Genomic DNA, 50,762 nt, shown 5'->3' with positions numbered 1-50,762 from the left:
AGCTCATGTAGTAAAGAAGAGCTTGTTGATGAGCAGATCAATTCCACGGCGTTGATCGTTTCCAATAGCGAAATGGAATTGGAGATATTTGAACTAGTTAACGATTATAGGATAGAATTGGGACTTTCTTCCTTATCCTATGACACCCGTGCCCAAGCCTATACTACGGAACACAATCTATACATGATTTCAAAGGAAGAGATAAGCCATGATAATTTTGCTCAAAGATCATCTGCGCTTTCTGAGGAATTCAACGCGGTTAAGGTATCTGAAAACGTAGGGAGGAACTTTGCCACTGCGCAAGGTGTCTTTGAAGCTTGGTTGAATAGCCCAAGCCACCTTAAGAATATAGAGGGCGATTTTGATGCCACGGCCATCTCTGCCTATGCAGATGCAAACGGTATGATTTACTTTACGCAAGTCTTCATTAAATAAGTTTATAAAAAATTTATTTTTACCATTATTGTCCTGCCTTTAGGCTTAATATAAATTTCTGATTTATAAGAGCTTAAATTCAGTTTTAGATAACCAAAGCGTTGCATATTAGCTTAATTCGTATAATTTTCATTTAAATGCAGTTTATCGATTTTATTGCACACTTTATCGATGTTTCTCTTCAGGATATCGTAAAGACAATTCGTCATAAAATCAAATAAACATCTCGTCGTTATATTTGTAAGAAAATTCTTATAAATTATAACGATATGGAAAAAAATTACCCAAATAGTTTTCTACTGATCTTTGCGCTAATCAGCATGTTGATAAGCGTTGAAGTTGCCTTTGGACAACAACAGTTTGCCCAGACCATTAGTAGTGAATCTCAAGTTGATTTTTCGGGTAGGGCAATTGATGATGACCTTTCTACACATGCCACCATCAAGGCCAATTCTGGTTTGGCACTAGGAATAGGTGCTTACTCAGGTCATTTAGAACTGGAGTATGCCAACGAGATTCCGGCGCTACAGACCAGTTATGTACGTTTGGATACCGAAGATGAACTACTGCCATTCTTGTTAGGGGGAAACTTGGGCGGACTGTTGGCCGATGTTGTTGGGGTTGTAATTTTGGGAAATCAGGAATTTAGCGTTGAGGTTAAAAACGACAACACCGTAATTCTAACCAATGATTCCGCTTTAAGTAGTGCTTTTACCACAGATCAAATGCGGGTTGTTACTAATGAAAACGGCGAATACTTTTTGTCCATTTCACCTAATTCAGCCTATAATAGAATTCGTTTTACCAATAGAACGGGTTCTTTAGTCGGCTTGGGTTCTGAAAAATCCCTGGATGTTTATGGCGCTTATATGGATAACACAACTTTAGGCAATTGCTTAAACGCAACCTATACTTCTTTTGATGGTACGGGTATAACCTTGGATCTTCTACAGCTTAGTGGAGCAGGGGTCAGTAATCTGGAACTGGCAATAGATGACACTAGCGACACCTATGCTGAGATGGGATTTGGAATTGTGGGCGTTGCTGCCTCACTATCTCAAACTTTTTATTTTGATACGGTTTCAAATGCGGATGACGTATTCTATATTACCTTGGGTGTTGATCCCTCATTATTACAAGTTGGTTTATTGAACAATATTGAGATAAGGGCAAATAATGGATCTTCTGCCGCAGTTTTTCAGGAAGATGCCAATAATTTACTTAATCTAGACCTTTTGGGCCTATTGGCAGAAAATGGCACGGTAGATGTTCCAATTGCTCCAGGTGTTCCCATAGATAGGTTGACCTTGGAATTAAGTTCTTTAGTGGGTATTGGTTTAGATCAAAGTATTCGTATCTATGATGTTAGAAAGGCGCCGGCTGAACCAACATTGGATACCAACATGACCAATACTACTATTTGCGCAGGTACAGATGCTAATTTAGTAGCCTTGGCCTCAGATGAACTTAACGAGGAACTGGTTTGGTTCAATGCAGATGGGGCACAACTGCAAGTTCTTGATTCCGGAGAACCTTTTGTACCAACAAATTTAACGGAGACAACGACATTTTTTGTTGCAGCACGTGATAAAGGTTGTACGGATTTATCATCATTGTTAGAAGTGGTGGTTAATGTTGTTCCGGTTCCTACTGCAGATGATATTAATGTAACAATTACCAATGACGGTATTTGTGAAACAGGTACGTTGACCTTAACGCCTACCAGTACTATTACGGGTGCGTTCAAATGGTTTTTAGACGCAGGAGCGGTAAATGAAATCACCAATGGGGAAGTGGTCAATGGTGTTACGTATACCATAGATTCTAATGGAATACTTGATATTACTGGCTTACAGGAAAATTTTGATACGTTTAGCGTTTATGCCCGCTTAATTGAAGAAAGTGCCTCTTGTGAAAATGCCCCGGGAGATTTAAGGGAGGTAACTGTTTCCGCAACCGAAACAGGTTTGGAAGCCAGTCTTTTGCTCAATACGGTCGACTTTATTTCAGAACTTTTAAACTTATCCAGCGCAAACGAGATTACAATTGATTCCCAGGAAATCTCTATTTGTTCGGGTACAAGTGTGGATATTTTGGCCACATTGGAGAATAATGTTGACTTGGAAATTAGATGGTACGATGCCTTGACAGGGGGTAACCTCTTGGACACCGTAGAATCCGGTGCGTCGTTCGATACCGGTATACTTAATGCGGACACCACATTTTACGTGGCAGTGGGTAGAATAGGCTGTTTGCTGGAAACCGCAAAAGCAACCATCAATATCAATGTATTGGATAGACCTACCGCAGACGATATTAATGTATTCGGTGCGGATGGCCCGATCTGTAGCTCCAGTGACGTGGTTCTTGTTCCGTCTAGTGCAATACGTGGTTCTTATCAGTGGTATTTTGATGAAAATAAAACCAACCCTATTGTCGATGGTATGGTAGTAGGCAATGTTTCCTATGCCGTTTCAGATTCCGGTACATTGACCATTAGTGGTTTGAGCGATATCAATTCCCCTTATAATTTTTATGTAGGATTGGAGCGTGCGGTTGCTGGCTGTGATAATGAAAATGGTGAACTAAAGGAAGTGACCGTAACAATAATGGATTCTAACTTTACGGCAGTACCCACCTTGGAAACGGTCATAAGTTTACAGGATGTATATGACATCAATACAGAAAATTCCGGTATTCAATTAGAAGGTTCGGTTACTGGGGATGTGGCTCAAGGAGATGAGTTGACCTTGCAGGTGAACGGCACTGAATACATAGGTACATTAGACCAAAATTTGGAATATAGTGTAGCGGTAAATGGCTTGGATGTTCTTTTGGATGCGGACCAAGAAGTAGAATTGACCATATCATCAGGAGGTTGTAATTCTTCATACCAATTACCCTTACCAATTCCAGAATTGCCACTGGGCAATGTCGTACAAGTATTTTGTGCTTCGGACAATCCTACCTTATTGGATTTGGAATTGTCCTTGGTAGATGGCGTATTGTTCAATGCATTGGTAGGAGGTAGCGTATTGGGTATGGATACCCCATTGGTAGATGGCCAAGTATATTATATGGGATTATTGAATATTCCTATATCCGTCTATGCAAGAATAGGGATTGCGGTATCGGTCATTACGGTAGATGCACCAACTACAACAAATGATGCTCAGACTTTTTGTGAGAATACTAATCCGGTAATTGGTGACTTAGAAGTGGATCAGGACAACGTTGTTTTCTATGATAGTCCTGAAAACGGTACTATGCTCGATCCAACGGATCCTCTTGTAAGTGGGGATTACTACGTATCAAGTATAGAGAATGGCTGTGAAAGCGAAGACAGGCTGCACATTAATGCAACTGTTTTTGAGGACACTTCCATAGTCTTGAACGGTGAGCTTACAGATGCATGTATGGAGCGTTCATATACCTATACCACCGTAAGCGGTCAGGAAAATTATGTATGGGCCGTAAATGGCGGAACGATCACCGAGGGGGGAACCGCAACGGATGATTATGTAACCGTAACATGGACCAGCTTGGAGAATACATCTATACAGGTATCCTTTACAAGCGCTAACGGTTGTGCGGAAAATACTTCCATGACACAGGAAATTGCTACCAAGAGTTGTGGTGAGGTACTAGGAGCGGAATTTTGTCTTGAGGTATTCAATGAATTTTCACCAAACGCAGATGGATACAACGACTTTTTTGAGATTGAATGTATAACGGACTATGCCAATACCCTACAGATCTATAACAGGAACGGGAACTTGGTCTTTGAGACCCAAGATTACCAAAATAATTGGGAGGGTATAGCCAATGTTAACGGAGTAATTGGAGCTGGGGAACATTTACCGGCCGGTACTTATTATTATGTAGTGAACATACCTGAACTAAACCGTGATTTGGTTGGTTGGTTGCAACTTGCCAGGTAATCTTGAACACATTGAAATATCTCAAAACCAAAAACGATTAATCACATGAAGAATTATATAACGATTATAGCATCTTTTGCCTGTTTGTTGTTCCTGACGACCACAGTGGTCAGAGGGCAGCAACGGCCACAATACACTCAATATATGTACAATACCCAAACCTTGAACCCCGGTTATACGGGTACTCAAGGCAAATTGGCCGCAAGCTTACTCTATAGGTCACAGTGGGTGGGTATAGATGGTTCACCGGAAACCCAAAGCTTTTCTGCCCATGGACTGGTCAAGGATAGGATAGGAGTTGGGTTGACCGTTCTGAACGATAATTTAGGAGCGTCTAACAACGTGGAGATCAATGCAAATTTTGCGTACCACATTAAAACCGGGGAGACGACCACCTTATCATTTGGATTAAACGCCGGGTTGGATATTTTCAATATAGATTATTCCAAAGGAAATTTTTCCAATGAATTAGATCCCGTATTTCAAGAAAATCTTAGTGAGACTAGGCCTATTGTTGGGGCGGGGGCATTTTATTTTGGTTCTAAATGGTATGTAGGCATATCTAGCAATAACTTGCTCAACTCCCGTATTTATAAAGATGATGATAGCACGGTAACGGAAAGAAAGAGTCAGTATTTCCTAATGTCCGGCTATGTGTTTGATGTCAGTGAATCCGTTAAGTTTAAACCTGCAGTTTTGGCCAAAATAGTTTCCGGGGCACCTTTGTCCGTAGATGTTTCCGCCAATTTTCTTTTGCGTGAACGTCTAAGTCTAGGTTTGGCCTATAGGTATGATGATGCCATTAGTGCTTTGGCGGGATTCCATATTACCGATAATTTCTTTTTGGGCTATGCGTATGATTATTCGGTCACCGGCCTGGAAAACTATAACGATGGTTCTCATGAAATTATACTAACCTACAATCTAGACGGCTTGAAAAAAAGGGCATTGTCACCAAGATTCTTTTAATCCTATTATTATGAAAATAAAATTACGATATATATATATCATGTTGTGCGCATGTATGGTAATGCAGGGGCAGACCAAAGAATCCCGTGCAGATGAATTTTTTAAGAACTTTAAATTCAATAAGGCTATTGAGCTTTATGCGGAAATTGCCAATAAGAACAGGCGTATAGATGACCACGTACTTCAAAATTTGGCAGATAGTTATTTTAATATTGGTGACTATACCAATGCGGAAAAATGGTACTCCAAACTATATGTGCAAAAAGGAAATGAAATAGGGGAGAACAATATGATTAAACTTGTTCAATGTTTAAAGGCGAGCCATAATCAAGAAAGGGCAGATGAGGTACTGCTTGACTATTATAAAGATGAAGGTCGGTTGCAAATGATATTGGCTCAACGTCAACATTTGGATAGTTTACTGTTGACCAATGCAAGATTTCAAATGGATACTTTAGGTTTCAATAGTCCGAAATCCGACTTTTCGCCCGCTTTTTATAGGGATGGTTCCATTGTGTTTTCCAGTACCCGTGATTCTATAACCGCTGGGGGCAAAATTTATCCTTGGAACAATCAGCCTTATTTGGATCTTTTTATGACTGTTCCGCAAGACCTTGGTTTTGTTCCTGAAAAATTCGCGGCCAATAGAATGTCAGATTTTCATGACGCATCTGTTACCGTAACCAAAGATATGAGCCGTATTTACTTAACCCGTAACTATTATAAAAAAGGTAAGTTACAGGCCAATAATGATGGGCTATCCAATATGCAGATCGTTATGGGTAATTTGTATAACGGGGATATAGAAGATATACAATCCCTCTCTATCAACGATAAGGATTATTCATGTGGGCATCCGGCCTTGAGTTCCAATGGTAAAAAATTATACTTTACCTCTAACATGCCTGGGGGTTATGGCGGGTCAGATATTTATGTGGTTTCCTTGGATAGCGATGGTACTGTGGTGTCTCCTCCAAAAAACTTGGGACCTGCTATCAATACCAAGGGTAGGGAGATGTTTCCGTATGTAGTGAACGATGTGTTGTACTTTTCATCTGACGGGCACTATGGTTTAGGCGGATTGGATTTGTTTAAGTCAAAGATCATCGCTAAGGATGAATACTCCTTACCGGTGAATATGGGCAAACCTTTTAATAGTAATATGGATGATTTCTCCTTGATCATAAATGAGGATTTTGATAGTGGTTATTTTGCTTCTAATAGAATGGGCGGTGTTGGTGATGATGACATATATGCATTTAAAAAAATAGATCCAACCCATTGCCTGGTCTATTCCGGTCAGGTGTTGAATAAAATTACCAATGAACCTGTACCGTTTGCCAATGTTGAAGTAAAGAATCCTACTGACGGACTTATAGAAATTCTGTTGACCGATGAACGTGGTTTTTATGAAATAGAACTCCCCTGTAATCGGGATAATAAAATGGTATTTTTTAAGGAAAGATTCTCAAAGCAACAGGTCTCGGTCATAACGACAGATAAGCCACAACCACCATCTACCGATAATCTGGTATACTTAACACCTTATGACGATATCATAGAAAAAGATGGGGCCGTTGAGAAAATAAAGGTAGATCCCATTTACTTTGACTATGACAAATCTAACATAACGGCAAGGGCTGAGATAGAATTGAAAAAGGTGCTATTTGCCATGCAGCAATTTCCTGATATAAGAATTAAGATAGAATCGCATACAGACTCCCGTGGATCGGACAGTTATAACCTGCGTTTATCTGATGATAGGGCAAAATCTACCAGGAAATATTTAATTGCCCAAGGAATTGCCCAATACAGGATATTGAGTGCTACAGGCTATGGGGAGACCATGTTGATCAATGAATGCAGTAATGGCGTTAAATGTTCAGAACAGGAGCACTTGGTAAATAGAAGGTCAGATTTTATTGTATTGAAAGAGAATATCGTAAGCAAATAGGGAGTGCGGTGAATGTAATATCGGTCATGAAGTACAACCCATGGCCGGTATTATTATTTTTTGAGTTAATCTTTTGATCGCAATAAAGAATTAATGAACTACCTTTTATATGCTTTTATGGTTTTCCAATGTTCAAGATTTAATGTGTTTTTGAAATATAGTATTCAATTTTTAGTTATTATTATGAAAATCAAGTAATTGCGATTATGCCTACAGAAAAAGAGAAGCTAAGTATATTATCGGAAATGATAGAGTTTGCAAAGGTGGACAATGAAATAAGGAGGATGGAATATGATTTTTTATTTATGGTGGCGCAACGGTTAAATATTACCAAAGAAACCTTTGATCGTTTGTTCAAGGAAAGGGTAGAGCATATTCTTCCTAAGTCCCAAGCGGAACGTATTATTCAATTTCATCGCTTGGTTTTATTAATGAATGTAGATCATCAACAAGATATTACGGAGGTAAAAAAATTGCATGATATTGGTTTAAAAATGGGATTACCCCCGGGTGCAATTCAACAGGTGCTTACGATTATGCATCAATATCCTAATAAAATTGTTCCGCCAGATGTTTTGATTACTATATTTAAATCGCACTATAACTAGGACCAACTAATAAAGTCCGCATCCATTTTACTGAGGTCCCTTTCATTTTTAATGCCTTTCTCGGCATCTTTTGTCAATTGTTCCATCTCTAGTTCAATGATTTTATGATGGGAATCGTTAGAAGAAAAATTGGCTAGCGTCCGTAGCATTTGCATTAATTTGCGTACTACCGTAATATCATGTTTACAATACAGGCGGTATGTGGCCATGACGTTATACAGTATTTCTGAGAACTTGGCACATTTTATCTTTACCCAATTATCACCATCATCACTTGTGATAAACTCAAATTCCCATTTTTTAGTAAGCTCAAGGAAAAGGGAAGTTAAGTAATCTATCGTATTCAAGGCGGTTCCTGGATCGTTTATACCAGGAGACATAGCCTTAATGCCAATTTCTGATAATTGCCTAAAACCATATACATAATTATCTCCTACCAGTTCTTCGTTGCTAAAAAGCAAGGTATCGGTAATCGCATCCAAGGCATCATCATCAAGGTTGTTTTTAGTGTAAAAGGCCATTGTGCCATCTAATATATATTGACCCTTGAACAAATGTATGTAGATTTTTGTATCGTATTTTTTGCAAAGTTTCAAGAGGTCATCGTTCAGAATTCCGTAAAAATATCCGGTTTTGTATATTTTATGGCCAGTCCAAGTATGGGTATCGGGAAATTCATTGCTTTGATTTTTTTGTGTATTGAGCATACTTTCCAATGCAGATTTTGTCCTTGCATGAATATTGGTAAGTATGTTTCCTACTTGTATGGATTGTGAAATATGATGGATAAAATATATGAATGATGCCAAGCAAAGGACAGCTAGAATAATTCCCAGCAATACTGAAAATCCGGGTGTTTGGTATTCATTTTCTTTAGGCTCCAAAGAAATAAGGATAAAAATATTATAAAGGATGGTCGCAATATATTGCCCTAGAACTATTTGGTTTGTTTGATCTGATATTATGCCTGGTAAAACCCGAGGTGAAAAATTACTGGATGCCTGGCTCAACAATAACATAACCATAGAAAAGCTAAAGACCGTTAATGATATGAGTCCCGCTATTAACGTGCTTAGTATTGTTTTGGCCGTATCTGTATCGTCTATGACCAAACTAGGTGCTACGTTCATTAAATAGTCAGAAATCCCCAACTTTTCAACATATATCATGGCAAATGCCATTACTAATCCGGCCAATGAAATAATAGTAGGGAAAAAGGCTATTTTACTTCGAATCTTAAAAAGAAGGTTGGAAAGTTTGTCCATATACATTGATAAAGGGTAAAACTAGTGAAGCTTGTTGCGTGATAATGACTCATTCCAAGAAATTAAAAGCTCATAATTAGCAAATACATGTCAAAATGTCTACTGCATCAAAGTAATATGTGTCAAAATGTCATAAAAAAATGCTCTGGTATGTGCTTTGCTTATTACCTATTGTTTAATAAAAGGAATATTAATTTAAAATATACAATAATGAGTTTAGTAAAGAGAAATGATGTTTTGTTTCCTGCATTAATGAATGAAATTTTTAGACCAGATTGGTTTGGAGGAACGCAGAATGTAAGAACGGCAATGCCTGCTGTTAATATTAAGGAAAATGAAGATAATTTTGAATTGGAGCTTTTTGTACCCGGTAGGGACAAAAAAGATTTTACGGTAGAATTAGATGATTCTATTCTAACAATATCTTCTGAAATCAAGGATGAAAAGAATGAATCCAATGAAAATTATACAAGAAGGGAATTTACTATTTCCTCTTTTAAAAGATCGTTTACCCTTCCTGAAACTGTAGCTACGGATAAGGTTGATGCTACATATGAGGGTGGTATCTTAAAATTTAACCTTCCTAAAAAGGAAGAGGCTTTACCGAAACCAAAACGAATGATCGAGTTAAAATAAGGTGTGCCTTATAATTTAGGTTGGTTAGTGTTTAGTTGAAAGGTGCTTTGAGCAATCAAAGCACTTTTTTTATGGAAGGGGTTGGGTAAGAATAGCTAGGCAGGTCCAGATACCTTCTTTGTAGTTTCCTATTCTTAGGTTTTCATTTGGCCCATGAATGTTATTGTCAGGGTTTGGAATCCTCACGGAAACAGCAGGGATGTTCAAAGTGGTGATAAAGGGTGCAATAGGCTGTGATCCGCCAGTTGTTCTCATGTTGATTATCTGATCACCAAAAACCCTGGTAAGGGCTTTATTTAAAAATGTGCCTATAGGCGAATCTATATCTGTCCTAAATGGTTTGGAGCCTATCCTGTAATTGAAGGATGCCAGTTTTTTAAATTGTGCGCGTTCTTCGTTTGTGGGCAAGGAATCTACCAAATGATATCCTTGTGATAAAATATGGCTCTTAAGAAGAGCAAGCTGTCTTTCTGCAGGTGTTTCCGGTACAAGTCTCATGTCAATTTCAATAAGTACATCTTCTGGAATAATGGTACGTACTTCCTTTCCTGTCCACCCAGCTCTTAGGCCCCTAATGTTCAGTGATGGATATTGTAAGGCTTCTTGGTAGGTGGAGCCCACTTTTTCTGGAGTGGCTATACCCAGTCTGTTATTTAGACTCATATTGTTTTCTGGGATAGATGAAAGTGATTTTTTTTCCTTTTCCGTTAAATGTACACCCTTATAAAAGTCTTTCACCAAAACACGTCCGTTTTCATCCTTAAAGCTGCTGATCAATCTTGCGGCCTCAAATACAGGATTTGGAGCATAGTTGCCGTATTGACCACTGTGCAAAGCGTAATTTGGTCCAAATACCTTAATGCTTGCCGTAGCAATTCCCCGAGCACCATACGTTAATGTGGGTAAATTGGAAAGGTGTCTTGTGCCATCCATAATCAGGAGCATGTCTGATTGTAATAGTTCCTTATGTGCATTAACGGCGTATGGTAAATCCGGCGAACCTAATTCCTCCTGAAAATCCATAATGACCTTTATATCGTATTCAGGGTTTATGTCTTGTTCCTTAAGAATTTGTAAAGCGGTAATCAAGGCCATGGCCGGACCTTTGGAGTCTGATGCGGAACGTGCAAAAATTCTGTAATCATCTTTTATGAATGTGTGCACTTTTTCAAAATTCAACGTATTCCACTCTCCATTTTTGAATTCTTTGATTGTAGGTTCAAAAGGGTCACTTTGGGACCACTCTTTTGGGTCTACAGGTTGACCGTCTATCTGCAAATAGAAGAGAATTGATTTTGTGTTTTTGGTGGATTTTTTCTCGGCGAAGAGTAGGGGTGCACCTGGCGATTTTATAATCCTGGTTTCAAAATTTAAAGCGGTAAAAACACTATCGCACCAATGTAAATTTTTCTGTATCTGTTCCGGAAAATTTCCATTGTTTTGTAGTCTCAAAAAATGGTGTAAATTAGTAATCGCTACGTTGAATTTTTGACTGGTAAGCGATTTTATTCGGTCAGTTTCAAGGGTCTGGCCATTACAATAAAACACATTGAAATAGCTGAGTGCCATACCGCAAATTATAACCCATTTTTTCATATTTTATCTGTAAATAAGTGTTTTAGTCTTGTCTAAAAAATTACATTAATTAATTGTTTACCAGTTTGTTGAATAGTGTTATATAAAGTTTTTAATTATAATTTTAAAATTTGGGATTTTTAGTTTTGTTTTTTCTAATCATCTTGGTTTTGTAATGCTTTTATCTCATCCCTTAACTTTGCCGCTTGCATAAAATCAAGTTCTTTTGCGGCTTTTTCCATTGCCTTTCTTTTGTCCTTGATCATCTTCTCCACTTGCTCTTTGGTCATATAATTCAGGTCTGGTTCTGCAGCACGTAATTCCTCTTTAATAAAGTGATAGGTGGAGACGGAATTCTTGGATAATACATTGTCCAAACTTTTGTTCAGGGCGGTTGGGGTTTGGTTATTTTCGGTGTTATATTTTATTTGTTTTTCCCTTCTGTAATTTGTCTCATCAATTGTTTTTTGCATACTTTGGGTTATCGTATCCGCATACATTATTGCCTTACCGTTCAAGTGCCTTGCGGCTCTTCCAACCGTCTGTGTCAATGATCGGTTACTGCGTAAAAAACCCTCCTTGTCCGCATCCAAAATAGCCACCAAAGAAACCTCTGGAAGATCCAAACCTTCACGTAAAAGATTGACCCCGATCAGGACATCAAAAATACCTTTTCTAAGATCTTGCATAATCTCTACCCGTTCCAGGGTATCAACATCACTATGGATATACCTACACCTAACATTGATCCGGTCTAAGTACTTTGCTAATTCCTCGGCCATTCTTTTGGTCAATGTTGTAACCAAGGTACGTTCATCCTTTTCTACCCGTTGTTGAATTTCCTCTACCAAATCATCAATTTGATTTAAACTGGGCCTGATCTCAATTATCGGGTCCAATAATCCAGTAGGTCTGATCACCTGTTCCACATATACACCTTGACTTAATTGAAGTTCATAGTCCGCAGGTGTTGCACTCACAAATAAGACTTGGTTTTGTAGTGCTTCAAATTCCTCAAATTTTAAAGGTCTGTTATCCATTGCCGCGGGTAGCCTAAATCCATATTCAACCAAATTCACCTTTCTTGATCGGTCTCCCCCGTACATAGCATGTACCTGTGGTATAGTAACATGGCTTTCATCGATTACCATTAGATAATCGTCCGGGAAGTAGTCCAGTAAACAGAAAGGCCTTGTGCCGGGCTCCCTGCCATCTAAATATCTTGAATAGTTCTCAATTCCTGAACAATATCCCAGTTCACGAATCATTTCTAGGTCAAAATTAGTACGTTCTTCCAACCTTTTGGCCTCAAGTGGTTTTGCTATGTCCTTAAAGTATGCTATTTGTTTTACTAGGTCGTCCTGTATTTGATGAATGGCATTCTGCAATACATCCTTAGAGGTAACGAACATGTTGGCCGGATATATGGTAAGTGAGTCATATACTTCCAAAATATTATTGTTGAACGGGTCAAACGCTTCAATTTCCTCAATCTCATCGCCAAAAAAATGAATTCTGAACGCGTGGTCCGCATAGCTTGGGAATACATCTACCACATCGCCCTTTACCCTAAAATTACCATTTTTAAAATCTGCCATGGTCCTGGAATAAAGAGACTGTACCAATAGGTGCATAAGTTTGGTCCTAGCAATGACCTGGTCTTTTTTTATTGATATTACATTTTTTTGAAATTCTACTGGGTTACCAATACCATATAGGCAAGATACTGAGGCAATCACAATAACATCACGCCTTCCTGAGAGTAGTGATGAGGTGGTACTAAGTCGTAATTTTTCAATATCCTCATTGATGGATAGATCCTTTTCTATATAAACACCGCTTGTAGGTATAAAGGCTTCTGGTTGATAGTAGTCATAATATGACACAAAATACTCTACCGCATTATCTGGGAAAAATTGTTTAAATTCTGAATATAATTGTGCCGCCAATGTCTTATTATGGGCCAATATCAACGTAGGTTTTTGAACTTGCTCGATTACATTCGCAACGGTAAATGTCTTTCCGGAACCAGTAACCCCTAATAACGTCTGAAATTTTTCTTCCTCATTAAGGCCTTTTACCAATTGTTGAATGGCATTGGGTTGATCACCTGTAGGTTTAAATTCTGATACTACTTTAAATTTCATGTATGTAAGTGCTCTTTTAAATGGGGCGTTGTGCCTTTATCCAATTATCTATTCTTGTATTATGGTATTGAGTGGTATTTGGGGTATGGTAAAACCAATCCTCTAGTTAAAAATACAAAAGTCAAGAACTATAATAGACGTATTATTAAAGGATTTCTTTCAACGCTTTAGTGAAAAATGTCCTAAAATATCTTGTCGATTGATAAATGTGGCCTTAAACCAGTAATCCGTCTCCGGTAGGGGGCTGTTGTTAAAATGACCGTCCCATCCTTTGCCGTTAGGGTTGATTTGATGTATAAAGTTCCCATACCGATCATAAATAAAAATGAGGTCTATGACAGATTCAAAATTTTCTGGGGGCTGTATAAACTGCCAAAAGTCGTTTATACCGTCACCATTTGGCGTAAAAAAGGATGGAAAATCTTTGGTGTCAATATCCCTATCCACTGTTCTTTGGGTGATGCCGCAACCGTTTTTATCCCGCACATATGCCATATGTTGGCCGTACGGAATCCCGGTAAATATTGGGGAGTCTTGGTAGGGGCCATCACTATCGTCCAATGCGTATTCATATTGCCCCCCTCCTGTAGCAACTATGGTAATATCCTTGCTATTTGTGAAGTTTAAAACATCGATTTTTATAATCGTAGCTGGTTCTGAGGATACTACATCAAAAAGTTTGGAATTGGTGCATTCAATTGTTCCATTTTCCGTTTCAATTACGTTAAAGGCTTCTAGCCGATATCGTCCAGGGCCTAAAATATCAACATTTCTTGATTGGCTCAACAAGGTCTCTTCACTACCACTATTGGTTTTGTACCATCTAAATCCGTCCGCAAGGTCATTGGTCATAATTCTATATGGTAGTTCGTCACTACATATACCTACCGTATTGGGCAGTTCAATTTGTGGGGCAGGGTATATATATGTTCCGGTAACATCATCTATATAGGGGTCACAGATATATAGATCCATACTAGTAGTAAAAACTTCCTCTATGCAGCCCGTAGGTGCACCATGTTCATTATAGGGAGTTACCGTAACATAAATATTTGCATTTTGTGGAAAATCATTTGGGGGGTCGTAGCTTAGTGTATTTTTCATGTCCAAGGCATTAACGATATCCGAACCATTTGGTTCCGTACCTATGGATAAAATGTAACCGGTAGCCGTGGGTGCGTATGCCCATTCAATATCCGTTATAATAGTTACACTGGCTGCATTATTATCCGGTGTCACTAAAATGGAGCAACCTGGCGGGGTAGTTACGGGTATTGTGGTAAACGAGATTTCCTGACAGCCAATAGGAGGTCCGTCATATGGAACAAGACTTAAAGTGGCGTATAACAGACTGTTGGCAGGTAAACCTACTGGCGGTGTATAGAATGTATCCGTTCCTATTGGTTTTGCATTGAGGATATCCTTTCCTTGGGGAGTAGTGCCTATGGACAATATATAACCATTGTATCCAATAACTTCAGCCCATGTAAATGTAGCATTTACGGCAATGTCCGTGTCGCCATTTAAAGGAAAGGTAAACTCTGGGCAATCATTTTGTGCAACAACTAAGGCGTACATAAATAACATAACCAATGAATTTGTACAACGGAACCATTTTTTTAAATTCATTTGAATTTGTCTAGGTTAACGTTTTAGGCTAAAATGTCCCTTAATCATTTTGTTGGAGAACATTTGGGCCTTAAACCAATAATCAGCCTCGGGTGCATCCTTACCATTAAAAGTACCGTCCCACCCATTTGTTTGTGGATTTACCTGTGCCAATAAGTTACCATACCTATCGAAAATATGAATATATTCAATGTTAGGGTCCTTTTTGCGCTTCTCCTCGGTAATGTTCCAATAATCATTAATGTTGTCTCCATTGGGCGTAAAAAATGCCGGGAAATCCTTCGGTTCCAATTTTTCTTCCACGGGTCGCTTACTTAGGCCACACCCTAGTTTATCCCGAACATATACAATACGGTCTCCAGGGGCAATACCTATAAAAACAGGGCTATCCTGAAATCCAAAGTCAGCACTTTCCAATGAATATTCAACGGGGGTTGGACTTGTTGCCACGACTTCTATCCGGTATTGATCGGCATCCCTTGAAATTATAACATTTTCAATTACCGGTATGTCTGAATTGACAACTTCGAATATTTTACTGACCGGACATTCTATAGTGGCTCCAAATTCAGATACGGTATTGAACAATTCCAACCTGTAGAACCCTACTTCGTTATATTCCATACTTGCCGTATTGGATATGACTTGTTCAGTGCCGTTTTCATTTAATTTATACCATCTATATCCCCTTGCGATATCATTGGCCGTGTAAATAGCATTTGGAGCGGATGTACAGAATGGTATCTTGTCCGGCATGGAAATAGAAGGAAAATCATTGGTGTTGCATTGTACGGTGGGCACCCCCGTAGTAAAGGATTCTTCCGTACAGTTGAGCGCCATACCGTACTCATTAAGTGGAACGACCCTTACATATATGGTCTGATCTAAGGCAAAATTTTGGTCTGCCCTGTAAAAAAGAGTGTTTCCGGTTTCGTGGTTTTCGATAATGTTATAATTACCTGGGCTTTCACCAATTGATATACTGTAGTTGGTGGCTCCATAGGCATAGTTCCATTTAATATTTGTATCTACCCTAACTTCAGATTCGCCATTTAATGGAGAGGCCAATGTGGTACAATTTGGAGGTTCGGAAATAGATGCGGTATCAAAAACTTTTAAGGGGCATACCTTGATAGGTGCATCGGGCAAAAAAAGACTAATGGTTACGTAGATACGTGTATTGGCGGGTAAGCCTATTTCCGGCTGATAATAATTATTCAGTCCAGATGACCTTCTATTGATAATTTCACCTCCGCCAGGGGTTGTTCCCAAAGAAACCAAATACCCAATAATTCCGTCTACTTCTGTCCAGGTAATCAGGTTGTCCAAAGGTACATTGATGTCACCATCCAAAGGGGAAGTCATTGTAGGGCATTCTTGGGCCAAGCTAAGCGACATATTGAGGCCAAACCCTATGTAAATAATAAACAAAATGTATTTTTTGTTCATAATATTACCTTTTCAATGAAAAATGGCCTTTGAATATTTTGTTGGAGAACATTTGGGCCTTAAACCAATAATCTGCTTCAGGCAATTGTTTGCCATTATAAGAACCGTCCCAACCATTGGAGTCGGAGTTGAAGATAAAGATCAGATTGCCATACTTATCAAAAATATGAACAGTAGCAATCTTGTCATTATTTAATTCTAATACGGGTAGATAGTTCCACAAATCATTGATTCCATCACCATTTGGTGTAAAAAAATCAGGAAATCCATTGATTGTAGGATCATATTCCAATATTCTAGATGCTGTACCGCATCCATTTTTATCGCGTACATACACAATGTGTGTTTCTAATGACTGTCCGCTGAATAAATTTATATCTTGATAAGGTCCCTGCTCATTATCCAAACTATATTCATAATCTCCTACGTTATCGGTCATTATTTCATAGCTTAAAGAATTGGCTTGTTGGGTTACCACCACATCCTTGATGGTTGGTTGGACAGAAATTTCTACTTCAAAATAGGTAGTTGTGGCGCATTCAAACGTATTATTGGCATCATTAATAATATTGAAGGCCTCCAAGGCATAGTTGCCCTCTTCTAGGATTATAATTTCTTTGGTCGTGCTTAACAAGGTCTCCCTTCCGTTCTCTTCCACTTTGTACCATCTATAACCATCTGCATTTATTGGTGCAGTAATGGTATTATTGGAGGTATTACTGCAGAGCGCAATTTTTTCAGGAAGGGTAAATTCTGGATTAAGTACGGTCAGTTCCCCTGAAACCATATCATAATAGGGGCCACATCCAATTAAAGTGGAAAAGGTTTCTTGAGGGCAACCAAGGGCATCACCTGCTTGATTAAATGGAGTAATGGTTACGAAGAAAGTTCGGTTGGGTTCAAAATCAATAATTACGGTAGACGTTTTGTAAAATATTGCATTGTCTAAAATGTTACTGTCAAAAGGAGAAGTGCCAATAGTTATCCTATAGCCGGTAGCATTTTCAACAGGGGTCCATTCCAGAAACGGGCTGAGGGGAACATTGGTCTCTCCGTCCAAAGGAGTAATCAAACTGGAACAATTGGGTAGTTGTGCTTCTGGCGCCGTTATAAAGTTGAACGCGGTGCAATTTATTGCTGTTCCCAACCTGTTGTAGGGTAAAATTGTTATGTAAAGGGTCGTTTCCGCCGGAAAATCATTGACCGGGTTATAGGTCAAGGCATTTGCAACATCCAGATTGTCTATAATTTCCCTGCCATTCATTGTAGTACCAATGCTTATTCTGTATCCGGTAGCGTTTGGTGAAGCCGCCCATATAATATTCGTTGCAGGGTTTACATTGTTTGCGTTATTTAAAGGCATCTGAAGGGTGGTGCACTGTGGAATTTCGGTTAATGGGCCAGTTGTAAATCTTTGCGTTTCGCACACTACGGTAGGCCTATTAAAGAAAAAGAGCGATATGGTTACGTATACCTCTGTATTTTCAGGAAGACCCAAAGGCGGCGAATAGGTAGTGGATGCTCCAACATTTTTTTCGTTTAAGAGATTTGTTCCGCCAGGGGTGGTACCAATGGATAGTATATAACCCGGAACCCCGGTTATTGGTTCCCAATTGATTGTAGTATTGACATCTACCTGGGTAGCTCCATCCAATGGACTTAACAATTTAGGACATTCTTGGGCAATACATAAGGAGCTCATACATAACATCAGGAAAAATAAGGGCATAGCCAATATTCTGGATAGTTCCAAGTCCTGTTTTGTTTTCATAGCGTGCTCGTAATCACTACAATATACTATAAAAAGAAAATTATGTCTTTACAATTCTGTTTAAATAAGTCTTAAGGTCGATGTAGGAACTGAAATTAAAGATCACGTTTTTTAAGTAGGGCATATGATAAATACACAAACAATGCCGTCCATACCAGTACAATGAGTACTTCATACCAGTAGGTGTTATAATTCAGGGCAACCTCGGTACCTATTTGGTTGGCTACGGATTGCACAGCGCCCAATCTGGAGAACGGTTCTTTTATAAGATTGAACATTGATTGTAGCGGAAAGAAATTCATAATGATATCCGTGGTTTCTTCATCAAAAAATTTCCAACGTAATATTCCCCTAAAAATACCTTCAAAAACTTGCCATAAAATCAAGAAGCCCAAGGCAAACGCGGAACGCTTTACCAAAATACCCAAGAAGAGGCAGAATGAGAAAAAGCCCATGAGTTTAATGAAGAAAATGGGAAGAAATTTTAAATCTGTAACTATGATCATAAACTCATTGTAATCACTATATACCAAGCCCAATATTAAGGATACTACAAATACGAATATTGTGGATATCAGTGAAAATGAAATTACGGTCAAAAATTTGGACAGGATAAATTCTTTTTTGGACAAGCCGTCTATCAAATTCTGTTTTATGGTCTTATTGCTGTATTCGTTAGACATCATACTCACAATAACAATTGCTAAAAACAATTTAAAAAAAGCCGTTATGAAGGTATTGAAATGCCATATATAGGGAAAGTTGAAAATACCTTGGTCCGCCAAATGAAACTGTACGGGACCTATATCAAATTTTATGGCCGCAAACAGCGCAATGGAAGTCAAAAGGGCAAAATAGGAAATGATCAGTACCTTGCTGGCCCTGTTGTTCCATAATTTTATAAATTCTATTTGTAGTAAACGTATCATTGGTTGTGTTTTAGGCGGTTGCATTTTTGGTTAGTTGTAAAAACTGCTCTTCCAAACTTTCTTTTCTCTTGACAAGGTGAGATACCACAATGCCGTTTTCAAATAGTAATTTGTTCAATGTCTGTGCATCCAACTCTGCGGTTAGAAATGCTGTTATCAATCCGTTGGAGTGTTTAACCTCCCCAAAATTAGAATTGGATTCTAAATATGCGGTCAATGCGTCCATGTTGGTCGTCTTTAATTCAAAGAAGCCAAAACTGGCCTGAAGACTGTCCACCCTACCAGAATATAATTTTACACCCTTTCTTAGTATGATAACATGACTGCAGACTTTTTCCACTTCGTCCAATAGATGGGAGGCTAAAAGTATGGTAGTGCCCTGGGCGGCTATGGTTTTTATAATTTCCCTAATTTGATGAATACCCTGTGGGTCCAAACCGTTGGTTGGTTCGTCCAATATTAGTATCTCCGGGTCATTAAGTAGGGCGGAGGCTATGGCCAAACGTTGCTTCATTCCTAAGGAAAAAGTTTTGAACTTACTGTCTTTCCTGTCCAAAAGGCCAACCAGATCTAATTTCTCCTCGATTTTGTCTTCTTTTACTTCCTTTATTTTACATACCAGTTTAAGGTTCTGTACCGCGGTCATGTAGGGATAAAAGTTGGGTCGTTCTATAATGGCACCTACTTTTTTCAGGGCATTGTGTGTTGACAATGCGCCATTGAACCAGGCAAATTCGCCGCTGGTTCTGTTCACTACATTTAAAACAATGCCCAATGTGGTGGATTTTCCGCTACCGTTAGGGCCTAGAATACCATAAACGTTACCTTTCTCAATGGTGAACGATAAATCTTTAACGGCTGTAAGCGACCCAAATTTTTTGGTGAGGTTGTGTACGGTCAGTATAGAATTCAAAATAGGTTGATGTTTTTTGATTGATATACCTAGTTGACGAAGAAAGCCTAACTTTGTTACAAGTTATACCTTAGTAATTTATATCAATAGTATGTCAGAAGAACGTTTAATGTCTAAAAAGAAACCGGCATATCCCGTTAGTGAGGCCCTGGATGGCTATTTGGAACATTATAGCAGAAAAACGGAAATTCCTATCTTTTACGAAGACTTGCTTCGTTTTTCCGGATCTGTAGTAGTATATGACAATGAGGACGAGGATACATTATGGATCAGGGTATATTATTCTGAATATGATAGAAAGGAAATAGATGATTCCCTTAAAAAAGTGTATTCCATTTTACATTCCGATGGTAGTAATAATATTAATCAATACCTCAATGTAGATGCAGTCGATTTTTGCACTTTTGGTAATTCTAAACCGTTCCGGATAAAAATCAGGAATATATTGAACGACAATTTCACCTATTTCTATATTAAAAAGACAGATGCTTCCCGTATCTATGGGTTGGAGCTAGAACATATGCTATCTCCCTATAACCTTAACTTTTTAGTATATAAGGATACATTGATAGAGGAACATATTGCAGGCATTCCCGGAGATGAGTTTATAAAAACAATGTTACCCAAATGTACAGAGCCAGAAAAGGCCCAATTGGCCAAGGAGTTCGTAAAATTTAACGAACGGTGCATGATAAGGCTGTTGGGAGACATGCGGTCATACAATTACGTTATTGTACCAACCCATGATTTTGATCATGTAGTATACAAAATACGGGCAATAGATTTTGATCAACAATGCTTTGAAGGAAAGCTAAAAATATATAGACCACAGTTCTTTAAGGAGAACTATAAAATGGTAGAGTTGGTCAGGAACAAATTAACGAGGGATTCCGTAGATCAATATAAACTGGAAGAACGTTCCATGGTGGCCAAACGTATCTTAAGTTCCGGGAACAGAATAAAGAAACTTAGGGCCATATGTAAAACAGATGTAATATCTACCGATCAAAATATTAAAATGTTGCGAGACCAGATAGAGGAACTGACCATGGATATGGATTTTAAGAATTGTACCACTATGGGCGAAGTATTGGATCTGGCACTCAATTTTGTGAGAAGAAATTATGAGGATGTTAGTTTAAAACAGATAATGGAGAACAACATCAAGATTTGACCTTAAATTCTAAAAAACAATAAAGACCGCTATACAATAATATATTGAATAGCGGTCTTTATTTGAGTAAAGGCACCAATTTAACTTTTCTGTTCTTTGTTGAAATACACCAAATAATAATACATTTGTCTTTCCTCATCCCATCCTTTTTCCACGAATTTCTCTGCAGATTCAGGATTGATAAAATCCAATTTAATTTGAATATTGGTATCTAAATTAATGACATTCTTGATTTTTTTACGGGCATCTGATACTGCTTTGTTGGCAATGTCAAAATTAGAAACATCCTCTATACTGTATTTAGGACCTTTTTCCGTTTTATAGTGTTTGAATTCCGGAATCAGTTCCGGATTTTCCATGACTTCGTTCAAGAATGAGGATTCTTCAAAAGAATCATTTTTTGCAAAATGGTTAACCGCACGGTTCATGAACAACACTTCTTGTTGTTTGTCCTCTGCGGGAAGAACCACATCCTTGGCAAAATTTTGGCAGAACTTAAGGTAGTTTTTGGTCTTGAAATTGTCATCGGCCAAGGGGTCTACACCCAAAAAGTTCTCTATCCAATATTTAGTATCGTATTTGTTACTGTCTACTGACAATACTTTATAACCTTCTTCCTTATCGACATTAAAAATTAAGCAACCCTTATCCAATTTATTGATATTAATGCCTTGTTGTATAATGATATCCAAATTGGAATCTTTTTCCTCAAACTGAATAAAATCATGTTTAAGCTCACTTTTGAAAATACCCAACGCATCTACTTTTTTGTTGTCCAAAAGCAAACCGGTAAGATAAGCTACATAAACCTCTCCGCTCTTGATATGGGGGTGGTTGGATTGTTCAAAAAGTAAGGAGGCTATTTTTTTGGAATTTATGTGCGCAGTTGAAGGATCGGCAAAAATTGCACTTGAAATCTTATGAAGCTCATTGAACTCCACATCTACCTCATTGGCCAGTTTATAATAATTTTCTTCCTTTTCACGAAAAGGCTTAAAGAAATATTCCTTTAATAAACCAGTGGTTTCATCATTAAGTCTAAAAGGCTCCTCAGATAAGAAAATGCCCTCATTTTTATTTTTATTACCAACTCTATGAATAGAAATACTTTCAATTTGGGTTGCATATAAGTTGATCATATAATGTATTTGTTTAAAGGGTTGTTCTGCTTTTAAAACTTGTGAAAGTTGTACATGTTCCTAGTTCCAATTTTCATCGAAATCAAGGTCGTCATAACTATCGAAGGTATCATCAAAATCAAAAGCACTTTCATCTGCCTCAAACTTTTTTTCTGGTGGTGTCTCGGGCAATTCGCCAAAGGAAAACAATACATTGGGATAGGCCCTACCATCTTCTTTTTCTTCAATATCGGCCAATTCAACAAAAAATGTCCACATGTTCATAAAATCATAGACATAGATTAATTTTGGACTCTTTTCTGTCATGATATCCTCTAAAAAGGTTTCGTTCATCAACCTTACATTAGATCCAGATTCGCTCATGTCAAAAAGTGCTATTTCCTCGTCTTGTCTCCATTCTTCGTCACAGGTATAAAAAGAAGCCATTTCATTGCCCAGAAATCCAAACGCCTGTGTAATGGCGTTATGAAAATCTTCTAATGAATTATGCGATTCTATTTCCAAATCTCGGAAAATATCGTCATCAGCATCTAAAATTATACGAATTTTATAAATCATACCGTCTTTTTTGTGGGAGGGCAAAGTTACGAAGTTTTGGAGTTTTTCTAGGCATCAATGCATCTAAAACAATGTAAAACTGCACCCCAAAGAGAATGGACGCAATGACCAGATGAAGCGGCTGACTGGTAACCGGAAAATTAAGATAATTCATTGCCATACCGGTAAGGACCTCAACGCATAACAAGAAAAGTACCCAGTATATTTTAATATGGCCCAAGTTCAATTTAGTGATCCTATAGGCCAAATAAATATTGGTGGCGATTACCAAAATGGAAAAAGATCGGTGTATGTAAAATAAAAGTTCCGGATTCTTTAACCAGGAACTTTTGGCATCATACCCAAAAATATCTATTTGCTCATCAATAAATTGTCTTACTTGCGTACCCATTATAATTTGAACAAGGGTAATGCCCAATGCAAACAAGCAAAGATATAGGGTGTTGTTATCGTAGTAAATATGCTTGTTTTCGGTATTGGCCAAATATATAATATAGAGTAACAAAGCTACAATCACCAAGGCCATAAACATATGTACCGTAATCTTCACCGGTTCTAGAACGGAGTATACCACCGTAGCACCCAACCATGCTTGAAAGGCCATACCAAAGACAACCAACCAAGCAAATATTGGAATACGTTTTTTCTTTTTCCAATATTTTATGGATGCTATGGCCAAAATTAATGTGGCCAGGCCTGCAACCGCTCCTATCAATCTATTTATATATTCTATCCAAGTATGCCAAGGATTAAATTCTGCATAATCATGTTTGGTGTACAATTCCCAATGGTTTGGATTGAACGTTTTTTGTGTAGTAAAGGATTTTTTCGCAACCTGTAAAGTTTCGCGCCAAATGATTACCTGACCTTTTTCAAAGGATTTATTTGGTTTCCATTGTAATTCCTCAACTTCTGTTGGCGGTATATAAAAACCAAAACATTTTGGCCAATCTGGACAACCCATGCCGCTACCGGTCATCCTAACGACCGCACCGGCCACAATTACTAGATAAACTAAGATTAAAGATATCTTTGCAATTCTTCTAAACGTAATGACCATACTACTTTGAAATTTCTAGTCCTAATTCTTTACCCTTAAGATACATAAACTTTTTGGCCGCTTCATATTCATTTAAAATTTCTCCTTCCAAAATAGCTTCTTTGATTGCTTCCTTGATGATGCCAATTTCCTTTGAGGGTTTTAAGGAAAAAGTTGCCATGATTTCCTCTCCACTTATTGGTGGCTGAAAATTTCTTACGTGATCTCTAGCTTCTACTTCTTCAATTTTTTGGCGTACGACCTTAAAATTTTGTCTGTATTTACGTTGTTTTTTTGGGTTCTTGGTGGTTATATCCGCCTCGCATAGTGTCATTAAATCCTCTACATATTCACCGGCATCAAAAATAAGCCTGCGTACGGCAGAATCGGTTACATAATCTTCTGATAGTACAATTGGTCTTGAGCTCATCAGTACCATTTTTTGAACAAATTTCATTTTATCGTTCAAGGGCATCCTAAGGCGCTTAAATAATTTGTAAACCATTTTGGAACCCACATACTCATGCCCGTGAAATGTCCAACCAATTTTTTTATGGAACCTTTTGGTTGGTGCCTTTCCTATGTCATGCAATAGGGCGGCCCATCGTAACCATAGATTATCCGTGGCCTGAGCAATATTATCGACGACCTCTAATGTATGCCAAAAATTATCTTTGTGCTTTTGACCCTCAATTTCTTCTATACCCTGTAATGCCGTTAGTTCAGGCAAAATATAGGGTAAAAGCCCTGTTTCATGTAACAGTGATAATCCTACCGAAGGTTTTGGACAAAGCATGATTTTATGGAGCTCGTCCAATATACGTTCATTGGATACTATTTTAATTCGTTCCTTATGTTCAGTGATCGCCTGTAATGAGGGCAAGGCAATCTGAAAATTTAATTGTGTGGCAAACCTTATGGCCCTCATCATGCGCAACGGGTCATCAGAATATGTTATGCCAGGTGCTAAAGGCGTTTTTATGACCTTGTTCCCTAAATCCTCCATTCCGTTAAATGGATCGACAAGGAAACCATAATTACCTTTGTTCAAAGAGAGGGCCAATGCATTTATGGTAAAGTCGCGCCTTTTTTGATCGTCCTGCAAAGTGCCATCCTCTACTATTGGCTTTCTGCTATCTCGTTGATAGCTTTCTTTTCTGGCCCCAACAAACTCCAGTTCAATGCCCTCACTTTTTATCATGGCCGTTCCAAAATTTTTGAACACGGAGACCTGTGGATTGCCGTTCAGTTTTGAAGCTACTTTTTCAGCAAGTTTAATACCGCTACCAATGGCCACGACATCAATATCTTTTGGCATGTCCCTGTCTAAAAAGTAATCCCTGACAAAACCACCAATAACATAGCAATCTACCGCAAGTTCCTCTGCGGCTTGGGATATAGTTTGAAAAATAGGATTTTTTAAAGCATCTATATAGCTCTCTTGCATGTCTTTATTCTCGAATAATCTTCACGGTATTATCATTAGATAATCTAATGATCGATGATGAGGAACTATTCTGTTTCTCTCTATGCAAATTTACCACATAGTCCACACCTTTTAAAATGGCTTCCTCTATATTTTGGAAACTTTTTGGTGTGGGATGACCCGAAATATTGGCCGAGGTAGATACGATAGGTCTTTTAAATTTCCCAATAAGATATTGGCAGAATTTATCCGTTGCAACTCGGATGGCCAATGTATTGTCCGGTGCAATGAGGTTTTTGGCAACCCCACGCGGTCTATCATAAATAATAGTTGTCGGTTTGGTGGCCAAATCAATTATATCATAGGCAAGTTCAGGAACTTTTTCAACATGTTTTTCCAACATGGCATCATTGGCTACCAAACATATTAATGCCTTACTGTCATCACGTTCTTTTAAGGCATATACTTTCTTTACGGCTTCCGCATTGGTAGCATCACAACCAATACCCCAAACGGTATCAGTTGGGTAAAGGATAAGTCCACCGTTTTCCAAAACTTCTATGCATTTGTTGATTTCCTCTGTCATTGTAAATTGTAGATTAAAGAAATATTTCTGGTTCTATATTGAAATGCTGGGTCAGTGCACGCCATTGTATCCTGTTTTTATCCTCGCCAATATTTAATTTTTTAAGCGATTGTTTTTGTGACCCAATAATAGGTATGGGAGCTTTTGTCCTATTTTCGGCCAATTTGGCTTGCGTTTCATTAAGTACGGCCATTACCTTGAACCACAGGTCGTCTGCCTTAGGTGCAAGTTTTAAAAATAGACTTGTATTCATTACTTGCTCGGAAAGGCTTTTTGGAGGGTATAGTACGCCCTCGGCTCCAATTGGTATTACTGCAGTGCTATTGATAGAATTGTGTTTTGGATATAACCAATTTTTATAAGGTAGTACATGTCCCTCTTCATTATAGGTAATATATCTGGTCTGGTTTGCAATGATGGTATTAGGATGTAGCTTGTGTTCTTTATATAACAACTGTAACCAATTTTCTCTATACATCATATCATCATCGCACGTAACAATGGTGTCGTTGGGATAATGTTCCAGACTATGGATTAACTTACGATGAGAGCAGGTTAAATGTGAATATTTTATTTCAAATATATCCGATTCTAAGTGTGATAGTCGTTTGGGAATCTCCGTTTTCAAGGACTGGTGCAACCATAACACTATTTTTTTAGGTCTTATATCCTGATTTAGTAGGCTCCTTATAGTTAAATGGAGCGTGCCTAATCTAGATGGTATTGAAGTCAAAGAAACAATTACGGGAACAGGGTCTTTTTCCTTCTTGTTCATCCTAGAAGGGGAAATAGCTAAAAGTTTGGCTGAGGTGTAAATTGATACAGGTATTTCTTTTAACTTCATTTTACAATGCTGTAATTTGTCCTTTTAAAAATTAGACCGTCTTTTCTGCATCAAAGATAGATAAGACTTTTATATTTTTGCCGTAATTTACAAGTAGCATGGAGATTCCTAAAATTAGTATCATTGTTAGTACCTATAATGCCGAAGAGTGGTTGAAAAAGGTGTTATGGGGCTTTGAACAACAGATCTTTAAAAATTTTGAGGTCGTTATTGCCGATGATGGTTCCGGGCCGGCTACAAAAAATCTCATCGCGGAAATGTCCAAAAAGGTGCATTACCCTATTGTTCATGTGTGGCAAGAAGATGATGGTTTCCAAAAATCAAGAATTTTAAACAAGGCGGTTACCGCGTGTACCGCGGATTACATTATAATGACCGATGGGGATTGTATCCCTAGGGAAGATTTTGTGCAGGTTCATTATATCAACAAGGAACCAGGATATTTTATATCTGGGGGATATTATATGCTTCCCATGAATATTTCAAAACTTATCACTCTAGAGGATATTGAAAAGCAACGTTGTTTCAATATACACTGGCTCAAGGAAAAAGGTATACCCCAAACATTTAAAAACAATAAACTGACCGCCCAGGGGTTTATTTCCAAAATATTAAACTGGATAACACCTACCAATGCCAGTTGGAACGGACATAATTCATCTGGGTGGAAAAAGGATATTGTAAACGTCAATGGCTTTGATGAGCGTATGCAATACGGTGGTCAAGATAGGGAGTTGGGGGAACGTCTCTTTAATTTTGGTATTAAATCCAAACAACTTCGTTATAGTGCAGTTTGTGTGCACCTAGACCATAAAAGAGGATATAAAACCCCAGAGTCTATCGCAAAAAACGTAGGAATACGAAATACTACCAAGAAAGAGAAACGGGTGTGGACGTTCTACGGCATTACCAAGTAATAGGCCAATTCATTCTTTTGTTCCAATCGCTTTAGTTCCTTGTAACGTTCAAGTACGCCCAAAGCATTAAGATAGCAAATGATAAACCCTTTTTTGCCATCTAGGACTCCTAAGCGCAAAATGTAGTGGTTAAAGAATTTCCATCCGGTCTTCAATACCATTTTTACATAATTGTATTGCTTTTCTTTGTAGAAAGACTCAATGGCCTTTAAGCGACCATATTTAAGCATTTTGCCTTTGTAATCCTCGTAATTTTTATAGCAATAGTGCACTAATTTTTCCTTGAGAATACCAGATGTGCCATTCACATCCAATGTTTCATGAACTATTTTGCAGTCGGAAAATTTTACTTTGCTTTTTCTGAAAAGACGATAATTCTTATCGGTCTGCCAACCGCTATAGTTCAACTTTTCATTTTTGAACATGAACTGTCTGTAGAACCAAAAAGCGGAAATTTCCGTTTTACTGGAAATAGTGGTCAATATTTCCTGCTGCAATGCACTGGTCACTATTTCATCTGCATCTAAAAACAGTACCCAATCATTGGTTGCCTGTTTTAAAGTAAATGATTTTTGTGCAGTGAAATTTTCAAACGGGTTCTGTATTACCTTTACTTTTGGATGGTTTTTTAAAAATTCATATGTGCCATCCGTACTAAAAGAATCCACAACAATGATTTCATCTGCAAATGAAACGGATTCTATACATTTTTCAATGTATCCCATTTCATTATATGTGATGATCAATGCTGTAAGTTTTTCTTTTGCGGTAACCATAAATTTCCAAATTGGTAGGTTTACTCAAACCGGAGTGAACAAAGTTATAACAAAAAAGGAATTAAAAAATTGTGTAAACGACTAAAATTCTTACAAATTCCCTATATAGCATTTGCTTGTTCCTACATATAATATAGAGGTAATTTTTTTAAATGGTTGCGTTTATTTTCAAACAAAATGGCCTAAAAAATAAACCTCTCCAATTATCCGTTGGTAATCAGGTAATTGGAGAGGTGATATATAGTTGTTAATTATTTAAACAGCAACATCATATTCTCTCAACGCGTCATTAAGTGAAGTTTTTTTGTTGGTACTTTCCTTTCTTTTTCCAATAATCAACGCGCAGGGAACATTAAACTCTCCTGCCAGAAATTTTTTGGTATAGCTTCCAGGAATAACTACAGAGCGTGCAGGTACCAACCCTTTTCTTTCCACGGGTGTTTCACCGGTTACATCAATAATCTTTGTAGAAGCGGTCAATACTACATTTGCGCCCAATACGGCCTCTTTTTCCACACGTACGCCTTCAACGACAATGCACCTAGAACCTATAAAGGCATTGTCCTCAATGATTACCGGAGCAGCCTGTAATGGTTCCAGAACCCCACCAATACCCACACCACCACTTAAATGAACGTTTTTGCCTATTTGGGCACAACTACCAACGGTGGCCCAAGTATCTACCATAGTGCCCTCATCTACATAGGCACCAATATTGACATAACTTGGCATTAAAATAGTACCTGCGGAAATATATGATCCATGTCTTGCCACGGCATTGGGCACCACACGGATACCTTTTTCGGCATAGCCTCTTTTCAATGGCATTTTATCATGGTATTCAAAAATACCGGCTTCCAGAGTCTCCATTTTTTGTATTGGAAAATACATGACCACTGCCTTCTTGACCCATTCGTTAATCTGCCATCCATCGGTTGTTGGTTCGGCACACCTAAGCTCGCCTGCATCCAATAAATTAATTACTTTTCTAATTTGTTCTTGGGTGGCGGCCTCTTTTAATAGGTCTCTGTTATCCCAAGCTTTTTCAATATGTGCTCTCAGTTCTGTCATTTTCTTCAAAAATTTTATCAAATATAAGTTGAAGAAGATGAATTCACCATTCGCAAAAGCACATATAACAAATTATCCTTTATTTTTGCCAAAAATTAAGTTTGGGAAGGATTCTTGCAATTGACTATGGAACTAAGCGAATTGGCTTGGCGGTAACTGATGAAATGCGGATGATAGCATTTGGTCTTACTACTGTAGAGACTTCCAACATTTTTTCTTTTTTGACCGATTATTTTAAGAAGGAACACGTTTCATTGATCGTAGTAGGGGAGCCTAAACAAATGGATAATTCCTCATCAGAATCTGAAATGTACATTCAACCTTTTGTAGAAAAGCTTAAAACAACTTTTCCTACCATAGAAATAGAACGTCATGATGAGCGGTTTACCTCTAAAATGGCCTTCCAGACCATGATTGACGGCGGACTAAAGAAGAAGCAACGGAAAAACAAGGCATTGATAGATGAAATCAGCGCAACCATAATTTTACAATCGTATTTAGGAAAAAGTGGTATATGATGTTGCAACGATTGGAAATATTCATAAAGCGAAAATTCCGCAAAATATTCTCTTCCTTTTATCAAAAAAATGATCGGGACAGATTAAGGAATACGGATTTTGTATTGATTTCTAGAAATTGCTGGGGAGGACAAGCATATCAATGGTTGGGAAAACCTTATAATACTCCTTTTGTTGGACTATTTCTATATGGCCCTTGTTACATGAAATTGCTGCGTAATTTTGATGAATATATACATAAGCAATTAAGGTTTATTGAAATTTCTAAATATCCAGATGCTTATAACAACCACCCTATAGGCTTACTTGGCGATGTTGAAATACATTTTCAACATTATGACAATGAAAATGAGGCGCGTGAAAAATGGGAGAGAAGAAAGCAACGAATGTTAAAAGTGTCCAAGGATAATTATTTTTACACCATATGTGATCGGCGTAACGTTACTTCTAATGACATTAAGGAGTTTCACGAAATGGATTTTAAGAACAAATTGTCTTTTTCATTTGAACGTATTGATGGTTTATGCAACCGTCGGCATATAAAATTTATAAAAGACCCTTTGAAGAAAAAAGGGAGTGCACCCAACGGCAAAAAAAGATTCAAACTAAGTTTTTTGTATTTTGATATGATTCGTTGGTTAAATGATAAAACTGTAATTAGAACAAGATTTAAAGCGTAAATATGATTTTACCCATTATTGCATACGGTGATCCCGTATTGAGAAAAGTTGCTACGGATATTGATAAGGAATATCCAAAATTAAACGAGTTGATTTCCAATATGTGGGAAACAATGTACAATGCTAGCGGAGTAGGACTTGCAGCGCCACAAATTGGACTTCCCATTCGTTTATTCCTTGTTGATACCACACCTTTTTCAGATGATGAGGACCTTACAAAGGATGAGCAACTACAATTAAAGGATTTTAAACAAGTGTTCATCAATGCCAAGATAACCGAAGAAACAGGTGATGAATGGGCGTTTAACGAAGGTTGCCTTAGTATACCGGATGTTAGGGAGGATGTAAATAGAAAAGGTACCATACAGGTAACCTATTTAGATGAAAATTTCAAGCAGCATACCAAAACCTTTGATGGTCTTTTGGCCAGGGTTATACAACATGAGTATGATCATATTGAAGGTATTCTCTTTACGGATAAATTATCTGCATTGAAGAAAAGAATGTTAAAGGGCAGGTTGACAAACATATCCAAGGGGAAGATTACAGTAGATTATAGAATGAAATTTCCAGCTTTAAAAAAAGGACGTTAATTCTCTTTGTAATTAATAGAAAAGTATAATCTTTGTCGACTTAAATTTAAAATATACTATGGGTTTAGAGAAAATATTGTCCGTTGCTGGAAAACCAGGTTTATATAAATTGATAACACAAACCAGGACAGGATTTGTAGCGGAATCATTATTAGATGGTAAGAGGGTTACGGTAAGCCTACGTAGCAGTGTAAGTGTACTTTCTGAAATAGCTATCTATACCCTTGAGGAAGAAGTACCTTTAAGAGAGGTTTTTCAAAAGATACAGACCAAAGAAAATGGGGGTAAGACTGCAGTAGGCCATAAAGATGAAAAAATAAAATTAGAGGAATACTTTTTTGAGGTGTTGCCTAATTATGATGAGGATCGTGTATATGTAAGTGATATCAAAAAAATAATACAGTGGTACAATATACTGGTTGATAACGATATAACGGACTTTACAAGCGAAGAGAAAGATAAGGAAGCAGCTTCTGAAGAAGAATAGCAATACTCTAATAGAATTTAAAAAGCCTCGATTTTAATAAATCGAGGCTTTTTTGTTTATCGATAAAACGGTTTCAACGACAGTTAACGGTAATTCCCCGATAGTTTCCTTTCAAATAACCTAAAACACAAAAGATTCAACGTAATACTCTAGACCTTAGCACTATAAATTAGTGTTCAATGTAGTACTTGTAAAAATGGTCAAGAATAGTATAGACGAAATTAACAACGATATAAAAAGTGCATTTTTTGAAAATGCCCATTCACCTTTTGTGATTTTGGATGGTGATATGAATTTTGTGGGCGTAAACCATGCAGGTGCCAAAACCTTAGGGATCAACAAAGAAAATTTTATAGGTAAAAATCTATTGGATATTTTTCCCTATCTGGAAGGTACCAAACGCTATGATGCTTACAAAAAGGTTATAGAGACCGGCGTGCCAATTGGTTTTGACGAACTATTGTTCAAAGGTGCCAACGTTGAATTTAAGTTTATGGTAAGGGCCTTTAAAATAGGTGAATATTTAGGGGTGTCTACCTTAGATGTCACTAGTTTAGTGGAAACCATTGCCAAATTAAAAAGTACCCAAACTTCCTTAAAGGAGGTCAATCAAAATTTACAACGTAAAAATCAGGAATTAAAGGACTTTTCCTATGTTGCCGCCCATGATCTTAGAGCTCCGCTTACCAATTTAAAAAGCTTGCTGGAAATGGTCTTGACGGCCGATCCGGGTTCGACTGAAATTTATCCCGTAGTTGAGAAAATGCAGGTCGTTACAAAAGTTATGTGTGACAAGATTAGAGCGTTAAACCAGGTCATCAGTATAAAATCGAACTTTAGCGAGTATACAGAAGAAATGGTTTTTGCCGATGTGATCGGTAAAATCAAGTTAAGCCATTCTCAAGAAATTATTGAAGGAAGAACTATTATAAAGGAAGACTTTTCTAGCTGCCCTAGCATAGAATATAATCCGGTACAATTAGAGAGTATACTGCAAAATTTGATGTCCAATGCTTTAAAGTACCGCCATCACAATAGAAAATTAAGTATTCGTATCTCAACTAAAAAAGTAAACGGAAAAACCATTTTAACCTTTAAGGACAACGGCCTGGGCTTTGACCAAAATCTGGCAGACAAAATATTTCTATTGTTTAAAAGAATGCATACCCATGTAGAGGGGTTGGGCATAGGACTTTATATCATGAATTCCATCGTTAGTGAAAACGGCGGTAAGATAGAGGTTAGCAGTAAAAAGAATAAAGGAACGGAATTTAGAATACAATTATAATTTAGAATATTTATAAAAATGATAAAAATATTAATAATCGAAGACGATGAAATCACCAATTTCATTTCTAAATCCACATTGGAAAAATTTGGATTTAAAAATATTAACGTGGCCCTTAACGGACAGGAAGGCTTGGATTTTTTACGGTCTAATATGTGCCCCGATATCATACTACTTGATGTGAATATGCCTGTATTGGACGGGTGGGACTTTTTGGAAGCGAAAGAACGTGAAAACCTTTGTTCCAACGTACCCATAATCATTACCACCTCTTCTGGAAGACCGGAAGATAGGCTCATGGCAGCAACTTATGATAATGTAATGGACTATATGGAAAAACCTATAGATTTCAATGCGTTGAATTCTATACTAAAGGAAATTCACGCTAATAAGGCAAATAGAACAAAAAAAGCCTCGTTATAATCGAGGCTTTAAACTATTAATCTTTTATTATGGTTTCGTAAGTATAATCGCTCTTTTTCCAATCAATGAGAGGAGAACGATAATACTTAACATCCATACGGTCAAGAAATGGTGCCTGTTCTGCAAGACGGACTTTGTAATCTTCCCAATTTCTGTTATCGGGTATGCTCCAGCTAAGTTCAGAGTACCCTATTATCCTTGGAAAAGCTAAATATTCCAGCTCATCAATTGTACTGATAGTCTCTGACCATAATGGGGCTTCCACTCCTAGAATATTTTCCCTTGGAATTCCATATTCCTCAGGGGACCAGGTATAGGCCGTATCCACAGGTATATATGCTGCCCAGTGCAGTCCAAATTTGGATAGGGTATCATATTGCATATCCAAATAGGCTTTATTGGCAGGCGATACTATTACCTTCATCCCTTTTTCTACCGCTTTTTTAGCATTTTCTTCACTGGCCCACCATTGTGAAATGGAAGTTTCATCTACATTGGCTATGGCAACTTCGTCCCAACCAATCATTCTCTTTCCATGCTTTTGAACAATTTTCTCTACTTTATTGATGAAATAAATGTAATCGTTCTTTTTGGTAACGTGGCTTTCATCTCCACCTACATGAAAATAGGGTCCGGGTGTAATTGCGGCAATTTCCCTAACCACATCATCTATAAAGGCATACACGGTATCTTTTCTAGTATCAAACGTGCTAAAGCCTACTCGGGTACCTTCATATGGTTTTGGGGTCTTCCCGTTTCCGTTTAAAAAGGGATAGGCTACAGAAGCTGCATTGGTGTGGCCAGGCATATCGATCTCAGGTACAATGGTCATATAACGTTCTGCCGCATACGCAACGATCTCTTTATATTCTTCTTGGGTGTAGAATCCACCAGATTCACCACCAACCTCGGTTTGCCCACCAATTTCCGTAAGTTTGGGCCAAGATTTAATTTCTATTCTCCATCCTTGGTCATCGCTCAAATGTAAATGAAGTACATTTATCTTGTAATAGGCCAATAGGTCAATGTATTTTTTAACATCTTCTACACTAAAAAAATGTCTAGCTACATCAAGCATTGATCCTCTATATGCAAAATTGGGATTATCATAAATTTTACCGGATGGTACCGGCCAAATCTGTTGTGGTGCCAAGGTGTCATTGCTTTGTATTGGAATTAATTGGCGCAGGGTCTGTATTCCCCTAAAGGCACCTTCAGAATTGTTGGCATTGATGATAATGGAATCTTGATTGATGTATAATTGGTAGGCTTCTGGTGCAGCCATTTCCAAACTATCAGATTGATTAATATAAATAATTCTTTCAACCGTATTGTTGCCTTCGGTATTAACGGGAATGGTCAACTTGGTATGGTCGTTCAATTTTTGGGACAAGAACTTTCCTACCTCTTCAAATCCTATAGCATTTGTTGACGTGTAGATTGCCGTAAATTGGTCAAGGGCAAAGGCGGAGTTTGTTGGTATTGTCTTTAATGGTTTGGGAATTAAGCTGTTGACGGATAAATCCGTAGTGGGCATTGGTATACGTGCTTTCTTTTTTTCAGTACAGGCAATACATATCAAAGTAATTGCAAGAAAACAAATACTTCTTATGCTAAAGGTTTTGATCATTATTTCTAATTATTGGTTCTCGACTAAGTTTATCATGGCATTATACCATATGTCATATCCTTTTTGATTCATATGTAGCCCATCTTCGATAAAAATATCGGTTCTTAGTTTTTTATTCTCCAGCATAGGGTTCCACACGTCTACAAAAAATAAATTGGTGTCCTTGCCGGATAAGCGTTCCATCTTTCTGTTTAACCGTTTATATTTTCCACGTATCTTCCATCTACTAATGCTGGGCTTTGCAGCTATCAATATAATCTTAGTACCTGGATTGTGCGCTTTTATTCGACGGATGATTTCTTCGGTCGTATCAATAACTTGATTTGGTCTTTTTTTGGCCCATAAATCATTGTCGCCTTCATAAATAAATACCTTTTTAGGGCTATATTTTAATACCAAAGTGTCCAAAAAATAGAGTAGGTCAGATGATTGGGAGCCCCCAAATCCTGTATTCAGAATTTGATGGTCGGCAAAACGCTCTTCCAGACCTTTCCATAAACGCACACTGGAACTACCTGTGAAAACAATGGTCTCTCTTTGTGAATCCCAAATAGAGTCATATTTTTTATTGATCTGGGCTACTTCATCCTTAAAACTGTTTTCTAATTGTGCCTGTGTGCCAAAAGTGCCGCACAGTATGCAAAAGGCTAAAAGATGTAGTAGTTTAAAGGGTGTTCTATACATAAATCTTATATCGGTTTTTTGTTAATTTGCACTTACCGTGGTAAACCCCTCTGTAAGTGCCCATGAATAAAATTGGGCAATCCAATCATCTGAGGCCAAATCCTGTTTTTTCATTCCAAAGCCATGCCCTCCTTTAGAATACATGTGCAATCCTGCGGTTTTGTTGTTTTCCAACCATGCCATATACAATGCCGCACTTGGTTTTGCCAATTGTAAGGGGTCGTCCGATGCACAGATTACCAACATGGCCGGCGCATCTTCCGGAACTTCAAAATCTCCTACCACGGTCATCCAAGGATAGACGGGAATTATAAAATCCGGTCTATCTGCGATGGTGTAGTTTAGTGTAACGCCCATGGTCACCGCACCACCGGCGGAAAATCCCATAAAGCCAATTTTATTGGGGTCTAGCCCAAGCTCTTTGGCGTTGGTCCTAACATAATTTACGGCCGCAAGCCCGTCTGCAATGGACAAGGGCAAGACCGGTTTTACACGCTCCCCAATTTTAGCAGGATTGCTGACAGATTCATCACTAATTTCCTTGATGCCATCTACACCTGTGGGTACCAATCTATACTTAAGGACAAATGCAGTAATACCCCTATCATTTAACCATTTTGCAACTTCCCTGCCTTCACTTTCTATACTCAGTCCATAAAGTCCTCCGCCAGGGGCTACTATGACGCTCGTACCATTTGGGTTATTGGCCTTATATATCTCTAAACGGGGAACGGATACGTTCGTCACCACTTGGGTTTGCCATATTTCTGAATAAAATTCTTTTTCCTCCGTATGCCATGTAACTTGGGAGTCTGTGGAATAGGGCAGTTCAATAATTTCTTGGGCAATGCTATTCATGTAAAGTAAAAAACAGGTAAATATAGATATTGTTTTCATAGCTATTAATTTAAATAGTCTCGATCAACATGTAAAGTAGGGCTGCTAAAACACCACCAAATATTGGCCCTACAACAGGTACCCAAGCATAGCCCCAATCACTTTTTCCTTTGTGTTTTATAGGAAGTAGTGCGTGCATTAGACGTGGGCCAAGATCACGTGCAGGATTAATGGCATATCCCGTAGGACCGCCAAGTCCAAAGCCAATACCCATTACCAAAAGGGCTACCGGCAAAGCGTCCAAAGAACCCAACGATACGGCATTATCACCTACGGAACCGCCTGCTATATAGAATACCCCAAATACCAAGGCAAATGCACCTATAATTTCCGTAACCAGATTCCAGAACGGACTTCTGATCGCTGGTGCCGTAGAAAAGGTGGCCAATATTGCATTTTCATCTTCTGTAGCTTCATACTGCTTTTTATAGGTCAACCAAACCAAAAGGTTACCGATCATTGCACCAATGATTTGCGCTACAATATATCCCGGCACTAAATTCCATGAAAATTTACCGGCTGTGGCAAGCCCTATGCTTACTGCCGGATTTAGGTGTGCACCACTAATATCAGCAGATATAAAAACACCTATAAATACAGCTATACCCCACGCAAGGGATATACCCACCCAACCGGAATCCCCTCCTTTGGTTCCTTTTAATACCAAATTGGCAACAATACCGTTACCAATTAAAATTAACATTGCTGTACCAATGATTTCAAAAATATAAATGTTCATGCTTTAAATATTTAGTGGATTAAGATAGAAAAAAAGAAGGAATAACTAATATTTAAAACTGTTTGTTGCATTATTGTCAATTTTAGCGGAAATATCTATTTCTTGGACAAATATTTAAGAAAAATTAAATTATCACATCGCCCATATTTAGTGGTAGAAGCAGAATTACAAATAAAATTTCTTAAAACGGATTTTTAAATCAGTCCATTGGATATCTAACTCCATGAACGTTCATCCGCAACGTATAAACAGCGCCTTTGGCCGTAATAAAAAGTGTCTCTTGATTTTTGCCGCCAAAAGTTACATTTGCTGTCCATTCTTCATTTACGGGAATATGTGCAATTTGCTTACCGTCTTTGTTGAATACTGTAACGCCATCACCTGTTAGGTACACATTGCCCTTATGGTCTATGGTCATTCCATCGGAACCCATTTCGGTAAATAAGGTCTTGTTGGTAAGATCTCCATTATCATTTATTGTAAATGAATAGGTTTTTTTTGCACCTATATCCGCTATATACAATGTCTTGCCATCTGCCGTGCCTATAATTCCATTTGGTTGAACAAAACCTTCGGCGGCTATAGTTATATCTTTTCTATTTGGAGCTACATAGTACACTCGTTTTTCCTTGATGTCCGGAGTAGTGCGATCCCAATATGGTCTTTGATAATAAGGATCGGTAAAATAAATGCCACCCTTTAGATCTACCCATAAATCATTGGGGCCATTTAATTTCTTACCTTCAAATTGTGTGATCAATGTGTCAATATTACCATTCATGCCAATCTGCCAAAGCTCATTATGTTCATCCGCAGCTGCCAATAGATTGCCTTTATGGTCAACATATAGACCGTTTGCCCTTCCAGAGGGTTTTTTAAAAACTTCAATGGTGTTTTTTGATGCACTCCATTTTAAAATTTGATCGTTTGGCTGATCTGTAAAAAAAACATCTCCCTCCTCATTGGCGGCAGGGCCTTCCGTGAAACTAAAGGTATTGGCTATTTGGCTTAGTTCTGCCCCTTCTGCAATAATACCAGTGGATTGCGATGTACAGGAACAAAAGTTTACGACCAATAATATGATAAAAATCGATTTTAGGGTAATTTTAAAGTGTACCATTTATATGGTGTTTAAAAAATTCATATTATGCTTCATACTTTTCACCGGGTTAGTGGCATACTCTTCCTGTTCTACATAAATATGCTCTACTCCAGAAAGCTCCCTGTTTGTTAACATTAAAGGTATATCAAGTATTCCTTTACCAAATTCTGTACTTTCCTTTTTGTCCATATCCATGTCCTTTAGATGCCATAATGGAAATCTTCCAGGATATTTTTTAAAATAGTTAATCGGATTTTTACCGGCCACCACGACCCATCCCAAGTCAAGCTCCATATAAACCAGGTCCGCTTGCGTGTGGTCCATTAAAACATCGTAAAGGACAACATTGTTGTGCGATTCAAATTCATATTCATGGTTATGGTAACCGAATTTTAAACCTACTTTTTTACAGGCTTCTCCCGCCTTATTGAATTGTTCCGCCACTTTTTTATAATTATCCACAGTTTGCCCATCTGTAGGCATGGAGGAACAAATTAAATATTGTTGACCAGAAGCCACCGCATCTTCCATAGTGCGCTCAAAATCAGCATCTAATCTTATATGTCCGCTTGTTAATTTCATGCCTAAATCATTACAGGTTTGCGCCATCTCCTTGGGGGACAACCCATAATAATATCCTTTGCTTGATCCAGCACTTTCAATTTCCTTAAAACCTAATTTGGCTATGGTCTCCAATGTCTTTTTTGGATTTGAGAGCATGCTCTCCCTAAATGAATAAAGTTGTACACCATAACCAGTGGATATACTAGAAGCACAACTGATCTGCGGCATAAGAAATGTTGCGGCCCCAAATAAGCCCGTTTGTCTTATGAATTTTCTACGAGTGGTCATTGTTTTATTTTAATGATTGTTAATTAGCTATGGAGCTACATTGCATCCAACCAAATAATAAGTTACAATGTTGTTCTCCTACATTCTAAATGTACGAAATCTGCATAGGATTATAGCGGGTAACCATTGGTATACGTATTTTTGCAAAAATCCAGGGTATGAACAGTAGGAAAGATCAATTACAGGCATTGGACAGGTTATTGACCATTATGGACGAGCTCAGGGCAGAGTGTCCATGGGACAAAAAACAGACCATGCAATCCTTAAGGCACCTCACAATAGAGGAAACCTATGAGCTAGGTGATGCTATTCTTGACGAAGATCTTAATGAAGTAAAGATGGAACTTGGTGATGTGTTGTTACATATCTTTTTCTATGCTAAAATTGGTTCTGAAACCGGTGATTTTGATATTGCCGATGTAGCTAATGCCATATGTAAAAAATTAATTCATAGACATCCTCATATTTATGGAGATGTTAAGGTTGCCAATGCAGATGAAGTGAAGCAAAATTGGGAGCAAATAAAGCTAAAGGAAGGTAAAAAAAGTGTACTGGAAGGAGTTCCAAGAAGTTTACCTGCACTTGTAAAGGCCAATAGAATACAAGATAAAGTGGCCGGTGTAGGATTTGATTGGGAAAAGCCAGAGCAGGTATTTAGCAAAGTACAGGAAGAGTTAGGTGAATTACAGGCCGAAGTCTCCACTGGTAATGGTGAGAAAATAGAATCAGAATTTGGTGATGTGCTATTTTCAATGATCAATTACGCTAGATTTTTAGGAGTGAATCCTGAAAATGCTCTTGAACGGACCAATAAAAAATTCATAAAACGATTTCAATTCCTGGAGGCGCAAGCGGCCAAATTGGGAAAATCATTAAAGGACATGACCTTACAGGAAATGGATGTTTATTGGAACCAAGCAAAAATGAACGACTAAACCTCTTTAAGATGTTCCGCTACTTTTGCGATCGCTCTCACCAAGTGATCATATTTCAAAGGTTTTACAAAGTATTCTGAAATCATGGAATAGGTTTTGGCGTGAAGCATATCCTTATTGTTCAAAGAAGAGGTCAACATAAAAATATGTATCTTCTTTGCCAATTCTTCTTGGAAAAAATTCAACTCATCCAAAAATTGAAATCCATTTAGGACCGGCATATTTAGGTCTAGAAAAATAATATCCGGGATTATTTCTTCAGAATGTCTATGTTTGGACAAGACCTCTAAAGGTTCAACTGAGTCTGGAAATTCAATAGTTTTTTTTATGCCTATTTCCTGTAGGTTACGTTTTAGGACATATTTTGAAATATCGTCATCATCGATAACCCAAACCAATGGTTGTGCAATCATTTTTTTTGGGGGAATTAGTTAATGGTTACAACAGTAACGTTTTATATGCTAAAATAGTGTTCTGTAAAGTAGAAAAATTGCATAAAATTACATCACATTTATCCTAAAATTTCGGTCATGGAATGGATATCTAACCAACATCTGTCTTATGCAATCAATGGTTTTTAAATTAATAGTATTAAGATCCGGTGCTTTACCCTAGGTTTTGGAATTAGAAGTACCTTTGTCCGAAATTTAGTTCCTTAGTTTTGTTCAAAGCATATACAAAAGAGTTTAGCTACAATATTAAATTGTCCGTTCCCGTAATACTGGGGATGTTGGGCCACACTTTTGTACAGCTTGCGGATAATATTATGGTGGGTCAATTAGGTACCGCAGAACTTGCTGCAGTTTCGTTGGGCAATAGTTTTGTATTTATAGCCATGTCTTTGGGAATAGGCTTTTCAACGGCCATAACACCTTTGGTTGCAGAAGCTGATGGTGCCGAAAACAAACAAGATGCAAAGAATGCATTAAAGCACGGTTTGGTGTTGTGCACCATATTGGGGCTGTCCCTATTTGGGTTGATTTTAGTGGCCAAACCGTTAATGTACGCCATGAAGCAGCCCGAGGTGGTTGTGGAACTTGCCATGCCTTATTTGGATTTGGTTGCCTTTTCTTTGGTGCCTCTGATCGTTTTTCAGGCGTTCAAGCAATTTTCGGAAGGCTTGTCACAGACCAAATATCCTATGTATGCTACCATTGTGGCCAACATCATCAACATTGTTTTAAATTACCTCCTCATTTTTGGCAATTTTGGTTTTCCTAAAATGGGTATTATAGGTGCAGCTATTGGTACCTTGGTTTCACGAATATTAATGGTGCTTTACATTTGGTATATTTTAAAGAGTAAGGAAAAATTCAATTATTATGTTACCGGATTCAATTTTAGAAAAATTGAGCAAAAGGTTATTCGTAAAATTATAGCCTTAGGCTTTCCTTCATCATTGCAGATGTTCTTTGAGGTGGCCATATTTACCGGAGCAATATGGCTGAGCGGGGTGCTTGGAAAAAATGCTCAGGCGGCCAATCAAATTGCACTGAATTTGAGTAGTATGACCTTTATGTTCGGTATGGGGCTGGGCATAGCCGCCATGATTCGCGTTGGCAATCAAAAAGGCTTGGGCAATTTTAAAGAGTTAAGACGAATTGCACAATCCATTTTCTTTTTGACCTTGCTTCTGGAAATTGTTTTTGCCGCACTCTTTCTCTTGGGTAGACACTGGTTTCCGGCGCTCTACCTAGATGTAAACGATGTAGCCAATATGGCAGATAATACAGAGGTGTTGATAATGGCCGCTGAATTATTGCTTGTAGCCGCCTTTTTTCAAATTTCAGACGGTATACAAGTCGTTGTTTTAGGAGCTTTAAGGGGATTGCAAGATGTACGCATACCTACAATTATAACCTTTATAGCGTATTGGTTAATAGGTTTTCCTGTCAGTTTTTATTTAGGGCTCTACACACCTTTTAAAAGCACGGGTATTTGGATCGGGCTTCTTATAGGATTATCGGCATCGGCCATTATGTTGTATCTTCGATTTAATTATTTGACAAAAAAATTAATTGTTGGTTAAAGCGTTTGCACCATCAATATATGATTAGAATGAACATTAGTTTTTAGATTATGGAGTTTCCGAAATTTTTATTGGGTGATAATACCGATTTTCCTACCGCAATTTTCGTAGTACATACTGAATTCCCCAGGTTTATTATCAATCTGGAAAATGATGAGGTAGAATGGTTGGAGGAATTTTCAAAAGAAGATGAAAAGGAGTTGGAAGAAGAGGCGGAGAACCTAATTGCGGCCGCCACTGCATTCTATGATCGTGAGGTTTCCAGATATGAAGAGTAATCAGTATGCTTCAAGAACTACTAGAATTTGACAAGGAATTATTTATATTCTTAAACGGTTTAGGTACAGACCGATGGGATTTTTTTTTTCAGTTCGTCTCCCATAAGCTAAGTGCACTACCTCTATATATGTTTTTGTTGCTTCTTGCCTATAAAAAACTAGGCCTAAAACAAACCTTGGTTTTATTGGTTACCATTACCTTGCTCATAACCGTCACCGATCAATTAAGCAATTTTTTTAAATATGGCGTGGCTAGATTGCGGCCTTGTCACAATCCGGAAATTGCACCGGTAATGCGGTTGGTAAAAAGTTATTGTGGAGGCCAATTCGGTTATTTTTCCGCCCATGCGGCAAACGCATTTGCGGTAGCCGTGTTTTTTAGCATTTTATTAAAATCTGAAATTAAGTACATAGGCGTTGGTCTGTTGATTTGGGCAGCTCTTGTTGCCTATAGTAGGGTATATATTGGAGTTCACTTTCCGCTTGATATTTTTACGGGTGCGGTATTGGGCTCGTTGTTTGGTTGGTTGTTTATAAAGTTATTTATATTTGCACTTCGCAAATTTTCCCTATGATATCCAATCTAAGGTATTGGTTTTTAATTGCTTTGATTTTCTTGGTCTACCTGGCCGGTATGTTTGCAACCTTGTTTGAGAACGATTCTGCCCAGTTTTCCGTGATGGCCATGAGGATGGTCCAGGAAAATGACTTTTTAAGTCTTTTTAAAGGTCCCAATGAATATTTGGATAAGCCCCATATGCATTATTGGTTGGCCGCCATTTCCTACAAAATTTTTGGCTTACATGCATGGGCCTATAGAATTCCAGGAATTTTGGCAACGTTACTTGCGGCTTATAGCTGTTATGGACTTGGCGCTTTACTGTATAACAAAGATGTGGGTAGATTGGCAGCTTTAATATTCATGACTGCCCAAACCATAGTCTTAGGTGCAATTGACGTTCGTACAGATGCTGTTTTGACCGGTTTTAGCATACTGGCCATTTGGCAATTGGCTAAATATGTGGAGCATGGATCGGTACATAGTATTGTCATAGGTGCTTTTGCAGCCGGAATGGCCTTTTCTACCAAAGGGCAAATAGCACTTCTTGTAATTGGTTTGCCCTTGATCTGTCATATAGCATACACTAGAAAATGGAATGCTTTTTTAAGTTGGAAGGTTCTTTTGGCTTTATTGATTTTTGGACTTACAATAACTCCTATGTTATATGCCTATTACACGCAGTTTGATCTGCATCCGGAAAAGGTGATTAGAGGTAAAAGCAATCGTAGCGGTATTTTCTTTATATTTTGGGAACAAAGTTTTGAACGTTTAAGCGGTGAGGGCATAGGTAAGAACAGTAGTGATTTCTTTTTCTTTTTCCACACTTTTTTATGGGTTTTCCTTCCTTGGACCATTATTGGTATTACTGCATATTGGGGAAGACTAAAAACTTTTTTCAAGTCTAGGCTAAAATTCGATTCCAAGAATGAATTTTTAACATTGGGCGGTATAACGCTTATTTTTGCGGTCATTAGTTTTGCCCAATTTAAGCTTCCACATTATTTAAATATAACCATTCCTTTATTTGCGGTATTAACTGCTTCATATTTATATAATACCTATAGGCTTCAACAACAGCGTACTATTCATATTTTAAAAATAGGTCAGCTTTTTGTACTTGGAATCGTATTCATTGCTTCAGCCTTAATATGTTTTTATGTATTTAAATTAAATAGTGTCCTGGCATATATATCGCTAGTCGTCGCGGCAATAATCATTGTGTATTATGCTATGAAGAGGGAAGGTGAATATATAAAGCTAATAACGGTTTCCGTTTGCGCTTCTGTATTATTGAATGCTGTTTTAAACTTACATTTTTATCCAAACCTATTGGAATTTCAAGGCGGTTCTTCTATGGCTAAAATTGTTGAACAAAAGAATATTCCAGTTGATCGCATTTATAAAATTGGGGACGATTTCACATGGGCCCTGGACTTTTATAATCAATATCCCGTTCAGATAACTTCGGTAGATTCCTTAAAAAACAAGAAGGATGTTTGGGTATATGTTACTGAGGATGAAATGGAATTATTGAAAAACAAAGATTTTGATTGGGATGCTCAATTTAGTGTTGACCAATTTAGGATTACAAGACTTCAGGGTAAATTCCTGAATCCCAATACCCGGAAAAAGGTAACTAGAAAAATGTACTTACTGCATATTTATTGACCTTTAGTGTGTAAAGTTCTTACTTCCAATTTTATTTTTTTAAAGTGATACCAAATGCCGCACAAGGAAATTATAGCGGTTATCAAAAAAAACAAAACACTGATACTTACGGATATATTTTCATCTAAACCTAAGAATTGGGCACCATAAAAGAATGTTATCTCCCTACTACCTATTCCACCTAATGTCAATGGTAGTACGGCAACAATAGATGAGATAAGAAAGATAATTAGATAGGAGATTTGGTGCAACGTAATATTAAGGGCCATTAATATACACCATAGACAGATTAATTGTGCCAATTGTACCAAGCCGGACAACAATGTTGTTTTCCAAAAAATAGGAATTACATAATCAAAGAATTTTTTGTTGAGCAACCAATAGACCGCAATTGATAGTGGTATTGCCAGAATAAAAATCCATCTATAATTTACCAGTTTTTCTATTTCTGCTACTGCCAATAAACCACAGGCAAAAATAAAGAGTAGCAGTAGTCCTCCTAACCGATCTAATATTAAAACACTTATTATTTTTTTGGTTGATACCTTAAAATTCTTTTTAAGGACATACCCTTTATAAGCATCACCACCAATACCGCCAGGAAGAAAAAGATTGTAGAACATACCCAAGACATATAATTTAAGATTACTTTGTTGGGTCAAGGGTACGTTAAGTTGATGAAAGTAAAGATTAAGCCTAAAGGCCGCTATAATTTTTGAAGCAACAAAAAAAAGAGTAGCAATTATCAGGTAAAACGGATCACTTTCAAGTACAATATTCTTTATCTCACCAATATTTATCTTGGTGTAGATGAAATAGATTAAGAGGGCACTGATCAGTACCTTGATCCCAGTGGTTACTTTTTTATTTAATTTGGCCACCTACGCTTACTTTTTTAACACGGTAAGGTCTTTTCTTCTGGGATTCATAATAGGTACGTATTAAAAGTTCCATTACTATTCCTATGGTAAACAGTTGAATTCCTGCAAGAATAAACATCATCCCGAACATCAATAGGGGTCTGGTGCCTATATCCTCCCCAAAACCAACTTTTACGATCAATAGATATATATTGATTAATATTCCCAATAATATCATTAAGAAACCAAAAATACCGAACAGATGTATGGGTCGTTGAAAATATTTGCGAATAAATAAAAGGAGCATCATATCTGCTACTACCTTAAAAACGCGTTCCAAACCATATTTGGAAACACCGGCATGGCGTGCATGATGTTTTACGGGGATTTGTTTTATCTGTCCGCCTTCCAAATGAGCCAAAAGGGTAATGAACCTATGCATTTCTCCGTAGAGATTTAAATCTTTGGCAATATCCTTTGTAAAGACCTTTAGGGCACAACCATTGTCCTTGATATCTAATTTTGTAATTCGCCTGACTAGGAAATTGGCAATTTTTGAAGGTATTTTTTTAACTAGGGAGTCCTTTCTTTTTTGACGGATACCGGTCACTACATCATATTCCTCGGTTACGGCATAGCTGAGCATTTCAGGAATATCAGATGGGTCGTTCTGCAAATCCCCGTCCATGGTAATGATATACTCTCCCTCCGCATAGTCCAACCCTGCCGCCAAAGCTAAGCTTTGCCCATAATTTTTCTTTAATTCTATAAGATGGACTTTTTCATCCTTTAATGATTTCACTACTTTTTTGGTGGTGTCCGTAGAAAAATCATCCACATATATGATTTGATAATCATAGCCTACCAGACTTTCGTGAATCTTTTGTGTTAGTAAAGTAACATTTTCCTCTTCATTATATAAAGGAACTACGACCGAAAGTAGGGAAGTGGTAATAGGTTGCATTGGGTTGTTTTTGGAATAGCGACAAAGTTATGTTTTTTATCCTTAATAATAAGGCAAAGCTGGTAGGTAACTATGTGGAGATTGTTACTTGAGCAACTTTAATAATTTTTCTGCCGCAGCAAATGGAGATGTTTTGCCGTTCATTACTTCATCTTTAAGTTCTGGCAGTAATTCCTTGGTTTTGTTGTTGTCATAGAAGGCGGTCAATACTTCTTGCTCTAAATATTGAACGAGCCATTGCTCATTTTGCTTTTGCCTATTTTTTGCAAAGAATCCGGAATCTTTCATTAAGGTGCAATAGGTTGAAATGACCTGCCAAATTTTCCGGAGTCCCTTGTTTTCAAGTGCGGAACAAGTAAGTACTTCGGCAGACCATCCGTTTTCCTTAGGAGGGAACATATGTAAGGCTCTTGTAAATTCCGTCTTTGACAATTCAGCATTTTTAATATTGTTGCCATCTGCCTTGTTAATGACTAATAAATCCGCCATTTCCATGATGCCCCTTTTTATCCCCTGCAAGTCATCACCGGCACCGGCTAATTTTAATAATAAAAAGAAATCTACCATACTATGTACGGCTGTTTCACTTTGGCCTACGCCAATGGTTTCAATAATAATGGTATCATAGCCTGCCGCTTCCAGCACAATAATACTTTCCCTGGTTTTACGTGCAACGCCCCCCAAAGTTGAACCTGATGCGGAAGGCCGTATATAGGCATTGGGGTTCTTGGCCAATTCCAACATACGTGTTTTGTCCCCTAAAATACTTCCTTTTGTTATCCTGCTAGAGGGGTCTACGGTCAATACCGCCACTTTTTTTCCCAAATTTGTGAGCAAGGAACCAAATTGTTCAATAAACGTACTTTTTCCCACTCCTGGAACTCCTGTAATGCCTATTCTTACAGTATTATGATTTGATATACACGCTTGCACTATGTCGTTTGCCATTGTGCGATGTTCTGCCTTGGTACTTTCAATAAGGGTAATTGCTTTACTGACCAGAGCTATGTCATTGTTAAAAATACCATCAATAATATCGGTAGAAGTAAGGTTGGCTAGATTCATTGCTGTGTATTTTTACCCGTTGGCAACTAAAGTACTATTTGTAAACGGGAACCATTATTTTGGTGGTATCCCAAGCTAAACTTATAACGTTTTGTGATTTTTGTTGTAATGTTTGTTCTTCAAAAGTAATGGTAAAATCTTCCACAGGATTTTGGAGGTCTATGACCGGTACCTCTACAGTTATTAGATCATAGTTGCTATCATGGGTTGTCTGGTTGCCATTGATGCGGGTAACCCCCCAATCCGGTATTTGCGTGTTGAACATTATTTTCCAGCTCTTTTTATTGGGTATGGACCATAGTGAATAAGTGCCGGCAGGAAGTGGTTTGTCTATAATCTTAATTGGTTTGGAAACGGTTATGGTAGTGGGTTCATTGGCGCCGGTACGCCATACATTGCCATATGGAACCAACTCCCCAAAAATTTTCCTTCCTTTTTTGGACGGACTGGAATAATCTATTTTTAGAACGGTATTGTCAAGTTCCAAAACGGAGGTCTTATAGGGACTAAATTTTTTAGTCTCTCGGTGTACATAAGGTATGGCCACAAAATAAACCAGAGCGGCCAGTACCAACAAGACCACAACAATTTTTTTAATCAGCTTCATACACATGACTATTTAAAAGAGCTATCCAGCTAGGTCTGCAAATCAAATTTAAAGATAGAAATGTTGTTGTAGATATCGCCCGGTCTTAAGACGCTTTTAGGAAAATCCGGTTGGTTGGGAGCATCCGGATAATTTTGTGTTTCAAAACAGATTCCAGGAAATTCGGTTGGGGTATAAACGACCACCGCGGGTTGGTTGGTATATACCCTCATATGAATACCAGATGTCTTAGATCTTAATTCCGCTACTTTTTCGTTTCCCAAATCTTTGACAAATACCGTATTGAAACGTTGCAGTCCAATTTTTCTAGGTAGTAAAAAATCATAGTCGGTCTTTCTTACTGGTATTAAATTACCCGTGGGTAAATGGTTTTCTTTAGTTTCTAATCGGTATGGACAATTTAATTGCAGTTCGCATTGATCAATGAAGGGGTCCTTATCTAATTTAAAATAGGAATGGTTGGTAAGATTAATGACCGTGCTTCTATCCGTAGTACCTTCATAAATGACCTGCAAGGCATTATCCATTAGCCTGTAGGTAACACTAACTGTTAAATTGCCAGGATAGCCTTCTTCTAAATGTTTACTGTAATAGGTTAGTTTTACGAACGGGTTATCTGTGGTATTGACTTCATCAATTGTCCAATATTTTTGATGAAAGCCCTCTTTTCCCCCGTGTAAGTGAACCCCATCTTCCTGATAGAGAAAAAACTTTTCCCTATCCAAATCAAACCCACCTCTGGAAATTCTGCCTGCATACCTACCCACACTTGCGCCCAGTACATTTTCATCCAAACGGTATCTACTGGGATGGTTAAAACCGGCTACAACATTCGTAAATTCCCCATCCTTACCCTTTACAAGCAATTTTTGAATGGTAGCGCCATAATCCAACACCATAAGTGTCATAAACCTATTGGAAATCGTAACTTGTTTCAAAGGGAAATTTTAAAAATAAGTTGTAAAAATAAAGATTTTTGCAACATCCTTTTTTTTCTATCGTCTTTAAAATAACAACAACCGAAAACCAATCTTTTTACCCAATGTTTCAAAGCAATGTTGTAGAGAAATGCAAAGCAAACGATAGGTCTGCACAGGTACAACTGTATAGGAAGTATTGTGAAGGAATGTATATCGTTGCCATGCGTTTTGTTAAGGATGCGGATGATGCGGAGGATGTTTTGCAGGAGGCCTTTATAAAGGCTTTTCAAAAAATTGATCAATTTAAGGGAGATGTAACTTTTGGGGCTTGGTTAAAACGTATCGTCATCAATAAATGTATCGACTTCCTTAAATCAAAAAAAGAGTATTTGGTTTCTTTGGATGAGGGTTATATGCAGAACAAGGATGATGATGAAAATTGGAATATTGAGGCTACGATTACTATTGATGAAGTAAGAAAAGCCATAGATAATCTACAGGCTACCTACAGATGTGTGGTATTGATGTATTTAATTGAAGGATATGACCATCAAGAAATTGCACAGGTATTGAATATCTCCGAAACCGCATGTAGAACAAGATTATTAAGGGGAAAGGCAATATTAAAAGAAGTATTAAAAGCAAATAGATATGGAACAGGATCTTAGGGAAATGTTTAAGACCCAACATAAAGATGAACGATGTGCCTTGAAGACGGGACATGAAGCACGCTTTTTGCAAAAACTGGAAAAAGAATTGCCAATAGGTAAAAAGAAAAATAGGTCTTGGCTATTTATGGCGGCGTCTATTGTAATCTTATTGGGTATTGGTCTAGGATATACCTATACGAACAGAAATGTTGAACAACCGGCAGTGGTTAATACGGAGGAGAATTTACCTGATCGGGAATTTACATTTGGCGACCTGTCCCCAGACCTAAAAAAGGTAGAAAATTTTTATATGGCAAATATCAATATTGAATTATCCAAACTGCAGTTTTCTACGGACAATAAGGATTTGATCGATAGTTATATGGAACAGTTGAACAACTTGAACATGGAGTATAAAAACCTTAATACCGAATTAAAGGAATTGGGACCCAATGACCAGACCATAACAGCTCTTATAGAAAATTTACAATTACGCTTACAATTATTACAAAAACTAAAAAAGAAGTTAAACGATTTAAAACAATCAAAAAATGAACAGATCATGTAAAACTGTATCGGC

Annotated in this window: 50 protein-coding genes (1 of these 50 only partly in view); 22 read left to right on the top strand and 28 right to left on the bottom strand. The window is 37.7% G+C overall.

The window, feature by feature from the left end:
* The 5 genes from CHB68_RS15305 to CHB68_RS15285 form a co-directional block, all read left to right on the top strand.
* Positions 1–435, top strand: a 435-nt coding sequence (locus CHB68_RS15305) for a CAP domain-containing protein (RefSeq protein WP_089262206.1), incomplete at its 5' end; no start/stop codon positions are given.
* Between the two features lie 269 nt (positions 436–704).
* A complete protein-coding gene (locus tag CHB68_RS15300) occupies positions 705–4,376 on the top strand; it encodes an Ig-like domain-containing protein (RefSeq protein ID WP_089262204.1) in 3,672 nt (1,223 codons plus the stop codon).
* A gap of 45 nt (positions 4,377–4,421) precedes the next feature.
* Positions 4,422–5,345, top strand: coding sequence for a PorP/SprF family type IX secretion system membrane protein (locus tag CHB68_RS15295; RefSeq protein WP_089262202.1), 924 nt, complete (start codon positions 4,422–4,424; stop codon positions 5,343–5,345).
* A 10-nt stretch (positions 5,346–5,355) separates the two neighbouring features.
* On the top strand, positions 5,356–7,299 hold the full coding sequence (locus tag CHB68_RS15290) for an OmpA family protein (protein WP_245838961.1): 1,944 nt from the start codon (positions 5,356–5,358) through the stop codon (positions 7,297–7,299).
* 206 nt (positions 7,300–7,505) lie between these two features.
* The gene (locus CHB68_RS15285; RefSeq protein ID WP_089262200.1) at positions 7,506–7,907 is read left to right on the top strand and encodes a hypothetical protein; all 402 of its coding nucleotides are present in this window, start codon (positions 7,506–7,508) and stop codon (positions 7,905–7,907) included.
* Here CHB68_RS15285 and CHB68_RS15280 read toward each other — a convergent pair.
* Entirely contained in the window at positions 7,904–9,172 is a 1,269-nt protein-coding gene (locus tag CHB68_RS15280; protein WP_179213214.1) for a DUF2254 domain-containing protein, read from the bottom strand. The genes CHB68_RS15285 and CHB68_RS15280 overlap by 4 nt on opposite strands.
* A 210-nt stretch (positions 9,173–9,382) precedes the next feature.
* Here CHB68_RS15280 and CHB68_RS15275 point away from each other — a divergent pair, with 210 nt between their 5' ends.
* A complete protein-coding gene (locus CHB68_RS15275; RefSeq protein WP_089262196.1) occupies positions 9,383–9,808 on the top strand; it encodes an Hsp20/alpha crystallin family protein in 426 nt (141 codons plus the stop codon).
* A gap of 69 nt (positions 9,809–9,877) precedes the next feature.
* Here the strand turns inward: CHB68_RS15275 and CHB68_RS15270 are convergent, their stop codons facing one another.
* The 7 genes from CHB68_RS15270 to CHB68_RS15240 form a co-directional block, all read right to left on the bottom strand.
* On the bottom strand, positions 9,878–11,404 hold the full coding sequence (locus CHB68_RS15270) for a M20/M25/M40 family metallo-hydrolase (protein WP_089262194.1): 1,527 nt from the start codon (positions 11,402–11,404) through the stop codon (positions 9,878–9,880).
* Between the two features lie 134 nt (positions 11,405–11,538).
* A complete protein-coding gene (gene uvrB, locus CHB68_RS15265; RefSeq protein ID WP_089262192.1) occupies positions 11,539–13,530 on the bottom strand; it encodes an excinuclease ABC subunit UvrB in 1,992 nt (663 codons plus the stop codon).
* Between the two features lie 159 nt (positions 13,531–13,689).
* Positions 13,690–15,159 (bottom strand): T9SS type B sorting domain-containing protein, encoded by a 1,470-nt coding sequence (locus CHB68_RS15260; protein ID WP_089262190.1) that lies wholly within the window; start codon positions 15,157–15,159, stop codon positions 13,690–13,692.
* Between the two features lie 15 nt (positions 15,160–15,174).
* The gene (locus CHB68_RS15255) at positions 15,175–16,608 is read right to left on the bottom strand and encodes a T9SS type B sorting domain-containing protein (protein ID WP_089262188.1); all 1,434 of its coding nucleotides are present in this window, start codon (positions 16,606–16,608) and stop codon (positions 15,175–15,177) included.
* 4 nt (positions 16,609–16,612) lie between these two features.
* Positions 16,613–18,379 (bottom strand): T9SS type B sorting domain-containing protein, encoded by a 1,767-nt coding sequence (locus tag CHB68_RS15250; RefSeq protein ID WP_089262186.1) that lies wholly within the window; start codon positions 18,377–18,379, stop codon positions 16,613–16,615.
* A gap of 95 nt (positions 18,380–18,474) precedes the next feature.
* Positions 18,475–19,308, bottom strand: coding sequence for an ABC transporter permease (locus CHB68_RS15245; protein ID WP_089262224.1), 834 nt, complete (start codon positions 19,306–19,308; stop codon positions 18,475–18,477).
* A gap of 10 nt (positions 19,309–19,318) precedes the next feature.
* The gene (locus tag CHB68_RS15240; RefSeq protein WP_089262184.1) at positions 19,319–20,221 is read right to left on the bottom strand and encodes an ABC transporter ATP-binding protein; all 903 of its coding nucleotides are present in this window, start codon (positions 20,219–20,221) and stop codon (positions 19,319–19,321) included.
* A 91-nt stretch (positions 20,222–20,312) separates the two neighbouring features.
* Between CHB68_RS15240 and CHB68_RS15235 the strand changes: the two genes are divergently transcribed.
* A complete protein-coding gene (locus tag CHB68_RS15235; RefSeq protein WP_089262182.1) occupies positions 20,313–21,395 on the top strand; it encodes a hypothetical protein in 1,083 nt (360 codons plus the stop codon).
* 80 nt (positions 21,396–21,475) lie between these two features.
* On the opposite strand, the gene CHB68_RS15230 is transcribed toward CHB68_RS15235, so the two are convergent.
* From CHB68_RS15230 to CHB68_RS15205, 6 genes are read right to left on the bottom strand one after another with little or no spacing between them, the layout of a single operon-like run.
* Entirely contained in the window at positions 21,476–22,534 is a 1,059-nt protein-coding gene (locus CHB68_RS15230) for a nucleoid-associated protein (RefSeq protein ID WP_089262180.1), read from the bottom strand.
* A gap of 60 nt (positions 22,535–22,594) precedes the next feature.
* Positions 22,595–23,092, bottom strand: coding sequence for an IS1096 element passenger TnpR family protein (locus CHB68_RS15225; protein WP_089262178.1), 498 nt, complete (start codon positions 23,090–23,092; stop codon positions 22,595–22,597).
* A complete protein-coding gene (locus CHB68_RS15220) occupies positions 23,082–24,152 on the bottom strand; it encodes a COX15/CtaA family protein (protein ID WP_089262176.1) in 1,071 nt (356 codons plus the stop codon). The genes CHB68_RS15225 and CHB68_RS15220 overlap by 11 nt, the downstream gene beginning before the upstream one ends.
* A 1-nt stretch (position 24,153) precedes the next feature.
* Positions 24,154–25,578, bottom strand: coding sequence for a CCA tRNA nucleotidyltransferase (locus tag CHB68_RS15215; RefSeq protein ID WP_089262174.1), 1,425 nt, complete (start codon positions 25,576–25,578; stop codon positions 24,154–24,156).
* A gap of 4 nt (positions 25,579–25,582) precedes the next feature.
* On the bottom strand, positions 25,583–26,143 hold the full coding sequence (locus CHB68_RS15210) for an L-threonylcarbamoyladenylate synthase (protein ID WP_089262172.1): 561 nt from the start codon (positions 26,141–26,143) through the stop codon (positions 25,583–25,585).
* A gap of 13 nt (positions 26,144–26,156) precedes the next feature.
* Positions 26,157–26,987 carry a zinc-binding alcohol dehydrogenase gene (locus tag CHB68_RS15205; protein ID WP_089262170.1) on the bottom strand — a complete coding sequence of 277 codons (831 nt, stop codon included), beginning with the start codon at positions 26,985–26,987 and terminating at the stop codon, positions 26,157–26,159.
* 98 nt (positions 26,988–27,085) lie between these two features.
* Here CHB68_RS15205 and CHB68_RS15200 point away from each other — a divergent pair, with 98 nt between their 5' ends.
* Positions 27,086–27,904: a glycosyltransferase family 2 protein gene (locus CHB68_RS15200; protein ID WP_089262168.1), complete on the top strand. Its 819-nt coding sequence runs from the start codon at positions 27,086–27,088 to the stop codon at positions 27,902–27,904.
* Here the strand turns inward: CHB68_RS15200 and CHB68_RS15195 are convergent.
* Together CHB68_RS15195 and CHB68_RS15190 are read right to left on the bottom strand one after the other, a co-directional pair.
* Entirely contained in the window at positions 27,886–28,680 is a 795-nt protein-coding gene (locus CHB68_RS15195) for a glycosyltransferase family 2 protein (protein ID WP_089262166.1), read from the bottom strand. The two genes, CHB68_RS15200 and CHB68_RS15195, sit on opposite strands and share 19 nt — an antisense overlap.
* A 255-nt stretch (positions 28,681–28,935) precedes the next feature.
* Positions 28,936–29,751 carry a 2,3,4,5-tetrahydropyridine-2,6-dicarboxylate N-succinyltransferase gene (locus tag CHB68_RS15190; protein WP_089262164.1) on the bottom strand — a complete coding sequence of 272 codons (816 nt, stop codon included), beginning with the start codon at positions 29,749–29,751 and terminating at the stop codon, positions 28,936–28,938.
* A gap of 101 nt (positions 29,752–29,852) precedes the next feature.
* Between CHB68_RS15190 and ruvX the strand changes: the two genes are divergently transcribed.
* The 6 genes from ruvX (at position 29,853) to CHB68_RS15160 (ending at position 33,740) form a co-directional block, all read left to right on the top strand.
* Positions 29,853–30,269, top strand: coding sequence for a Holliday junction resolvase RuvX (gene ruvX, locus CHB68_RS15185; RefSeq protein WP_089262162.1), 417 nt, complete (start codon positions 29,853–29,855; stop codon positions 30,267–30,269).
* Positions 30,266–30,949 (top strand): DUF1919 domain-containing protein, encoded by a 684-nt coding sequence (locus CHB68_RS15180; protein WP_089262160.1) that lies wholly within the window; start codon positions 30,266–30,268, stop codon positions 30,947–30,949. Before ruvX ends, CHB68_RS15180 begins: the two co-directional genes overlap by 4 nt.
* Positions 30,950–30,951: 2 nt before the next feature.
* Entirely contained in the window at positions 30,952–31,542 is a 591-nt protein-coding gene (gene def / locus CHB68_RS15175; RefSeq protein WP_089262158.1) for a peptide deformylase, read from the top strand.
* A gap of 58 nt (positions 31,543–31,600) precedes the next feature.
* A complete protein-coding gene (locus CHB68_RS15170; protein WP_089262156.1) occupies positions 31,601–32,029 on the top strand; it encodes a DUF5606 family protein in 429 nt (142 codons plus the stop codon).
* A 196-nt stretch (positions 32,030–32,225) separates the two neighbouring features.
* On the top strand, positions 32,226–33,317 hold the full coding sequence (locus tag CHB68_RS15165; RefSeq protein ID WP_089262154.1) for a PAS domain-containing sensor histidine kinase: 1,092 nt from the start codon (positions 32,226–32,228) through the stop codon (positions 33,315–33,317).
* 18 nt (positions 33,318–33,335) lie between these two features.
* Positions 33,336–33,740, top strand: coding sequence for a response regulator (locus tag CHB68_RS15160; RefSeq protein WP_089262152.1), 405 nt, complete (start codon positions 33,336–33,338; stop codon positions 33,738–33,740).
* A 16-nt stretch (positions 33,741–33,756) separates the two neighbouring features.
* Here CHB68_RS15160 and CHB68_RS15155 read toward each other — a convergent pair whose 3' ends face one another.
* From CHB68_RS15155 to CHB68_RS15130, 6 genes are all read right to left on the bottom strand, one after another.
* Positions 33,757–35,370, bottom strand: coding sequence for a family 20 glycosylhydrolase (locus CHB68_RS15155; protein WP_089262150.1), 1,614 nt, complete (start codon positions 35,368–35,370; stop codon positions 33,757–33,759).
* 9 nt (positions 35,371–35,379) lie between these two features.
* Entirely contained in the window at positions 35,380–36,054 is a 675-nt protein-coding gene (locus CHB68_RS15150) for an SGNH/GDSL hydrolase family protein (protein WP_089262148.1), read from the bottom strand.
* A 21-nt stretch (positions 36,055–36,075) separates the two neighbouring features.
* On the bottom strand, positions 36,076–36,951 hold the full coding sequence (locus tag CHB68_RS15145; RefSeq protein ID WP_089262146.1) for an alpha/beta hydrolase: 876 nt from the start codon (positions 36,949–36,951) through the stop codon (positions 36,076–36,078).
* Positions 36,952–36,961: 10 nt separating this feature from the next.
* Positions 36,962–37,690: an MIP/aquaporin family protein gene (locus CHB68_RS15140; protein ID WP_089262144.1), complete on the bottom strand. Its 729-nt coding sequence runs from the start codon at positions 37,688–37,690 to the stop codon at positions 36,962–36,964.
* Positions 37,691–37,889: 199 nt separating this feature from the next.
* Complete coding sequence (locus tag CHB68_RS15135; RefSeq protein WP_089262142.1) at positions 37,890–38,810, bottom strand: SMP-30/gluconolactonase/LRE family protein; 921 nt, start codon at positions 38,808–38,810, stop codon at positions 37,890–37,892.
* Complete coding sequence (locus tag CHB68_RS15130) at positions 38,811–39,644, bottom strand: sugar phosphate isomerase/epimerase family protein (RefSeq protein WP_089262140.1); 834 nt, start codon at positions 39,642–39,644, stop codon at positions 38,811–38,813.
* A 158-nt stretch (positions 39,645–39,802) separates the two neighbouring features.
* Here CHB68_RS15130 and mazG point away from each other — a divergent pair, with 158 nt between their 5' ends.
* Positions 39,803–40,579 carry a nucleoside triphosphate pyrophosphohydrolase gene (gene mazG, locus CHB68_RS15125; RefSeq protein ID WP_089262138.1) on the top strand — a complete coding sequence of 259 codons (777 nt, stop codon included), beginning with the start codon at positions 39,803–39,805 and terminating at the stop codon, positions 40,577–40,579.
* On the opposite strand, the gene CHB68_RS15120 is transcribed toward mazG, so the two are convergent.
* A complete protein-coding gene (locus CHB68_RS15120) occupies positions 40,576–40,992 on the bottom strand; it encodes a response regulator (RefSeq protein ID WP_089262136.1) in 417 nt (138 codons plus the stop codon). The two genes, mazG and CHB68_RS15120, sit on opposite strands and share 4 nt — an antisense overlap.
* A gap of 248 nt (positions 40,993–41,240) precedes the next feature.
* Between CHB68_RS15120 and CHB68_RS15115 the strand changes: the two genes are divergently transcribed.
* Genes CHB68_RS15115 through CHB68_RS15100 form a run of 4 tightly spaced genes read left to right on the top strand, consistent with a single transcriptional unit; the run spans position 41,241 to position 45,116 of the window.
* A complete protein-coding gene (locus CHB68_RS15115) occupies positions 41,241–42,608 on the top strand; it encodes an MATE family efflux transporter (RefSeq protein WP_089262134.1) in 1,368 nt (455 codons plus the stop codon).
* 50 nt (positions 42,609–42,658) lie between these two features.
* Complete coding sequence (locus tag CHB68_RS15110) at positions 42,659–42,886, top strand: hypothetical protein (protein WP_089262132.1); 228 nt, start codon at positions 42,659–42,661, stop codon at positions 42,884–42,886.
* A 5-nt stretch (positions 42,887–42,891) separates the two neighbouring features.
* Positions 42,892–43,461, top strand: a complete 570-nt coding sequence (locus tag CHB68_RS15105) for a phosphatase PAP2 family protein (protein ID WP_089262130.1) — start codon at positions 42,892–42,894, stop codon at positions 43,459–43,461.
* Positions 43,458–45,116, top strand: coding sequence for a glycosyltransferase family 39 protein (locus tag CHB68_RS15100; RefSeq protein WP_089262128.1), 1,659 nt, complete (start codon positions 43,458–43,460; stop codon positions 45,114–45,116). The genes CHB68_RS15105 and CHB68_RS15100 overlap by 4 nt, the downstream gene beginning before the upstream one ends.
* Here CHB68_RS15100 and CHB68_RS15095 read toward each other — a convergent pair.
* The 5 genes from CHB68_RS15095 to CHB68_RS15075 form a co-directional block, all read right to left on the bottom strand.
* Positions 45,110–45,997 carry a lysylphosphatidylglycerol synthase transmembrane domain-containing protein gene (locus tag CHB68_RS15095; protein ID WP_089262126.1) on the bottom strand — a complete coding sequence of 296 codons (888 nt, stop codon included), beginning with the start codon at positions 45,995–45,997 and terminating at the stop codon, positions 45,110–45,112. The two genes, CHB68_RS15100 and CHB68_RS15095, sit on opposite strands and share 7 nt — an antisense overlap.
* Positions 45,981–46,940, bottom strand: coding sequence for a glycosyltransferase family 2 protein (locus CHB68_RS15090; RefSeq protein WP_089262124.1), 960 nt, complete (start codon positions 46,938–46,940; stop codon positions 45,981–45,983). The genes CHB68_RS15095 and CHB68_RS15090 overlap by 17 nt, the downstream gene beginning before the upstream one ends.
* An 84-nt stretch (positions 46,941–47,024) precedes the next feature.
* Positions 47,025–48,005, bottom strand: coding sequence for a methylmalonyl Co-A mutase-associated GTPase MeaB (gene meaB, locus CHB68_RS15085; protein ID WP_089262122.1), 981 nt, complete (start codon positions 48,003–48,005; stop codon positions 47,025–47,027).
* A gap of 34 nt (positions 48,006–48,039) precedes the next feature.
* Positions 48,040–48,612: a DUF2911 domain-containing protein gene (locus CHB68_RS15080; protein WP_089262120.1), complete on the bottom strand. Its 573-nt coding sequence runs from the start codon at positions 48,610–48,612 to the stop codon at positions 48,040–48,042.
* A gap of 29 nt (positions 48,613–48,641) precedes the next feature.
* A complete protein-coding gene (locus tag CHB68_RS15075) occupies positions 48,642–49,550 on the bottom strand; it encodes an aldose epimerase family protein (protein WP_089262118.1) in 909 nt (302 codons plus the stop codon).
* 104 nt (positions 49,551–49,654) lie between these two features.
* On the opposite strand from CHB68_RS15075, the gene CHB68_RS15070 reads away from it, so the two are divergent.
* The 3 genes in view from CHB68_RS15070 to CHB68_RS15060 are tightly spaced (each overlapping or abutting the next) and all read left to right on the top strand, a layout consistent with a single transcriptional unit that may run on beyond the window.
* A complete protein-coding gene (locus CHB68_RS15070) occupies positions 49,655–50,200 on the top strand; it encodes an RNA polymerase sigma factor (RefSeq protein ID WP_089262116.1) in 546 nt (181 codons plus the stop codon).
* Positions 50,184–50,750: a hypothetical protein gene (locus CHB68_RS15065; protein WP_089262114.1), complete on the top strand. Its 567-nt coding sequence runs from the start codon at positions 50,184–50,186 to the stop codon at positions 50,748–50,750. The genes CHB68_RS15070 and CHB68_RS15065 overlap by 17 nt, the downstream gene beginning before the upstream one ends.
* A protein-coding gene (locus tag CHB68_RS15060) for a hypothetical protein (RefSeq protein WP_143815218.1) crosses the window boundary here: on the top strand, positions 50,734–50,762 show its start. The gene runs 1,396 nt beyond the window's last position; the window shows 29 of its 1,425 coding nt (coding positions 1–29); its start codon is at positions 50,734–50,736; its stop codon lies off the right edge, out of view. The genes CHB68_RS15065 and CHB68_RS15060 overlap by 17 nt, the downstream gene beginning before the upstream one ends.

Source organism: Maribacter sedimenticola (genome assembly GCF_900188415.1).
Lineage (GTDB): Bacteria > Bacteroidota > Bacteroidia > Flavobacteriales > Flavobacteriaceae > Maribacter > Maribacter sedimenticola.
The sequence above is the reverse complement of the archived record's forward strand: the minus strand, read 5'-3'. Positions and strand labels throughout refer to the sequence as shown.

Coding starts and splice junctions, on each gene's coding strand:
- CHB68_RS15300 (WP_089262204.1), top strand. CDS start 705: ATGGAAAAAAATTACCCAAATAGTTTTCTACTGATCTTTGCGCTAATC.
- CHB68_RS15295 (WP_089262202.1), top strand. CDS start 4,422: ATGAAGAATTATATAACGATTATAGCATCTTTTGCCTGTTTGTTGTTC.
- CHB68_RS15290 (WP_245838961.1), top strand. CDS start 5,356: ATGAAAATAAAATTACGATATATATATATCATGTTGTGCGCATGTATG.
- CHB68_RS15285 (WP_089262200.1), top strand. CDS start 7,506: ATGCCTACAGAAAAAGAGAAGCTAAGTATATTATCGGAAATGATAGAG.
- CHB68_RS15280 (WP_179213214.1), bottom strand. CDS start 9,172: ATGGACAAACTTTCCAACCTTCTTTTTAAGATTCGAAGTAAAATAGCC.
- CHB68_RS15275 (WP_089262196.1), top strand. CDS start 9,383: ATGAGTTTAGTAAAGAGAAATGATGTTTTGTTTCCTGCATTAATGAAT.
- CHB68_RS15270 (WP_089262194.1), bottom strand. CDS start 11,404: ATGAAAAAATGGGTTATAATTTGCGGTATGGCACTCAGCTATTTCAAT.
- uvrB (WP_089262192.1), bottom strand. CDS start 13,530: ATGAAATTTAAAGTAGTATCAGAATTTAAACCTACAGGTGATCAACCC.
- CHB68_RS15260 (WP_089262190.1), bottom strand. CDS start 15,159: ATGAATTTAAAAAAATGGTTCCGTTGTACAAATTCATTGGTTATGTTA.
- CHB68_RS15255 (WP_089262188.1), bottom strand. CDS start 16,608: ATGAACAAAAAATACATTTTGTTTATTATTTACATAGGGTTTGGCCTC.
- CHB68_RS15250 (WP_089262186.1), bottom strand. CDS start 18,379: ATGAAAACAAAACAGGACTTGGAACTATCCAGAATATTGGCTATGCCC.
- CHB68_RS15245 (WP_089262224.1), bottom strand. CDS start 19,308: ATGATACGTTTACTACAAATAGAATTTATAAAATTATGGAACAACAGG.
- CHB68_RS15235 (WP_089262182.1), top strand. CDS start 20,313: ATGTCAGAAGAACGTTTAATGTCTAAAAAGAAACCGGCATATCCCGTT.
- CHB68_RS15230 (WP_089262180.1), bottom strand. CDS start 22,534: ATGATCAACTTATATGCAACCCAAATTGAAAGTATTTCTATTCATAGA.
- CHB68_RS15225 (WP_089262178.1), bottom strand. CDS start 23,092: ATGATTTATAAAATTCGTATAATTTTAGATGCTGATGACGATATTTTC.
- CHB68_RS15220 (WP_089262176.1), bottom strand. CDS start 24,152: ATGGTCATTACGTTTAGAAGAATTGCAAAGATATCTTTAATCTTAGTT.
- CHB68_RS15215 (WP_089262174.1), bottom strand. CDS start 25,578: ATGCAAGAGAGCTATATAGATGCTTTAAAAAATCCTATTTTTCAAACT.
- CHB68_RS15210 (WP_089262172.1), bottom strand. CDS start 26,143: ATGACAGAGGAAATCAACAAATGCATAGAAGTTTTGGAAAACGGTGGA.
- CHB68_RS15205 (WP_089262170.1), bottom strand. CDS start 26,987: ATGAAGTTAAAAGAAATACCTGTATCAATTTACACCTCAGCCAAACTT.
- CHB68_RS15200 (WP_089262168.1), top strand. CDS start 27,086: ATGGAGATTCCTAAAATTAGTATCATTGTTAGTACCTATAATGCCGAA.
- CHB68_RS15195 (WP_089262166.1), bottom strand. CDS start 28,680: ATGGTTACCGCAAAAGAAAAACTTACAGCATTGATCATCACATATAAT.
- CHB68_RS15190 (WP_089262164.1), bottom strand. CDS start 29,751: ATGACAGAACTGAGAGCACATATTGAAAAAGCTTGGGATAACAGAGAC.
- CHB68_RS15180 (WP_089262160.1), top strand. CDS start 30,266: ATGATGTTGCAACGATTGGAAATATTCATAAAGCGAAAATTCCGCAAA.
- def (WP_089262158.1), top strand. CDS start 30,952: ATGATTTTACCCATTATTGCATACGGTGATCCCGTATTGAGAAAAGTT.
- CHB68_RS15170 (WP_089262156.1), top strand. CDS start 31,601: ATGGGTTTAGAGAAAATATTGTCCGTTGCTGGAAAACCAGGTTTATAT.
- CHB68_RS15165 (WP_089262154.1), top strand. CDS start 32,226: ATGGTCAAGAATAGTATAGACGAAATTAACAACGATATAAAAAGTGCA.
- CHB68_RS15160 (WP_089262152.1), top strand. CDS start 33,336: ATGATAAAAATATTAATAATCGAAGACGATGAAATCACCAATTTCATT.
- CHB68_RS15155 (WP_089262150.1), bottom strand. CDS start 35,370: ATGATCAAAACCTTTAGCATAAGAAGTATTTGTTTTCTTGCAATTACT.
- CHB68_RS15150 (WP_089262148.1), bottom strand. CDS start 36,054: ATGTATAGAACACCCTTTAAACTACTACATCTTTTAGCCTTTTGCATA.
- CHB68_RS15145 (WP_089262146.1), bottom strand. CDS start 36,951: ATGAAAACAATATCTATATTTACCTGTTTTTTACTTTACATGAATAGC.
- CHB68_RS15140 (WP_089262144.1), bottom strand. CDS start 37,690: ATGAACATTTATATTTTTGAAATCATTGGTACAGCAATGTTAATTTTA.
- CHB68_RS15135 (WP_089262142.1), bottom strand. CDS start 38,810: ATGGTACACTTTAAAATTACCCTAAAATCGATTTTTATCATATTATTG.
- CHB68_RS15130 (WP_089262140.1), bottom strand. CDS start 39,644: ATGACCACTCGTAGAAAATTCATAAGACAAACGGGCTTATTTGGGGCC.
- mazG (WP_089262138.1), top strand. CDS start 39,803: ATGAACAGTAGGAAAGATCAATTACAGGCATTGGACAGGTTATTGACC.
- CHB68_RS15120 (WP_089262136.1), bottom strand. CDS start 40,992: ATGATTGCACAACCATTGGTTTGGGTTATCGATGATGACGATATTTCA.
- CHB68_RS15110 (WP_089262132.1), top strand. CDS start 42,659: ATGGAGTTTCCGAAATTTTTATTGGGTGATAATACCGATTTTCCTACC.
- CHB68_RS15105 (WP_089262130.1), top strand. CDS start 42,892: ATGCTTCAAGAACTACTAGAATTTGACAAGGAATTATTTATATTCTTA.
- CHB68_RS15100 (WP_089262128.1), top strand. CDS start 43,458: ATGATATCCAATCTAAGGTATTGGTTTTTAATTGCTTTGATTTTCTTG.
- CHB68_RS15090 (WP_089262124.1), bottom strand. CDS start 46,940: ATGCAACCTATTACCACTTCCCTACTTTCGGTCGTAGTTCCTTTATAT.
- meaB (WP_089262122.1), bottom strand. CDS start 48,005: ATGAATCTAGCCAACCTTACTTCTACCGATATTATTGATGGTATTTTT.
- CHB68_RS15080 (WP_089262120.1), bottom strand. CDS start 48,612: ATGAAGCTGATTAAAAAAATTGTTGTGGTCTTGTTGGTACTGGCCGCT.
- CHB68_RS15070 (WP_089262116.1), top strand. CDS start 49,655: ATGTTTCAAAGCAATGTTGTAGAGAAATGCAAAGCAAACGATAGGTCT.
- CHB68_RS15065 (WP_089262114.1), top strand. CDS start 50,184: ATGGAACAGGATCTTAGGGAAATGTTTAAGACCCAACATAAAGATGAA.